This window comes from Bacillus sp. FDAARGOS_235 (assembly GCF_002073415.2).
Taxonomy (GTDB): Bacteria; Bacillota; Bacilli; order Bacillales; family Bacillaceae_G; genus Bacillus_A; species Bacillus_A toyonensis.
Genome location: NZ_CP020437.2, coordinates 1,727,940 through 1,785,610, shown reverse-complemented (window position 1 = coordinate 1,785,610; position 57,671 = coordinate 1,727,940). Strand labels below are relative to the sequence as shown.

General features: G+C 36.4%; 61 protein-coding genes, 1 pseudogene and 2 other annotated features (1 of these 64 only partly in view). Of the genes and pseudogenes, 41 read left to right on the top strand and 21 right to left on the bottom strand.

All coding sequences use genetic code 11. The annotated features are described in order from the left end of the window. From mecA to pepF, 4 genes are all read left to right on the top strand, one after another. Positions 1-675: the 3' portion of an adaptor protein MecA gene (mecA, locus tag A6J74_RS10920; RefSeq protein ID WP_000402125.1), read on the top strand. Its footprint begins 9 nt before the window's first position; only the last 675 of its 684 coding nucleotides appear in the window; its start codon lies off the left edge, out of view; it ends in the stop codon at positions 673-675. A 72-nt stretch (positions 676-747) separates the two neighbouring features. Next, complete coding sequence (locus A6J74_RS10915; RefSeq protein WP_000799211.1) at positions 748-2,292, top strand: cardiolipin synthase; 1,545 nt, start codon at positions 748-750, stop codon at positions 2,290-2,292. An 80-nt stretch (positions 2,293-2,372) separates the two neighbouring features. Further along, positions 2,373-3,617: a competence protein CoiA gene (locus tag A6J74_RS10910; protein WP_080609494.1), complete on the top strand. Its 1,245-nt coding sequence runs from the start codon at positions 2,373-2,375 to the stop codon at positions 3,615-3,617. Positions 3,618-3,667: 50 nt separating this feature from the next. Then, positions 3,668-5,494 (top strand): oligoendopeptidase F, encoded by a 1,827-nt coding sequence (pepF, locus tag A6J74_RS10905; RefSeq protein WP_000003362.1) that lies wholly within the window; start codon positions 3,668-3,670, stop codon positions 5,492-5,494. A gap of 535 nt (positions 5,495-6,029) precedes the next feature. On the opposite strand, the gene A6J74_RS10895 is transcribed toward pepF, so the two are convergent. From A6J74_RS10895 to A6J74_RS10885, 3 genes are all read right to left on the bottom strand, one after another. Continuing rightward, a complete protein-coding gene (locus tag A6J74_RS10895) occupies positions 6,030-6,923 on the bottom strand; it encodes a ClpXP adapter SpxH family protein (RefSeq protein ID WP_000360648.1) in 894 nt (297 codons plus the stop codon). After that, a complete protein-coding gene (locus A6J74_RS10890) occupies positions 6,923-7,321 on the bottom strand; it encodes a globin domain-containing protein (RefSeq protein ID WP_000043381.1) in 399 nt (132 codons plus the stop codon). Before A6J74_RS10890 ends, A6J74_RS10895 begins: the two co-directional genes overlap by 1 nt. Before the next feature lie 181 nt (positions 7,322-7,502). After that, positions 7,503-8,081, bottom strand: coding sequence for a CYTH domain-containing protein (locus A6J74_RS10885; protein ID WP_000191111.1), 579 nt, complete (start codon positions 8,079-8,081; stop codon positions 7,503-7,505). 144 nt (positions 8,082-8,225) lie between these two features. Between A6J74_RS10885 and A6J74_RS10880 the strand changes: the two genes are divergently transcribed. The 4 genes from A6J74_RS10880 to A6J74_RS10865 are packed head-to-tail and all read left to right on the top strand — an operon-like array spanning position 8,226 to position 10,989. Continuing rightward, a complete protein-coding gene (locus A6J74_RS10880) occupies positions 8,226-8,597 on the top strand; it encodes a UPF0738 family protein (RefSeq protein WP_001180013.1) in 372 nt (123 codons plus the stop codon). A 30-nt stretch (positions 8,598-8,627) separates the two neighbouring features. Further along, the gene (gene yjbM / locus A6J74_RS10875; protein WP_001081482.1) at positions 8,628-9,266 is read left to right on the top strand and encodes a GTP diphosphokinase; all 639 of its coding nucleotides are present in this window, start codon (positions 8,628-8,630) and stop codon (positions 9,264-9,266) included. A 17-nt stretch (positions 9,267-9,283) separates the two neighbouring features. Beyond that, complete coding sequence (locus tag A6J74_RS10870) at positions 9,284-10,081, top strand: NAD kinase (RefSeq protein ID WP_000673191.1); 798 nt, start codon at positions 9,284-9,286, stop codon at positions 10,079-10,081. A 14-nt stretch (positions 10,082-10,095) separates the two neighbouring features. Further along, on the top strand, positions 10,096-10,989 hold the full coding sequence (locus A6J74_RS10865; RefSeq protein ID WP_001079115.1) for an RluA family pseudouridine synthase: 894 nt from the start codon (positions 10,096-10,098) through the stop codon (positions 10,987-10,989). 48 nt (positions 10,990-11,037) lie between these two features. On the opposite strand, the gene A6J74_RS10860 is transcribed toward A6J74_RS10865, so the two are convergent. The 7 genes from A6J74_RS10860 to A6J74_RS10830 form a co-directional block, all read right to left on the bottom strand. Next, positions 11,038-12,426 carry a peptidase G2 autoproteolytic cleavage domain-containing protein gene (locus A6J74_RS10860; RefSeq protein ID WP_000730504.1) on the bottom strand — a complete coding sequence of 463 codons (1,389 nt, stop codon included), beginning with the start codon at positions 12,424-12,426 and terminating at the stop codon, positions 11,038-11,040. 153 nt (positions 12,427-12,579) lie between these two features. After that, entirely contained in the window at positions 12,580-13,320 is a 741-nt protein-coding gene (prpE, locus tag A6J74_RS10855; RefSeq protein ID WP_000872707.1) for a bis(5'-nucleosyl)-tetraphosphatase PrpE, read from the bottom strand. 75 nt (positions 13,321-13,395) lie between these two features. Then, positions 13,396-14,556, bottom strand: a complete 1,161-nt coding sequence (locus A6J74_RS10850) for an FtsW/RodA/SpoVE family cell cycle protein (protein WP_000655680.1) — start codon at positions 14,554-14,556, stop codon at positions 13,396-13,398. Between the two features lie 143 nt (positions 14,557-14,699). After that, positions 14,700-15,629 (bottom strand): glycosyltransferase family 2 protein, encoded by a 930-nt coding sequence (locus A6J74_RS10845; RefSeq protein ID WP_002038165.1) that lies wholly within the window; start codon positions 15,627-15,629, stop codon positions 14,700-14,702. 13 nt (positions 15,630-15,642) lie between these two features. Then, positions 15,643-16,395: a class I SAM-dependent methyltransferase gene (locus A6J74_RS10840; protein ID WP_001292084.1), complete on the bottom strand. Its 753-nt coding sequence runs from the start codon at positions 16,393-16,395 to the stop codon at positions 15,643-15,645. A gap of 235 nt (positions 16,396-16,630) precedes the next feature. Beyond that, a complete protein-coding gene (locus tag A6J74_RS10835; protein WP_000428841.1) occupies positions 16,631-17,476 on the bottom strand; it encodes a TylF/MycF family methyltransferase in 846 nt (281 codons plus the stop codon). A 122-nt stretch (positions 17,477-17,598) separates the two neighbouring features. Continuing rightward, complete coding sequence (locus A6J74_RS10830) at positions 17,599-18,504, bottom strand: BclA C-terminal domain-containing protein (protein WP_080609485.1); 906 nt, start codon at positions 18,502-18,504, stop codon at positions 17,599-17,601. A gap of 165 nt (positions 18,505-18,669) precedes the next feature. On the opposite strand from A6J74_RS10830, the gene A6J74_RS10825 reads away from it, so the two are divergent. The 10 genes from A6J74_RS10825 to A6J74_RS10780 all read left to right on the top strand — a co-directional run bounded on the left by A6J74_RS10825 (position 18,670) and on the right by A6J74_RS10780 (position 26,689). Beyond that, positions 18,670-19,767 (top strand): glycosyltransferase, encoded by a 1,098-nt coding sequence (locus A6J74_RS10825; protein ID WP_033657385.1) that lies wholly within the window; start codon positions 18,670-18,672, stop codon positions 19,765-19,767. Between the two features lie 154 nt (positions 19,768-19,921). Then, positions 19,922-20,611 (top strand): class I SAM-dependent methyltransferase, encoded by a 690-nt coding sequence (locus A6J74_RS10820; protein ID WP_001078421.1) that lies wholly within the window; start codon positions 19,922-19,924, stop codon positions 20,609-20,611. After that, positions 20,608-21,294 carry a glycosyltransferase family protein gene (locus tag A6J74_RS10815; RefSeq protein WP_001271194.1) on the top strand — a complete coding sequence of 229 codons (687 nt, stop codon included), beginning with the start codon at positions 20,608-20,610 and terminating at the stop codon, positions 21,292-21,294. The genes A6J74_RS10820 and A6J74_RS10815 overlap by 4 nt, the downstream gene beginning before the upstream one ends. A 12-nt stretch (positions 21,295-21,306) precedes the next feature. Further along, on the top strand, positions 21,307-21,987 hold the full coding sequence (locus tag A6J74_RS10810) for a glycosyltransferase family protein (protein WP_000651532.1): 681 nt from the start codon (positions 21,307-21,309) through the stop codon (positions 21,985-21,987). Between the two features lie 14 nt (positions 21,988-22,001). Continuing rightward, entirely contained in the window at positions 22,002-22,739 is a 738-nt protein-coding gene (locus A6J74_RS10805; RefSeq protein WP_000676186.1) for a sugar phosphate nucleotidyltransferase, read from the top strand. Positions 22,740-22,747: 8 nt separating this feature from the next. Further along, the gene (rfbC, locus tag A6J74_RS10800; protein ID WP_000869430.1) at positions 22,748-23,293 is read left to right on the top strand and encodes a dTDP-4-dehydrorhamnose 3,5-epimerase; all 546 of its coding nucleotides are present in this window, start codon (positions 22,748-22,750) and stop codon (positions 23,291-23,293) included. A 15-nt stretch (positions 23,294-23,308) separates the two neighbouring features. After that, a complete protein-coding gene (rfbB, locus tag A6J74_RS10795) occupies positions 23,309-24,280 on the top strand; it encodes a dTDP-glucose 4,6-dehydratase (RefSeq protein WP_001024154.1) in 972 nt (323 codons plus the stop codon). 11 nt (positions 24,281-24,291) lie between these two features. Further along, on the top strand, positions 24,292-25,146 hold the full coding sequence (rfbD, locus tag A6J74_RS10790) for a dTDP-4-dehydrorhamnose reductase (RefSeq protein ID WP_000664678.1): 855 nt from the start codon (positions 24,292-24,294) through the stop codon (positions 25,144-25,146). Between the two features lie 108 nt (positions 25,147-25,254). Then, the gene (gene fabI, locus A6J74_RS10785) at positions 25,255-26,025 is read left to right on the top strand and encodes an enoyl-ACP reductase FabI (RefSeq protein WP_000421885.1); all 771 of its coding nucleotides are present in this window, start codon (positions 25,255-25,257) and stop codon (positions 26,023-26,025) included. A gap of 142 nt (positions 26,026-26,167) precedes the next feature. Then, entirely contained in the window at positions 26,168-26,689 is a 522-nt protein-coding gene (locus A6J74_RS10780; RefSeq protein ID WP_002038172.1) for a spore coat CotO family protein, read from the top strand. 60 nt (positions 26,690-26,749) lie between these two features. Here the strand turns inward: A6J74_RS10780 and exsY are convergent, their stop codons facing one another. After that, entirely contained in the window at positions 26,750-27,208 is a 459-nt protein-coding gene (gene exsY / locus A6J74_RS10775) for an exosporium assembly protein ExsY (protein ID WP_001277750.1), read from the bottom strand. 125 nt (positions 27,209-27,333) lie between these two features. On the opposite strand from exsY, the gene A6J74_RS10770 reads away from it, so the two are divergent. Together A6J74_RS10770 and A6J74_RS10765 are read left to right on the top strand one after the other, a co-directional pair. Then, the gene (locus A6J74_RS10770) at positions 27,334-27,693 is read left to right on the top strand and encodes a DUF1360 domain-containing protein (RefSeq protein WP_000899656.1); all 360 of its coding nucleotides are present in this window, start codon (positions 27,334-27,336) and stop codon (positions 27,691-27,693) included. A gap of 101 nt (positions 27,694-27,794) precedes the next feature. Beyond that, on the top strand, positions 27,795-27,980 hold the full coding sequence (locus A6J74_RS10765; protein ID WP_033657318.1) for a hypothetical protein: 186 nt from the start codon (positions 27,795-27,797) through the stop codon (positions 27,978-27,980). A gap of 78 nt (positions 27,981-28,058) precedes the next feature. Here A6J74_RS10765 and exsF read toward each other — a convergent pair whose 3' ends face one another. The 6 genes from exsF to A6J74_RS10735 form a co-directional block, all read right to left on the bottom strand. After that, positions 28,059-28,562 (bottom strand): exosporium protein ExsF, encoded by a 504-nt coding sequence (gene exsF, locus A6J74_RS10760; protein ID WP_000492940.1) that lies wholly within the window; start codon positions 28,560-28,562, stop codon positions 28,059-28,061. Between the two features lie 167 nt (positions 28,563-28,729). Continuing rightward, positions 28,730-29,200: a spore coat protein CotY gene (gene cotY, locus A6J74_RS10755; protein WP_001277720.1), complete on the bottom strand. Its 471-nt coding sequence runs from the start codon at positions 29,198-29,200 to the stop codon at positions 28,730-28,732. Between the two features lie 132 nt (positions 29,201-29,332). Continuing rightward, a complete protein-coding gene (locus A6J74_RS10750; RefSeq protein WP_000191189.1) occupies positions 29,333-31,399 on the bottom strand; it encodes an ATP-dependent helicase in 2,067 nt (688 codons plus the stop codon). A 99-nt stretch (positions 31,400-31,498) separates the two neighbouring features. Further along, positions 31,499-31,921, bottom strand: a complete 423-nt coding sequence (locus A6J74_RS10745; protein WP_000543303.1) for a GNAT family N-acetyltransferase — start codon at positions 31,919-31,921, stop codon at positions 31,499-31,501. A gap of 1 nt (position 31,922) precedes the next feature. Continuing rightward, complete coding sequence (locus A6J74_RS10740) at positions 31,923-32,441, bottom strand: YjcG family protein (protein ID WP_000765873.1); 519 nt, start codon at positions 32,439-32,441, stop codon at positions 31,923-31,925. Positions 32,442-32,534: 93 nt separating this feature from the next. Continuing rightward, on the bottom strand, positions 32,535-33,266 hold the full coding sequence (locus A6J74_RS10735; RefSeq protein WP_001076855.1) for an alpha/beta hydrolase: 732 nt from the start codon (positions 33,264-33,266) through the stop codon (positions 32,535-32,537). Positions 33,267-33,469: 203 nt separating this feature from the next. On the opposite strand from A6J74_RS10735, the gene A6J74_RS10730 reads away from it, so the two are divergent. Both A6J74_RS10730 and A6J74_RS10725 read left to right on the top strand, forming a co-directional pair. After that, a complete protein-coding gene (locus A6J74_RS10730) occupies positions 33,470-34,381 on the top strand; it encodes a DMT family transporter (protein WP_000808239.1) in 912 nt (303 codons plus the stop codon). 77 nt (positions 34,382-34,458) lie between these two features. Continuing rightward, positions 34,459-34,854 carry a PH domain-containing protein gene (locus A6J74_RS10725; protein ID WP_000395641.1) on the top strand — a complete coding sequence of 132 codons (396 nt, stop codon included), beginning with the start codon at positions 34,459-34,461 and terminating at the stop codon, positions 34,852-34,854. A 24-nt stretch (positions 34,855-34,878) separates the two neighbouring features. Here the strand turns inward: A6J74_RS10725 and A6J74_RS10720 are convergent, their stop codons facing one another. Continuing rightward, positions 34,879-35,277, bottom strand: a complete 399-nt coding sequence (locus tag A6J74_RS10720; protein WP_000878713.1) for an Ig-like domain-containing protein — start codon at positions 35,275-35,277, stop codon at positions 34,879-34,881. A 159-nt stretch (positions 35,278-35,436) separates the two neighbouring features. Beyond that, positions 35,437-36,915, bottom strand: a complete 1,479-nt coding sequence (putP, locus tag A6J74_RS10715) for a sodium/proline symporter PutP (protein WP_000107200.1) — start codon at positions 36,913-36,915, stop codon at positions 35,437-35,439. A gap of 460 nt (positions 36,916-37,375) precedes the next feature. After that, positions 37,376-37,613, top strand: a binding site (T-box leader). A gap of 42 nt (positions 37,614-37,655) precedes the next feature. Further along, positions 37,656-37,900, top strand: a binding site (T-box leader). A gap of 51 nt (positions 37,901-37,951) precedes the next feature. On the opposite strand from putP, the gene trpE reads away from it, so the two are divergent. From trpE to A6J74_RS30680, 16 genes and pseudogenes are all read left to right on the top strand, one after another. After that, positions 37,952-39,370, top strand: a complete 1,419-nt coding sequence (gene trpE, locus A6J74_RS10705; protein ID WP_002109560.1) for an anthranilate synthase component I — start codon at positions 37,952-37,954, stop codon at positions 39,368-39,370. Continuing rightward, complete coding sequence (locus A6J74_RS10700; RefSeq protein WP_000636351.1) at positions 39,367-39,954, top strand: aminodeoxychorismate/anthranilate synthase component II; 588 nt, start codon at positions 39,367-39,369, stop codon at positions 39,952-39,954. Before trpE ends, A6J74_RS10700 begins: the two co-directional genes overlap by 4 nt. Then, entirely contained in the window at positions 39,951-40,976 is a 1,026-nt protein-coding gene (gene trpD / locus A6J74_RS10695; RefSeq protein WP_001099644.1) for an anthranilate phosphoribosyltransferase, read from the top strand. Before A6J74_RS10700 ends, trpD begins: the two co-directional genes overlap by 4 nt. Position 40,977: 1 nt before the next feature. Continuing rightward, positions 40,978-41,739 carry an indole-3-glycerol phosphate synthase TrpC gene (gene trpC, locus A6J74_RS10690; RefSeq protein ID WP_000536706.1) on the top strand — a complete coding sequence of 254 codons (762 nt, stop codon included), beginning with the start codon at positions 40,978-40,980 and terminating at the stop codon, positions 41,737-41,739. Continuing rightward, positions 41,736-42,350, top strand: coding sequence for a phosphoribosylanthranilate isomerase (locus A6J74_RS10685; protein WP_000865150.1), 615 nt, complete (start codon positions 41,736-41,738; stop codon positions 42,348-42,350). The genes trpC and A6J74_RS10685 overlap by 4 nt, the downstream gene beginning before the upstream one ends. Then, on the top strand, positions 42,347-43,540 hold the full coding sequence (gene trpB / locus A6J74_RS10680) for a tryptophan synthase subunit beta (protein WP_001105049.1): 1,194 nt from the start codon (positions 42,347-42,349) through the stop codon (positions 43,538-43,540). Before A6J74_RS10685 ends, trpB begins: the two co-directional genes overlap by 4 nt. Before the next feature lie 3 nt (positions 43,541-43,543). Further along, the gene (gene trpA, locus A6J74_RS10675; RefSeq protein ID WP_000537847.1) at positions 43,544-44,320 is read left to right on the top strand and encodes a tryptophan synthase subunit alpha; all 777 of its coding nucleotides are present in this window, start codon (positions 43,544-43,546) and stop codon (positions 44,318-44,320) included. A gap of 74 nt (positions 44,321-44,394) precedes the next feature. Further along, entirely contained in the window at positions 44,395-44,754 is a 360-nt protein-coding gene (locus A6J74_RS10670) for a DUF4029 domain-containing protein (RefSeq protein WP_000946157.1), read from the top strand. Between the two features lie 114 nt (positions 44,755-44,868). Continuing rightward, positions 44,869-46,368 (top strand): L-lactate permease, encoded by a 1,500-nt coding sequence (locus tag A6J74_RS10665; protein ID WP_000996267.1) that lies wholly within the window; start codon positions 44,869-44,871, stop codon positions 46,366-46,368. A 91-nt stretch (positions 46,369-46,459) separates the two neighbouring features. Further along, positions 46,460-47,143 carry a DUF2278 family protein gene (locus A6J74_RS10660; protein ID WP_001128599.1) on the top strand — a complete coding sequence of 228 codons (684 nt, stop codon included), beginning with the start codon at positions 46,460-46,462 and terminating at the stop codon, positions 47,141-47,143. A 35-nt stretch (positions 47,144-47,178) separates the two neighbouring features. Beyond that, positions 47,179-47,520: pseudogene (locus A6J74_RS10655) on the top strand (RHS repeat-associated core domain-containing protein); the annotation flags it as partial. Positions 47,521-48,014: 494 nt separating this feature from the next. Beyond that, positions 48,015-49,460, top strand: coding sequence for a cell wall-binding repeat-containing protein (locus tag A6J74_RS10650; RefSeq protein WP_000537251.1), 1,446 nt, complete (start codon positions 48,015-48,017; stop codon positions 49,458-49,460). A 106-nt stretch (positions 49,461-49,566) separates the two neighbouring features. Next, positions 49,567-49,743 carry a hypothetical protein gene (locus A6J74_RS10645; protein ID WP_000509719.1) on the top strand — a complete coding sequence of 59 codons (177 nt, stop codon included), beginning with the start codon at positions 49,567-49,569 and terminating at the stop codon, positions 49,741-49,743. Between the two features lie 69 nt (positions 49,744-49,812). Continuing rightward, positions 49,813-50,232, top strand: coding sequence for a YxiG family protein (locus tag A6J74_RS10640; RefSeq protein WP_001084723.1), 420 nt, complete (start codon positions 49,813-49,815; stop codon positions 50,230-50,232). A gap of 491 nt (positions 50,233-50,723) precedes the next feature. Continuing rightward, positions 50,724-52,361 (top strand): glucosaminidase domain-containing protein, encoded by a 1,638-nt coding sequence (locus tag A6J74_RS10635; RefSeq protein WP_000472903.1) that lies wholly within the window; start codon positions 50,724-50,726, stop codon positions 52,359-52,361. A gap of 96 nt (positions 52,362-52,457) precedes the next feature. Continuing rightward, on the top strand, positions 52,458-52,538 hold the full coding sequence (locus A6J74_RS30680) for an IS3 family transposase (RefSeq protein WP_227493297.1): 81 nt from the start codon (positions 52,458-52,460) through the stop codon (positions 52,536-52,538). A gap of 26 nt (positions 52,539-52,564) precedes the next feature. On the opposite strand, the gene A6J74_RS10625 is transcribed toward A6J74_RS30680, so the two are convergent. Continuing rightward, a complete protein-coding gene (locus tag A6J74_RS10625; protein WP_000397501.1) occupies positions 52,565-53,398 on the bottom strand; it encodes a hypothetical protein in 834 nt (277 codons plus the stop codon). A gap of 201 nt (positions 53,399-53,599) precedes the next feature. Here A6J74_RS10625 and A6J74_RS10620 point away from each other — a divergent pair, with 201 nt between their 5' ends. Next, a complete protein-coding gene (locus tag A6J74_RS10620; protein ID WP_000650065.1) occupies positions 53,600-54,385 on the top strand; it encodes a zinc ribbon domain-containing protein in 786 nt (261 codons plus the stop codon). 19 nt (positions 54,386-54,404) lie between these two features. Then, complete coding sequence (locus A6J74_RS10615) at positions 54,405-55,640, top strand: TcaA 3rd/4th domain-containing protein (protein ID WP_001099923.1); 1,236 nt, start codon at positions 54,405-54,407, stop codon at positions 55,638-55,640. Positions 55,641-55,686: 46 nt separating this feature from the next. Here the strand turns inward: A6J74_RS10615 and A6J74_RS29755 are convergent, their stop codons facing one another. Continuing rightward, a complete protein-coding gene (locus A6J74_RS29755) occupies positions 55,687-56,109 on the bottom strand; it encodes a hypothetical protein (RefSeq protein WP_000336278.1) in 423 nt (140 codons plus the stop codon). Positions 56,110-56,308: 199 nt separating this feature from the next. Between A6J74_RS29755 and A6J74_RS10605 the strand changes: the two genes are divergently transcribed. After that, complete coding sequence (locus A6J74_RS10605) at positions 56,309-57,643, top strand: FAD-dependent oxidoreductase (RefSeq protein ID WP_001110250.1); 1,335 nt, start codon at positions 56,309-56,311, stop codon at positions 57,641-57,643. Positions 57,644-57,671: the final 28 nt, after the last annotated feature.

The following is a 57,671-nucleotide window of genomic DNA, read 5'->3' as shown; positions in this document are numbered from 1 at the left end:
GAAAGAATTAACGATCATACAATGAAGTTTTTTATTACGTACATTGATATAGAGGACAGAGGGTTTAATCGTGAAGAAATTTGGTATGACCGCGAACGTAGTGAAGAGCTCTTTTGGGAGATGATGGACGAAGCTCGTGATCATGATGACTTCTTTATTGATGGACCGTTATGGATTCAAGTGCAAGCAGTCGATAAAGGGATTGAAGTACTTGTCACGAAAGCCGAGCTCTCAAAGGATGGACAAAAGCTAGAGCTACCGATAGGTGTAGACAAAATTATAGACATTCCTTTAGATGAGGGTATCGAGTCATTATTCCAGCAAGAATTAGTGGAAGAGGTAGAAGAACAAACAGGAACAAACTTTAATGAAGATGGTACGTTTGGCTTTTTAATTAAGTTTAATGATTTTGAAGATGTTATTTCATTAAGTCATCGTCTTATCTTTGAAGATATAAAAGATGAGCTGTATTCATTTGATGACCGCTATTATGTATATGTGGAATTCGATGAAGTGCTACATGATGAAGAAGAAATTGATCGTATTTTAAGTATTATTTTAGAATATGGAGAAGAATCAACTTTAACAATTCATCGTGTGAGTGAGTATGGGAAACAAATTGTGAAAGAGCGTGCGCTTGAAACAATTCGCAATAATTTTCCTGCTAAAACGTAGGCCGATTTCTGTAGTATGAAATCGGCTTTTTATATGAAGAATAGGAAAGCTTTCTTAGTAAGGAGGTAAGAGATGAAAAATACGTTAAAGTTGATTTTCTTTGTTCTACTATTGTTCGCATTATTTGTTTCGTTACGTATGTTTATTGATGTAGCATTTTATTCGGATGTAATTGGGATAAAAGATGTTTCGATTTTAGGTATTATTAGTATTTTATTTACGGTATCTGCATTTTTAATTGGCTGCGTTATTTTCTTAGAAAACCGTCACCCGTCTAAAACACTTACATGGCTCATTGTGTTAGGTATTTTTCCGGTATTTGGATTCTTCGCATATTTATTATTTGGACAAAACTTTCGGAGAAAGAGAATGTTCCAAAAGAAGGCGTTACTGGATGAACAGGCGTTTTTACAATATAAGGGGCATGAAGATTATGAAGAACGGATGTTACGTAATCATAAGCATCAAGAGCTGTTATTTCGTTTAGCGGACCGCTTAGGTGCTTTAAATATTTCATTTCAAACGGAAACGAGAACATTAACAAATGGGGATGAAACGTTTCAGGCCATTTTAGATGGATTAAAACGAGCGAAACACCACATTCATATGGAATATTACATTGTGCGTGATGATAAGCTTGGAACAGAAATTAAAGATATTTTAATACAAAAATCAAAAGAAGGCGTAGTCGTTCGGTTTTTATATGATGCGGTTGGAAGTTTTAGGTTATCGAATTCGTATATTGAAGAATTAAATGACGCAGGTGTCGAAATGATTCCGTTCTTTCCTGTGCGCTTTCCAATTTTAAACGATAAGATTAATTATCGAAACCACCGGAAAATCGTTGTTATTGATGGAAATGAAGGGTTTGTAGGTGGGTTAAATATTGGAGATGAATATTTAGGGAAGGATAAATATTTCGGTTTTTGGCGAGACACACATTTATATTTGCGTGGTGAGGCTGTTCAAAGTTTACAGCTTATTTTCCTTCAAGATTGGTTTTATATGACTGGTGAGGCAGTGCTGGCTCCAGAATATTTACAGGCAAAAGCAGTTGAAGGTGATCATTGGGGCGGAGTTCAGCTAATTGCAGGTGGACCAGATAATAAATGGGAAACGATTAAACATTTATATTTTGCAATGATCTCTTCTGCTCGGAAATCTATTTGGATTGCAACACCGTATTTCATTCCGGATGATGATATTTTATCTGCATTAAAGGTAGCGGCACTTGCTGGTATTGATGTTCGTTTATTAATGCCGAGTAAGCCTGATAAGCGCACTGTCTTTTATGCATCAAGATCATATTTCCCTGAGCTTTTAGATGCAGGAGTAAAGATATATGAATACGAAAAAGGTTTTCTTCATAGTAAAGTTGTCATCGTTGATTCTGATTTAGCTTCAATTGGGACAGCAAATATGGATATGAGAAGTTTTCATTTGAACTTTGAAGTGAATGCCTTTTTATATGATACAGATAGCATTCGAAAACTCGTTCAAGACTTTAAAGATGATTTAGAAGAATCAAGTGAAATTCATGTCGATCGTTTTCATAAAAGACGTCTTCATAGACGAATTGTTGAATCGACATATCGATTATTATCACCTTTATTATAAAAAGAGATGTCCGAAATTGGGACATCTCTTTTTTAAAAGGGATTTGTAATAAATTGTAGAATATAAGGAGCTGAAAGGGTGTGATTATAATGTTTATCGCTAAAAGAGAAAACGGAGAGAAAATTCATCTACTCTATAATCGAAATGAAGAGCTTTTACAACGTATGCGTAAAAGGGAGCGTTTCTTTTGTATAGCTTGTGGAAAGGAAGTGCAAATGAAATTAGGGAAACAAAAAAGTTGGCATTTTGCTCATAAGAAAGTGGAGTCATGCCTTGCTTTTTATGAAGCAGAATCTATATATCATATGCACGGTAAAGAATTGCTATATAGATGGTTGAAACGTCAAAATTTCCATGTGGATATAGAGCGTTACCTTCCAAAAATCCAGCAAAGACCAGATATTTTCGTAGAGAGAGCAGGTAGGGAAATTGCGATTGAATATCAATGCGCCAATCTCTCCATAGAACAACTTTCTAAACGAACATACTCGTATTGGCAAGCGGGCATTCAGGTCATCTGGATCATTGGTGGAAATCAATTAAAAAAGCAAGCTGCATATTGGATGGAATTTTCCTCACTTCTGGCTTTCTCCTTACAATCTTATCCTCAGCCATTTCTCATTTTCTTCTGTCCGAAACAAAAATCATTTATGAAATGTGCCTTTATCACTCCGTTTTCTACAAACGTCTCTTTCTCACATATTATGTATTTACCAAACGATACAACTACTTTTGAATTACTCTTTTCCCCTGTTCCTTTCCGGAAAGAAATATTAGGACAGGAATGGAAGAAGCGAAAGGACTACTTTCGGCAAAATGCCCTGTCTATTTGGAATTATAATCATAAGTCACTATTACGCCTCTTATATCAATTTAAATGTACTCCAGCGAGCTTTCCTTCTGAAATTGGTGTGCCACTCCCGTCTTCATTTGCTTTTCAAACAAATCCATTTACATGGCAAGCATTTCTATACATGAAGTGTATAGAAAAGCTTGCGGTAGGGAATTGTATTTCCCTTCAATATGTGTGTAGTTATGTAAAAAAATATACGAAAAGGCGCTTACTTCCGTACTTTTCACAACATATATGGAAAGTAGCGGTTACTGAATATATGACTTTTTTATGTTTTGTAGGCGTGTTGCGTAAAGTAGGAACTTATACGTACCGAAAAATGAGGAATATAGTTATGTTACAGACGGAGGAGGAAGTTAGGAAATATGATGAGATTTGCCTAACTTATGCGCTATCTCTATTTGAGACAAAGTTCAACATGGGAGAAGAAAAAGGGGATATAATAAAGAATGAACGTGAAGGAATTACATAAGAAAAACAGAATTGTACTTAAGTAGAGATATTTAAAGGAGGGCTTACAGAATGTCTGAACAAAATAAAGCAAAAACATTACCAGATCGCAATGAGATTGAAGAAGCAAGTACGTGGCGATTAGAAGATATTTTCCAAACAGATGCAGAATGGGAAAAAGAATTTCAAGCGATTAAAGAGTTACTACCGCAGTTAACTGAATTTAAAGGGAAGCTTGGTGACTCTGCGAACAACTTACTTGAGGCACTGCAATATGAAGATGAAATTTCAATGCGACTAGGTAAGCTATATACATATGCTCATATGCGTTACGATCAAGATACAACAAACTCTGTGTATCAAGCTTTAAATGATCGTGCGACGAATTTATATTCACAAGTATCTAGTAGCACAGCGTATATCGTACCTGAAATTTTATCTATTTCAGAAGATACACTGCAAGCATTTTTAAAAGAAAATAGAGACTTAAGTGTATATGAACATGCATTAGAAGAAATTACACGTCAACGTCCACACGTATTATCTGAGGCTGAGGAAGCTTTATTAGCGGAAGCATCTGAAGTAATGAGTTCATCAAGTAATACATTTGGTATGTTGAATAATGCGGATTTGAAATTCCCGTCTATTAAAGGCGAGGACGGAGAAGAAATAGAAATTACGCATGGTCGTTACATTCAGTTTTTAGAAAGTGATGATCGTCGTGTTCGCGAAGATGCATTCAAAGCTGTATTTGAAACGTATGGGAAATTTAAGAACACATTTGCAAGTACGTTAAGCGGAGCGGTGAAACGTAATAATTTCAATGCACGTATTCGTAAATATGACTCTGCTCGCCAAGCTGCATTGAGCAATAATAATATTCCTGAAGCAGTTTACGATCAACTCGTTGAAACGGTAAATGATCACTTACATTTATTGCACCGTTACATCGATATTCGAAAGCGTGCGCTAGGACTTGATGAACTTCATATGTACGATTTATATACACCACTTGTACAAGAAGTGAAAATGAATGTGAAATATGAAGAAGCACAAGACATGTTATTAAAATCTTTAAACGTACTTGGTGATGAGTATGTTGAAATTTTGAAAGAAGCATATGAAAATCGCTGGGTAGATGTGTATGAGAATAAAGGAAAACGAAGCGGAGCATATTCATCTGGTGCATACGGAACAAATCCTTATATTTTAATGAACTGGCATGATAATGTAAATAATTTATTTACACTTGCTCATGAGTTTGGTCATTCTGTGCATAGTTATTACACAAGAAAGACACAGCCGCACGTATACGGTGATTATTCAATCTTCGTTGCAGAGGTAGCGTCAACTTGTAATGAAGCGCTTCTAAATGATTATTTATTAAAAACGACAGAAGATAAAAAAGAGCGCCTATATTTATTAAATCATTATTTAGAAGGATTCCGTGGTACTGTATTCCGTCAAACGATGTTCGCAGAGTTTGAGCATATTATTCATAAGAAAGTACAAGAAGGACATGCTGTTACGCCAGATATGTTAACGGAGATCTACTACGATTTAAATAAGAAATATTTCGGTGACGCTTTAGTAATCGACGAAGAAATTGGGTTAGAATGGTCTCGCATTCCGCACTTCTACTACAACTATTACGTATATCAATATGCAACAGGATTTAGTGCAGCAACGGCTCTATCTAAACAGATTTTAGAAGAAGGGCAACCAGCGGTAGAACGTTACATTAATGAATTCTTAAAAGCAGGAAGCTCTGATTATCCAATTGAAGTGCTGAAAAAAGCAGGAGTTGATATGGCATCTCCTGAACCAGTGAAAGAGGCACTACAAGTATTTGAAGAGAAATTAAATGAATTAGAAGCGTTATTATTTGAAGAAAAGTAATGAGAAAAGACGAGGGATTTTATCCTCGTCTTTTTTGTTTAAAAATACAATTTGTCGATATTTGTCGAAATGAAAATCGATTTTCCTTACTATTTCTAAATTTGAAGACAGTTTTATAGTTAATTTTTGAATTCAAAATCCTTTAAATCGTTTTCTATGGTTGAAATAAGAGAGAGCGATGACGATGACTCCGAATAAAAGAGGAAAGGCGATAATTTTAGGAAAAGCTTGTAATAGAGAGAGAATGTACAAGAAAAAAGAAACAAGGACACATGAAAAAATTAGTAAAATATAGGATTTCTTTATGAAAAACACCTCCTAAAGGGCTTTTATATAGCTTATTCAAAAATGAAAACGTTTAGAATGTGACAAAAGTGTGAAATTCGACAAAAGGGGTTGTCATCTGACGTCGAATCTTGTAATATAATAAGCGTGAACGAATTCACATACAAACATATACCCCTTTGTTTGAACGTGAAAATTTCTCCCATCCCCTTTAATATTTTTATAAGCCGTAAAGAAAAAGACCTGGTGTTTACACCAGGTCTTTTTCTATTGCTATCCATTTCCAATAACGCTCACATTTTACGTCAATCATTTGTACTTTGCGTTTCAGTTGTAATTTTTTTAGTTCGCGCTCGATCTCTTGTTGCGAGCAGTCATATATAAATGCTACTTCTTTTGAAGATATAAATTGCGTTGCTTCTAGTAACATTTCTAAAGGCGGTAATGGTTCTGGCTCGATTTCACATTTTACGAGCTCTTTTAATAATTGTACGTATACATCATAGGAATAAGTTCCAGCGATTTTAATGCCTTCTTCATCTGAGTTCGCATGAAAAAAGACGAGGGAAGGTATTTCTGTAATATGCATTTCATTTGTGAATTTTAAGTCACATTGGAAAGCTTTTTTTGCGCTGGCGGAATGTAGATCTTTTTTAAATTCTTCTACATCAATATTGCTATCTTTTGCACATGCAAGCAATAATTCGCAGTCAGGGTTTGATACATTTTCAAGGAAAATGTATTCTTGGAGTTTTCGCAAAAACTTCGAACCTGCTTTTCGGCCTTGTAACTCCGCTGCTTTAATTGCCATCGAAACTAAATATGGTGTTGATGATGCCTCTTGCATATGTACTTTTCCATCACATGAAAAACCTTGTAAACTTGTCGTCTTTTCCCACACAAATCGAATATTAGCAGGTTTATTCCATTTGTGTGAGGAAGCGTTCGTTCCGTCCACTTTTCCAGTTACAATATGACGAATAGAGAAGTATTTCCCGTATTCAAGCCATAGTTTAATAATAAAGGGTTCAATTTCCCAGCAATCTTTACAAAGTGGATCAATAAATAAATATGCTTCTACAGACTTATGCTCACATGCGGAAGGAGATGGCATATTGATATGCTTTGCTTCCTGTTTATCCATTATATTTCACCTGTTTCGTTTGGAGTATTAACCATATGCTGAGCAGTTAATGCTAAACGTTCAAAAACGAACTCTCTTATATGACCGTGTACTCCTGTGTCATCCATTGCTTGCTCCATACATGATAGCCAAGCCTCTGCTCGTTTTGGCGTAATCTCAAACGGAAGATGGCGTGCTCTTAACATAGGATGACCATGTTCTTCAGTGTACAAATTAGGACCACCTAAATATTGTGTTAAAAATTGTTTTTGCTTCCTAGCTGTTTCTGTTAAATCATCCGGGAAGATGGGAGATAAGTCAGGGTGTTTACTGACATAGGAATAAAATGTGTCTACTAATATTGCAATGCATTGTTCACCGCCAATTGCTTCAAATGGTGTCATCGGTTGCTTGCTCATCCTTTATAAACTCCTTTTTCCATGAAATGTATATCTATTGTAGCAATGGAATGTTCGAGAGGGCAAATAAACAGCCTTCCTAACATTCTTTGCTTCTTCTACAGGTGTAAATGAACCTTTTACTTTTTAAGAAGTGAGATGTATCCACTAGTAGAACGGATTCACTAGTGGAATTTTCACTTTAGCGTGCTTTGTTTTGTTTGGCAAGGAAAAAGCGTTTTACTTTGTTATTTGTATGGCGAACTGGTACGTTATGCTGTGTTAACAAATGAATAAATGCAGCTTTTCCTGTTTCTTCGTCTTGCACTTCATATTCAATTTCATAATCATCGTGATTGTAATAGAAACTATGATCAAAGACAAGCGTTCCGCCTTCAAATAATGTTTCAGCTCTTTCAGTTGTTAAACTGCCCATATAAGTTAAAGCGGAAACAGGAATTTGTAATTTGTGTAGTTGGTCTACTACAGCACCTTGAATGATTGTGTTTGTTTCCATCATCATTTTTGCTTCGGCCTCGGTTACAACTTGATGCGTTTCTAACAAGCCGATTTCTGCAGGTTGTTTTAACGTTAATGTATAAGTTTCCCCTTTATGACGAATACGAAGTGCAGAACCAGCTTCTTTTAATGAAAAGTCGGGCGTTTCAAAGTAGTGATTCACTTGTTTCGTGAAAGCTTCAATAGAAAAAGATTTGCATAATGATTGGAATTCTTCTTCTGTAACGATATTTTTAAATTCAATTTCAATTTCTTGTGTCATTGTATGCGCTCCTTTTGAAAAATAATTCTTTACACATTATCGCTTTTTCACAAATTTGGTTCAATGTTTTATTTGTTTGCGTCCATGTTATGATACAATAATACTGTTAAGTAAGACAGGAAGTTGAGATGGAGGAGTTCGAGCATGCAAAATAAAATTCAAGTAAAGAGCGTAGAAATGAGAGAGAATGCGCTTATTTTTTGTGCGGAAAATACTGAAATAGAGGTAAAGGAGTTAAGTGCGCGTAATCACGTACTTGTAGACTCAGACAATTTATCATTTTTATATATCTTAGAAAACGAATCATCTTTCATATATGTAAGTATTCCGCATACATGCTGGGAAGCGATGCGTGAAGCAATGAATAAAGATACAGCGATGTTTATTCAAGTGAATGATGTTGAAATGGAATTAGAAGGTTTAAAAGAAGAAGTAGAATATTTAGTTGAAAATATTGAAGGTAATGCAAATTACGGAGAAGAACTAGTAACTGCTGTAGAAAAAGTATTTCTATAAGCAAATGGATTGATTTTGGTGGTGGTTGAAATGAATCGAAATTGGGAAGAATTTTTAGCACCTTACCATCAAGCGGTGGCAGAGCTGAAAGTGAAACTAAAAGGAATGCGTACTCAATTTGCAATGTTAACAGAGCATTCTCCAATTGAGTTTGTAACAGGAAGGGTAAAGTCGGTTGCAAGTATCATTGATAAAGCGGAGAAGAGAAATGTACCGCTAGACCGGCTCAGAGAAGATATGCAGGATATCGCGGGCCTTCGAATGATGTGTCAATTTGTTGATGAGATTAAGCCTGTTGTAGAATATCTCCGAAAACGAAATGACTTTGAAATCGTGGAAGAGCGTGATTATGTTACGCAAAAGAAAGATAGCGGTTATCGCTCTTATCACGTTGTTATTAGTTATCCTGTTCAAACGATTCAAGGGGAACAAAAAGTATTGGTAGAAATCCAAATACGCACGCTAGCAATGAACTTTTGGGCAACGATTGAGCATTCTTTGAATTATAAATATAGTGGGCGTTTTCCTGAAGATATTAAAATACGCTTGCAACGTGCAGCGGAAGCGGCGTTTTTATTGGATGAAGAAATGTCTTCTATTCGTCTTGAAATTCAAGAAGCACAAAAGGCTTTTTCAAGAAAGCAAGAAACGAAAGATTCCGAATCATAAACTAAAGGGTGTTGGCGATGAAATTTACAATTATGTCAAAGGGAGATCAATCATCAGATACACTAGCAAGCACGATGAAAGAGTACTTGCTAGATTTTGGATTCATTATGGATGAAAAGGAACCCGATATTGTAATTTCTGTTGGGGGAGATGGAACGCTTTTATATGCGTTTCATCGTTATTATAATCGATTGGATGAAACAGCATTTGTTGGTGTACATACAGGGCATTTAGGTTTCTATGCAGATTGGTTACCGACAGAAGTAGAGAAATTAGTAATTGCGATTGCTAAAACGCCATTCCAAGTGGTGGAATATCCGCTTTTAGAAGTGATTATTCGCTATGTGAATGGAAGTAAAGAGTCACAGTATTTAGCGATGAATGAAGCGACTGTAAAAAGTGCAGAGGGCACATTAGTAACAGAAGTGGAAATACGGGGAGAGTACTTTGAAACATTCCGCGGGGATGGTCTATGTATCTCAACTCCTTCAGGAAGTACTGCCTATAATAAAGCACTTGGCGGTGCAATTATTCACCCTTCTATTGAAGCAATTCAAATTGCAGAAATGGCATCCATTAACAACCGTGTGTTTCGTACTGTAGGCTCGCCGCTTGTATTGCCGAAGCATCATACATGTGTGTTGAAGCCGGCTCCAGGGATGAACTTACAAATTACGGTGGACCATTTAACGATGGTTCATCAAGATGTGAAATCAATCCAGTATCGCGTTGCAAACGAGAAAGTGCGATTTGTTCGTTTCCGCCCGTTCCCATTCTGGAAACGTGTCCGTGACTCGTTTGTTGCAGATAAATAGAAGGGGTTTATATATTGAACAGATTTACATTGAAATGGGATATAGAGTCAGCTGAAGAGGGAACTTTAGTTAGAGAATTTTTGAAAACAAAAGGGATTTCTAAAGCTGCTTTAACGGATATAAAATTTCATGGCGGAGCCATTGAAGTAAATGGTCAATATGCAAGCGTTCGTCATCAACTACAAGCGGGCGAACAGTTACGTGTTTTTTTTCCAGTGGAAGAAAGAAGTGAAGGGATGATTGCGGAAGATATCCCACTATGCATTGTATATGAAGATGATGCAGTTCTTGTCATCAATAAAGAAGCGAACATGTCAACGATTCCGTCTAGAGAACATCCAGAGGGAAGTGTTGCTAACGCGCTTTTGTCTTATTATGATAAGCAGCATCTTGCCAGTACGGTGCACATTGTAACAAGGTTGGATCGTGATACGTCAGGACTCATGCTTATTGCAAAAAATCGTTTCGTACATCATCTTTTATCGAAACAACATCAACAAAAAGCTGTGAAACGAACGTATGAAGCAATTGTTCATGGAGAGATGATAAAACGTGAAGGAACGATTGATGCACCGATTGGTAGAAAATCAGATAGCATCATTGAACGAACAGTTTGTGAGGATGGACAGAGGGCAGTTACTCATTTTAGAGTGATTCATAGCTCCTCGCAAAAGACGCATGTATCTCTTGAACTTGAGACAGGAAGAACGCATCAAATCCGCGTGCATATGGCTCATATGGGACATCCGTTACTTGGTGATGACTTATATGGAGGAAGAAGGGATGAAATGAAACGACAAGCACTTCACAGTACATCTTTGGCGTTTTATCATCCTATTTTAGAAAAGGAAATGTCTTTTGCTACGACGATTCCAAGCGATATGCAGCAGTTATTAATGCACGCTTAAAAAGGGACCAAAATTCTTATGTAATGAAGAATTTTGGTCCCTTTTTTCTTAGCGGAATAATATTAAAATTTGATTATCATCCGTACGCTTAATAACGAAAAATCCACTTTCAGCTTTTGTAGCAATGCCGTCATCATTTGGACGACAATATCCATGCGGTTCGCAAGTGCCATCATCACGTACTAACATTTGTCCAATTAATCCGACAGGAAGCCAACCAGAACGGTCTTTTCTTGCTATATATTTGCAAGCTGGATCCCATTCTGTATTTAAAAGTGGTTGTATTTCTTGTGTTTCTGTACGTACATATTGACGCTTTCCAAAGTTATCTGTTTTATAGCGCTTTTGCCAACTTAAAGCACCACTATTTCCTATAATAGCGGGGGTTGCACTAGATATTCCTAAAATGAAAGAATCGTTTGAAGTAGCTATCCGAATTTTTTCTTCGCTACTAAATGTAACGAAATAACCGACATCAATAGCTTTATGGTCCGCGGTTTCAAACATTTGTGCAAAATCCGTTCCGCCTGCATTGTAAGAAGCACCCTCAATGTACATTTCTCCATTATGAGCAAGCCATTTAGCACCGATATTATGATCGGTATCGTTTGTTCCATTTGCAATAAACCAAGAATAGGCTTCTTCGGCCGTGCCGAATCGTCCCATAATATGGCTTCCTGCAAAATGAGCTGTTGATGTATGATTACCTTCCGCATGAGAAGAGAATCCATTAGCGATAGTTGCGGTTCCTTCTGCGTGTGCTGCTTCGCCTAAAGCAATCGTATGTTTACCTTCCGCGTGAGAATAAGAGCCGCCTGCTGTCGTTTCACTTCCTTCACTATGCGAACTATGTCCAGTTGCTTTTGTTTTCGATCCTTCTGCATGGGAGCAAGTTGCTTTTGCGTGTGTAAGAAGTCCTTCTGCATGTGAAACTGTACCCTCTGCATGAGAGTGAAGCCCCTCTGCATGTGAATATCGGCCTTCTTTTTTTACTTTCGTATTTTCAGGTGCAGGAGTCTGAATTATGATCGTTTTTTCTGTTTGTATATTATTTGATGGAGTTAATGCTTCTTTTATTTTTTTTACTTGGTTTATAATATCGGTTGGAATTTCTGGTTGTATTTTTTTATTTATTGCTACAGGAATGTTCTCTTCCGTATTTTCCTGTTTTTCTTCAGAATGCAGTATTTGTTCATCGTGATGAGAGAGATGTTTATTTTTTTGTTGCATCTTTACTTTTCTACGATTGATTATGCGACTCATTACAGCATTTTCTAAAGAGACATATTTTGTTTTAGCTTTGCTCTTTTTTGATGACTCTTGTTCTTCTAGTTCTTCTATAGCTGCAGCTCGAATGCCGCACCAGTTGTTAATTCCATACATGGGCTGATATAAAGGGTGGAATTTTCTTTTTTGTTTAGAAGATTTTTTCTTCATTCTGTCACCTCCTGCGACATTATATGTCGTGCAATTAAAAAAAGATGCACTTTATTGCATCTTTTTTTAATTGCTTTACCTAGATTTATATAGGATACATCTAGAAAATATGATAATCTCTCGTTATTCGTGAATTGTACGAAGTAGAGAGGATTATGAAATTGGGCGGAATTTCTCAGGGACAAAAGGAAGGGAAGAAGGGACAGAAACGGTCTCCATTTCAGGGTAACGTAATCCAGTTAGTTTACCTCCAAATACAGCGCCAGTATCGATATTGACTGTATGATTTACAAAACGAGGTTCTTTTACTGGTGTATGTCCATATATAATCCAAGCGTCGCCCTTATATTCTTTCGCCCAGTCGCGACGGACAGGAGAGCCATCATCATGTTTTTCACCTGTAATATCGCCATATAATACAAACGTTTGTACTTTTTTATCTTGCCTTCCGATGTAATCTTTCCGAATGCCAGCGTGACATACAATTAACCTTTTCTCATCGAGCACGTGATATAAAGGGGAATTTTCATAAAGGGTGATGAACTTTTCTTTTATGATTTGCTGTTTTTGAAAAGATAGTGCTTCGTATTCAGCAGCAGTTGTTTCAAGTCCGTGAGCGATTGTCACATTACGTCCGAGGAAAAATCGGTACAGCTTATTACAGTGATTTCCAGGAGCGTAATAAGCCTCTTTTTTATGTATGACAAGTTCCCATACAAGTTCAATCATATGTAATGAATGAGGGCCACGGTCTGTAATATCACCAACGAATGCCAGCTTTCGCTCGTCGGGATGAACTGGCATTCCACTATTCCATTTATATCCTAGTTTCGTCGTTAAGTTTTGAAACTCTTGGAAGCAGCCATGAATGTCACCTATAATGTCATATTTCATATGTAAACCTCCATCCTATTTTTCATTAGTATAACTAAAAAAGGATAGAGATAAAAATATCGTTTTTTGCACGATTTATTTAAACATAAAAACTTTCGTTCGTGAGCGAACGTTTAAAATAAATCCAATTGCAATCATGTATGTAAGCAACGAACTTCCTCCGTAGCTCATAAGGGGTAATGTGATTCCTGTAATAGGTAGTAATCCGATTGTCATCCCGATATTTTGAAATACTTGAAAAGTAAACATTCCGATTGTACCAGCGCAGATGTAACTACCGAAAGGGTCATTACTTTCTAAAGCGATATGAATCATGCGGAAAATAAGTAGGAAAAAAAGTGCAATAATGACACTTGCGCCTAAAAATCCGAATTGCTCAGCGACATTAGTGAAAATAAAATCTGTATGTGGTTCTGGAAAGTATACTTGTCCATTTTCCCAACCTTTTCCTTGCATTTCTCCTGATCCAGCAGCTAAAAAAGCTTGTCTTAATTGATAGCCTTGCGCGTCATATTCGTAAGGGGCCAGCCAACCATAGAAGCGGTTTAATTGGTATTCTTTTAAGATATACTCCTTAAAGAATTCTGTATGAGCAATATAAATATACGTTAAGGTAACACCTGCTGTGAAAATAACGGAGACTAATCCGAAAATAAAGCGCCAACGTATACCGGAAACTAGTATCATTGCTGCCAGCATCGCTGAAATTACCATTGTGTTTCCTAAATCAGGTTCTTTTGCAATAAGTAGTAGCGGTGGCAAACTCGTTGCGAATATTTTTCCGAGTAAGATAAAATCTTCACGAGGTGTTCGAAAAAAATATTTTTCGTTATGATTAGCTATAATTCGTCCAATGACGATAATTAAAAATAATTTCATAATTTCTGAAGGTTGAAAATTTCCGATGCCTGGGAGCCTGTACCAAGCGGTAGCCCCTTTAATTGTAACGGCACCTGGAACCTGAAGTTCTAGCCCGATAAGTAATATCATTGCAAAGCTATATAAATACCAAGCAATTTTTTGATACCGATCGAAATCGATAATCATAATAACACTAATAGCGACAAATCCAATGAAGTACCATTGTATTTGCTTGAGTGCAAAATTTACATTTTGTAAAAATGGTGGTAAAGAGGTTTGCGCACTTGCAATAGCAAAGCAACTAACAGTCCCAATGGCAAATAAAATGAATAGTAATACGTAGTCTATTTGATATTGAGAATTCGTATCTTTCACTGTATGTAATCCTTTCTATCGCCTAGTAAATATGTTGATGACGTCATTCTAAAAGTAATATAAGCAGACTGTCCATACATTTATTCCACTATTTATGTAAAGTCATACATAATAGGGAGGAATAGCTCCTCCCTTATGCAAAGCTATCGTGGATTTAGCTCTTTTATAATTATATTTAAACAACGAGAAAGACGTATATGTGCATCTGGAATGAGATTGGGGTATTGTTTATAAAACTCGAATGCACCCATACACCACTCATAGGCTTTGAGCAGACTAGTTCTATAATCATTGAAATCTTGTAAGAAACCATACTTTTTTGAGGTTAAAACGAGATGTGAAAAATCTTCAGATCCTTCAAGTAATTTATGGTGTACTTGCTGTCCATCATGAAAGCGAAAGGAACTTAAAGGTTCAGTGATATAAAATGCATCACCTTTTGAAAGTAAACCCATCCAAGAGGCCATATCAACACTACAACAATAGTTCCTTTCATTTAGAGTACCAAAAGGTTCTGTTAATAGTCGCCTTCGAAAGAGTACAGTCGTAGGTTCACCAATAATATTCTGTCCAGATAAAAGCATATGGTTTCCAAAATCTATCCCACTTAGCAGGGTATCTTCGCTATACAATCTATTTACAGCGGGATGGTTTTCAATTATATCTCCATTTTCATCAATCCAAGTGCGATATGATGTAATAAGTGCGAGTTTTTGATTTAAGTCTTGTTGGAAATAGAACATCATTTTCTCAATTTTATTACTATGGAATAAGTCATCGTCCATTAAGAAGTTTATGTATTCGCCACTAGACTGTTCTAAGAGCATGAGGTCATTATGGAATTGTCCTAAAGTAGTACTATTCCGGATATATGTTATATGGGAATGGTTTGGTAAGTATTTTTCATTCATTAATTTTTCAGTTTCATCATTCGTACTATCGTCTCCTACAATAACTTCAATGTTTGGATAAGTTTGTGCCAAAGCACTTTCTAAAGCGATTTTGAAATAATGTGGTCTATTATAGGTGGGAATAAGGATGGAAACAAGAGGTAGATTTTTTTCATTTGTCATACGTAACTTCCTTTCAGAAGCTTTTTTTTGTAAGAACAATATCTTGATAACTCGTATATTCATGTCGGCCGCACCATAAACCATAGTGTGGTTTATTCATTACCTCTAAGCCATATTTATTCAATAAAGCGCAAATATCTGTTTCAGGATAAGCAACTGCGAAATTAGGAATATCTTTATTTACGACATAACAATTTTCAATTTGATGATAAAATCCTAACGTACTTAGTCCTGCATTTAAATAATAGGATGACTCAGGGTTTATTAAAAAGAACGTAATAAAACATCTCCCGTCTTTTTTTAATACACGTGCAATCTCAGATACGTAATGTTCTAATTCTGTTGGGAGAAGGTGCGTAAATACAGAAGTTAAAAAGATGAAATCGAATGTCGCGTCTTCATATGGAAACTTATAGTGAGAGGCATCTTCTTTTCCTTCTGGATTGTAAAATTGATTGTATATGTCAACGTGTTCAAAATGAAAATTATTACGGGTAGTTGTAATATTATTTTTACACCAAGTGATACCTTCTTTAAACAAATCAAATCCATAATACGCTCCATCATCAGTTAAGTAATTCATTAATGGAACAGCCATTCGGCCGACGCCGCAGCCTACATCTAATACTTTTTCGTTTGACTTTAAAGCCCCAATTTGAATGAAATGCTTTAGGAATTCTTTACCGACCTTTTCAAAATCGCCACCTACATATTGGACGAGTTCAGGAGGGGGGAGTAATTTTATTTCTTTTTCAAGTTCGCTCATAAATACACTCCTTCCTTGTAGTAAAAAGGCAAACCAATACGGTATCCATATTATCTCGATATTTACAGACGAATCTCACCTCAAAACGAAGAGTATGGGGAAATTAAAGTTTTATTTGATAGCGAAAGAGGATAAGATGTGACCGCTTATTACATACAAGGAGATTCCTAAAACGGTTCATGTATTCAAGTATTAGATTAATAGGAATGGAACCTCCTTATAATCAAAATTTCTCTTATTCTTTTCGCCAATATACACCAAAGATATCAATTTTAGTAATAGGAGCTTTTAAGTTTCTTTGATTTCTAAAGTCCGTCACAGCTTCTGCACAAGCTGGTAGTCCATAGTCATCAATAATAATATAGCCACCTGTTGAAACTTTATCGTATAAGTTCACGAGACCATCCATCGTAGATTCATACATATCCCCATCAAGTCGTGCAATTGCAATCTTTTCTATTGGTGCTGTTGGTAAAGTATCTTTAAACCAGCCTTTTAAAAATTTTACTTGATCATTTAATAAATCATATTTTCTAAAGTTTCCTTGTACTTGTTCTAAAGAAACACGTAAATAATCGAATGTGTGTAAATAATCACCGTAGTCTTTCGGATATTGTTCTAAATTCGGTGCTGGCAAACCTTCAAATGAATCTGCAACCCAAATATTGCGATCCGTAATGTTATTGGCTTGTAAAAAGCCATTCATAAAAATGCAAGAACCTCCGCGCCATACACCTGTTTCGATAAAATCTCCTTCTATATTTTCACGAACAACGGTTTCCATTGCCTCATGTAACTGATTCATACGTTCTCGGCCAATCATACTATGTGCTGCTCTTGGCCAATCCAGTCCATCATGACGTTCACTTTTTGAAACATCTGGCTTTACAATTTTTAAGTTATGATTTTCGGCATATTGCTTAATGAATAAAGGGAGTGGTACGGTAACTGGCTCGAATTGAAGTTCTTTTGATATATGTAGAGATGCAGGTAAGTACTCCTCATATTCTAACCATATTTCAAATAAAATTGTTTTCTTTAGCAATTCGAGATAAAGCTGAACAGCAGATTTATTTTCCATATTTATGCCTCCTGCAAAATGTCATACAACAATATGATTATGTAGATAGTAAAGATTTCATGATTGAATTCGAAATAGAAAAAGCAGTAAAACCAATATCAGTTTTACTGCTAAGTAAAAGATTAAGCGATTTTCTCAATAATAATAGATGCACTTGTACCAAGAGCTAGAGATAACCCAAGTCCTGTAACAACAGCTTCAACCATTGATGGAGTTATTGTAATTTGTGTAATTGCCTGGATAACGAGAGGCGCTCCAACTGAGATTAAGCTTGTGCCTGCACCTGGTACATTAACGCCATTAACTTGAATTGCAAGGCTACCTAATACACTTACTAATGCAGTATATGCGATAACAGTAATCTTGTAGAATCCAGTTTCACTTATGATGAAAGTATCAGCGTCCAATTGAGAAATTGCAGTACCAAACTGAGATCCAACCGTGTTAAACGGTACAGGATCATTAATTCCAAGAGCTAAAGAAACTGTAGCAGAGTTAAATGCATACAATCCTGCTGGAAGTCCTAATCCAGATGGCCCAGTAGGCCCAGTAGGCCCAGTAGGTCCAGTTGGCCCAGTAGGCCCAGTAGGCCCAGTAGGTCCAGTCGCACCAGTGGATCCAGATGGCCCAGTAGGTCCAGTTACGCCAGTACCTCCAGTAGGCCCAGTAGGTCCAGTTGCACCAGTACCTCCAGTAGGCCCAGTAGGTCCAGTCGCGCCAGTTGTACCAGTGCCTCCAGTAGGCCCAGTAGGTCCAGTCGGCCCAGTAGGTCCAGTCGGCCCAGTAGGTCCAGTCGGCCCAGTAGGTCCAGTCGGCCCAGTAGGTCCAGTCGGCCCAGTAGGTCCAGTCGGTCCAGATGGCCCAGTAGGTACGGTCGGTCCAGTAGGTCCAGTAGGCCCAGTTGGCCCGGTTGGAAGTGTAAACGGTGGTATTGGTGGTAAAGTTGGACCTACAAGATTAGGATCAAATGCACTAGCTGATAATGATTCATCAGGATTTAAGCCATCTGAATAATTATTATTTGACATAAATTCACCTCCATAAAGCTTTCATTATATAGTAGATGCAAAATCGCAAGAAAATGACACGGACATTTGAATTATTGAAAAGAAATCTAAAATAACTTGAACAATATAAAAATGTGGAAAGTTTCGCGTTTGTATAACATATGATTGAGTTGGAAGAAGGTGATTATATTGAACAAGCAAGGCATTACAATTAGTTTATGTATGATAGTCCGAGATGAGGAAAAGACAATAGCTCGATGTTTGGATGGGATTGAAGAAATTGTTGATGAAATTGTAGTAGTTGATACAGGTTCTGTTGATCGAACGAAAGAAATTGTAGAGAAATACACTCCTAATATATATGATTTCCAGTGGATTGATGATTTTTCGGCGGCTAGAAATTTTGCTTTTTCAAAAGCGACGCAACAGTATATATTATGGCTAGATGCAGATGACGTATTATTAGAAGATGCTCAAGAAGCATTGAAACAATTAAAGGGCCAATTAGATTCTAATGTGGATGCTGTTTCGATGCCTTATCACCTCGTAATGGACTCTAACGGGAAGCCTTTATATTGCACAAGAAGGTATCGGCTTGTAAAGCGCGAAAAACAGTTTCAATGGTTTGGTAAAGTACATGAGTATTTAGCGGTTTCCGGTGAAATTTTTAATAGCAACATTGCTATTACACATAAAAAGGAAAAAGAAGTAACGGATCGTAATTTGAAAATTTTTCAAAATGCTGTAGCAGCTGGAGAAGAATTGAGTCCGAGAGATTTGTTTTATTATGCAAATGAATCTATGGATAATCAAAAATACAATGATGCGGTTCTTTTATATGAAACATTTCTGAATCAAGATGAAGGATGGTATGAAGAGAAAATCTATGCATGTGGTAAGTTAGGGGATTGTTATGCGAAGCTCGGACTGTGGGAGAAAGCAGTTGAGGCTTGTGCAAAATCGTTTCGGTACGATGTTCCTAGAGGAGAGAATTGTACAAGAATAGGATATATATATATGGATCAACAAAAGTATAATGAAGCGATATTTTGGTTTAAATTAGCAACGGAAGTGCCGCTGGCAAAGGATAGTCCGTTTCACAGTCCAGCTAGCTACACATGGCTTCCTTATTTACAAATGTGTATTTGCTACAGCAAGTTAGGGGAGCAAGACAAAGCTTATTATTACAATGAATTAGCAGCTTCTTATGTTCCGAATAATGCTGCAATCGAGTATAACCGTAAATATTTTCGAGGTGTTTTTGATAAACAATATAAGGTGTAATGCATGCTATTTTTAGGAAATAACTTGTCACGATTCTAATAATGATAGATTGGCTATATATTAGAGTATCGGCAGGGATGGTATTGGTTATAAAGTGTATTTTGTTCATATGAGATGTATATTTCAAATTCAATTTACATAAGGAGTGTGTGAAATGAATCGGGAAAAAAGTTCTTTATATGAAGAAAAATCTGATTTTTATTATAATGCAGCGAATCCAAATTTATTGAAGCATATAAAAAAGGAATGGAAAGAAGTTCTTGATATTGGTTGCTCGAGCGGTGCATTAGGAGCGGCTATAAAAGAAAATGGTACACGTGTATCAGGAATTGAGGCATTTTCAGAAGCAGCGGAAAAAGCAAAAGAAAAGCTAGATCATGTTGTTTTAGGTGATATAGAGACAATGGATATGCCGTATGAGGAGGGCCAATTTGATTGCGTCATATTTGGTGACGTATTAGAGCATTTGTTTGATCCATGGGCTGTGGTAGAAAAAGTGAAACCATATATCAAACAAAATGGTGTGATTTTAGCTAGTATACCGAACGTTGCTCACATCTCGGTGTTAGCCCCCTTACTCGCTGGAAACTGGACGTATACAGAGTATGGTCTGTTAGATAAAACGCATATTCGTTTCTTTACTTTTAATGAAATGTTAAGACTGTTTTTAAAAGCTGGATATTCAATTAGTAAAGTAGATCGTGTATATGTTGATCATAAAATATATGAGCCACTTATTGAAGAGTTATATGGAATTTGTAAAAAGTATCGTCTTGGAAGTGGCTTCATGGCTGAGACGGTTGTATTTCAATATATTATTGAAGCAGAAAAATCACAATTATGAGTGCGGCAGACAAAACAATATTATTTGTTACATGTATAAATGATCGGAAATTGTATGCACAATGTGCGCGACATATATTGAAATTGGCAGTACCTCCTGGATATACTATACAATTCATGCCGATTCGAAATGCAAAAAGCATGACGAGCGGATACAATCAAGCCATTTCACATCCAGCAAAGTATAAAGTGTATTTACACCAAGATGTATTTATTATAAACGCAGCCTTTTTATACGGATTAATTCAATTATTTGAGGAACATGAACATCTTGGAATGATTGGGATGGTTGGATCGCAATATGTTCCTCCAACTGGTGTATGGAACGAAGGGCGTGGGATTGTCGGGAAAGTCATTGGTTATATGAACGATTTGTTTTATATGGCAAGTTTAGAGCAACCATTTCATGAATCAAAGACGTTTATTCCTGTTGAATGTATTGACGGTTTGTTAATGGCAACACAATATGATATCCCGTGGCGAGAAGACTTATTTGACGGATTTGACTTTTATGATGTATCTCAATCATTTGAATTTAAAAAAGCAGGATATACAGTCGGTGTACCTGTACAGCGCGATGCTTGGTGTATTCATTATCATTTCGATGTGAATATGACAAACTATGAAAAATATAGAAAAGTATTTGTAGAAAACTATATGTCAGATGTGAATAAGGAAGAATAGAGGGGCTACAAAATGAAAGATCACACAATATTAGTCGTTGTTTGTGTAAATAATGAAAAGCTTTTCGAGCAATGCGAGAGGCAAATAAGAAACATTTTTGTTCCCCCTGGCTATGCTGTGCAAATTTTCCCGATACGAGATGCAAAAAGTATGGCAAGTGCATATAACCGTGCTCTTTCATTTCCAGCAAAGTATAAAGTATATATACATCAAGACACGTACCTTATTAATCGTGATATGTTTTATAATCTTATTTCTCTTTTTAAAGAAAATGAAAAACTTGGTTTAATTGGAGTCGCTGGTGCTCAGTTTTTACCGAGTAACGGGATATGGTGGGAAGGGAAAAATTTAGTGGGGAAAGTGATTGAGTATAGAAGACGGAATTATCAATTATTAAATTTAGATCAAGGGTTTTATGGAAATCAATCTTTTATGTCAGTGCAGGCAATCGATGGTTTACTCATGGCAACACAGTATGATATTCCGTGGCGAGAAGATTTATTTCAAGGATTCCACTTTTATGACGTTTCACAGTCTTTAGAGTTTCAAAAGGCTGGCTATCTAATTGGCATCCCTAATCAAGCAAATTTATGGTGTATTCATTATAACGGAGATGAGTTTGATGCCGATACATACGAGAAGTATCGGAAAGTGTTTGTAGAACAGTATAAAGATATACTATCTCCATCATAAGGGAGAGATGTAGGATGAAAGGGATTATTTTAGCGGGCGGAACTGGATCGAGACTATATCCAATTACGAAAGTCACGAATAAACATTTGCTTCCTGTTGGACGGTATCCAATGATTTATCATGCAGTATATAAGCTAAAACAATGCGGGATTACAGATGTTATGATAATTACAGGTAAAGAGCATATGGGAGATGTTGTTAGCTTTTTAGGAAGTGGCCACGAATTTGGCGTGTCTTTTACGTATCGGGTGCAAGATAAAGCGGGCGGGATTGCACAAGCTTTAGGTCTTTGTGAAGATTTCGTCGGAAATGATCGTATGGTAGTTATATTAGGAGATAATATTTTTTCAGATGATATTCATCCGTATGTTGAAGAGTTTACAAAGCAAAAAGAAGGTGCGAAAGTGCTATTGCAATCTGTAGAAGATCCTGAAAGGTTTGGTGTAGCGCATATTCAAAACCGAAAAATAATTGAAATTGAAGAAAAGCCGAAAGAGCCGAAAAGCTCTTATGCTGTTACGGGAATTTATTTGTATGATTCGAAAGTCTTTTCTTATATAAAAGAATTAAAACCTTCCGCAAGGGGAGAACTTGAAATTACAGATATAAATAATTGGTATTTAAAACGAGGAGTACTTACTTATAATGAAATGAGCGGTTGGTGGACGGATGCGGGAACTCATGCTTCTCTTCAAAGGGCGAATACGTTAGCACGGGATATGAACTTTGGGAAACAGTTTAACGGAGAATAGGTGAGAATATGAAAGTTGTAGAAACAAACTTTACCGATGCAAAATTGTTAGAACCGAGGTTATTTGGAGATGAGCGTGGCTTTTTTACTGAAAGTTATAATAAGAAGGTGCTAGAAACATTAGGGGTTACGTATTCATTTGTACAGGATAATGTTTCTTATTCAGCAGAAGCGGGAACAATTCGCGGATTACACTTTCAAAAAAATCCGAAAGCACAAACGAAACTTATTCAAGTTATGCAAGGAGCAATCTATGATGTTATCGTTGATTTGCGAAGAGATTCACCAACCTTTAAACAGTGGAGAGGATATATTTTAAGCGCAGATAACCACAGGCAATTATTAGTGCCAAAAGGATTTGCACATGGTTTTTGTACACTTGTCCCGCATACTATTGTTATGTATAAAGTAGATGAATATTATAGTGCTGATCATGACTCTGGTGTGCTTTGGAACGATAAAGAATTAGCGATTCCATGGCCAGTAACAAGTCCTATTTTGTCTGATAAAGATCGAATATTACCGTTACTTCAGGAATGTGAAGATAGCTTTTGAGTAGGAGAGTTGTTTATGAATATATTAGTAACAGGTGGGGCCGGATTTATTGGAAGTAACTTTGTCCATTACATGTTACAAAGCTATGAAACATATAAAATAATAAATTTCGATGCATTAACATATAGCGGGAATTTAAATAACGTAAAGTCTCTTCAAGATCATCCGAATTACTTTTTTGTAAAAGGGGAAATTCAAAATGGAGAGCTGCTGGAACATGTTATTAAGGAACGTGACGTGCAAGTAGTTGTAAATTTCGCAGCTGAATCACATGTAGATCGTAGCATTGAAGATCCGATCCCTTTTTATGATACAAACGTAATCGGGACAGTCACTTTATTAGAATTAGTGAAAAAGTATCCGCATATTAAGCTCGTACAAGTATCAACAGATGAAGTATATGGTTCTTTAGGGAAAACAGGAAAGTTTACTGAGGAAACCCCATTAGCTCCAAATAGTCCGTATTCTTCAAGTAAGGCGAGCGCGGACATGATAGCTTTATCTTATTATAAAACATATAAATTACCAGTTATAGTGACGCGTTGTTCCAATAACTATGGGCCGTATCAATATCCCGAAAAATTAATTCCATTAATGGTTACGAATGCGCTGGAAGGAAAAAAACTACCGTTATATGGTGATGGATTAAATGTAAGAGATTGGTTACATGTAAAGGATCATTGCAGTGCAATTGACATCGTTTTGCATAAGGGGCGTTTAGGAGAAGTATATAATATAGGCGGAAATAATGAAAAAACAAATGTAGATGTTGTGGAGCAAATTATTACTCTCTTAGGTAAAACAGAAAAAGATATTGAATTTGTTACAGATCGTTTAGGTCATGATCGTCGTTATGCAATTGATGCACACAAAATGAAGAATGAGTTTGATTGGGAACCGCAGTATACGTTTGAACAAGGGCTAAAAGAAACAGTGGAATGGTATGAAAATCATATAGAATGGTGGAAACCACTAAAAGAAAAGTAAGGGGCATGAAAATGAAAGAGCGGGTTATTATAACAGGAGCAAATGGTCAGTTAGGAAAGCAACTGCAAGAAGAGTTAAGTCCTGAAGAATATGACATATATCCTTTTGATAAAAAGTTACTAGATGTAACAAACATATCCCGAGTTCAACAAGTGGTACAAGAGATAAGACCACATATAATCATTCATTGTGCAGCTTATACGAAGGTGGACCGTGCTGAGAAAGAACAAGATCTTGCTTATTTAATAAATGCAATAGGAGCTCGAAATGTAGCGGTTGCTTCACAATTAGTAGGGGCTAAGTTAGTTTACATTAGTACCGATTATGTATTTCAGGGCGCAAGACCGGATGGGTATGGGGAATTTCATAATCCAGCGCCGATAAATATATACGGGGCCTCTAAGTATGCGGGGGAGCAGTTCGTCAAAGAGTTACATAATAAATATTTTATCGTTCGTACATCGTGGCTGTATGGTAAATATGGAAGTAATTTTGTGAAAACGATGATGCGATTAGGTAAAGAAAAAGATGAAATAACCGTTGTAGCGGATCAAATTGGCTCTCCTACGTACGTGGCAGATTTAAATATGATGGTTAATAAGCTCATTCACACTTCTTTATACGGTACATATCACGTATCCAATAGAGGATCATGTTCTTGGTTTGAATTTGCACAAAAAATATTTTCTTATGCAAATATGAATGTGAATGTATTACCTGTTTCAACGGAAGAATTCGGATCGGAGGCTGCGAGGCCGAAATATTCTATTTTTCAACATAATATGCTACGATTAAATGGTTTTTTACAAATGCCTTCTTGGGAAGAAGGATTAGAACGTTTTTTTATAGAAACAAAAAGTCATTAACAAATTTATGTTAATGACTTTTTTGTTTGCCTTTAAGCGGTTTTATGGTACTATAATTATAGTATCAGGTACTAATAACAAGTATAAGTATTTCTGGGAGGATATATCATGGAACTATTACAAGGGAAAACATTTGTTGTTATGGGCGTTGCGAACCAAAGAAGTATTGCATGGGGAATTGCTCGCTCTTTGCATAATGCAGGTGCAAAATTAATATTCACATATGCAGGAGAACGTTTAGAAAGAAATGTTCGTGAATTAGCGGACACATTAGAAGGACAAGAATCACTTGTATTACCTTGTGATGTAACGAATGATGAAGAACTTACAGCTTGCTTTGAAACGATTAAGCAAGAAGTTGGTACAATTCACGGTGTAGCACATTGTATTGCTTTTGCAAATCGTGATGATTTAAAAGGTGAATTTGTAGATACTTCTCGCGATGGATTTTTACTTGCACAAAATATTAGTGCATTCTCTTTAACAGCTGTAGCAAGAGAAGCGAAGAAAGTAATGACAGAAGGCGGAAATATTTTAACGTTAACATACCTTGGTGGTGAGCGCGTTGTGAAGAATTATAACGTTATGGGTGTTGCGAAAGCTTCATTAGAAGCGAGCGTAAAATATTTAGCAAACGATTTAGGCCAACATGGCATTCGTGTGAACGCTATTTCTGCAGGACCAATTCGTACGTTATCTGCGAAAGGTGTAGGCGATTTTAACTCAATCTTAAGAGAAATCGAGGAGCGTGCACCACTTCGTCGTACTACAACGCCAGAAGAGGTTGGAGATACAGCAGTATTCCTATTCAGTGATTTAGCACGCGGTGTAACAGGAGAAAATATTCACGTTGATTCAGGATATCATATTTTAGGATAAATATTGATTATAGTTTTTAAAGGACAGTCTCTAAAAGTTGAGGCTGTCCTTTTTTATTGTTCTCAGAAAGAACGATTTTTAACGAAAGTTCTTGCCACGTTATGAATATAACTATAATAGTACACGATTTATTCAGCGACGTATGGAAGTGGGAGGGACGAGTGTGAAGAATAAAAATAAAAGTTCAACAGTTGGAAAACCGTTGTTATATATTGCGCAAGTAAATTTAGAACTTGCTGCACCGAAAATAAAACGAATTATATTAACGAATTTTGAAGATGAGGACCGAGAAGAGAAAAGTAATAGAAACGAAAATGTTGTAAGTAGTGCTGTGGAAGAGGTGATAGAACAAGAAGAGCAGCAAATAGAAGAAAAAATAGAAGAAGAGGAACAAGAAGAGCAAGAAGAACAACAGCAAGTGAGAGCCGTCCCGTACAATAAATCATTTAAAGATATGAATAATGAAGAAAAAATTCATTTTTTATTAAATCGTCCTCATTACATTCCGAAAGTAAGATGTAGGATAAGAACGACTACCGTCTCATATATAGGATCGATTATATCGTATCGTAATGGCATTGTATCCATTATGCCACCAAATAGTATGAGAGATGTTCGGTTATCTATAGAAGACATCAAATCGATTGATATGGCCGGCTTTTAAATATGTAAAGGTGGTAGAAAGCTTCTACCACCCCAATAGTTTTTTAGTTTACTTAACTTATTAGATAGTAACGTCGCGTAGGCATTGAATCGCACAGAAGCAGCTTAAATCAACAGTAATGCAAGTAGATGTCGAGATTAATCTTGCATTTGGTACAGCTAAAAACGTACAAATTGGATCGTCACCAGGCGGTACAGGAGAACCGTCACCTAATACTACAGTTAACACACGCAGTACAGCACAGCTATCATCATCTACGCTTTCCACACGGAAAATTGGAGAACGGCAGCTAGTAAGGCTTGAAGATGGTGCAAATGCTTCAAAAGGTTCACCAGTTTTTGTGTATAAAATAAAAGGGCGTGTATTTGCTACTGATGCAGTATTGTGTGCTCCTAAAAATGGGATTTCACAACCAGATCCACACGTAGTAGTAGAGCAATCTTGTAATTCATTGATGAATTTTACAACGTCAACTACACAATGAGAAGAGCTATGGTGTTTATTTTCGTTACAACTCATTAATGTCACTCCTTATCTTCTTGTTTGTATTTACATTAATAAGATATTGGAGTCGGAGAGATTTGGTCACAATCTCAAGACCTTTTTTTTTAAATAGGCGAAAGAAGATAAGGGAAGGTGGATTCATGCTATTTACAAGCTGGCTTTTATTTTTTATATTCGCGTTAGCTGCTTTTAGGCTCACTCGTTTAATTGTTTATGATAAAATTACAGCTTTTTTGCGAAGACCGTTTATTGATGAATTAGAGATTACGGAACCGGATGGAAGCTTATCAACTTTTACAAAAGTAAAAGGTAAAGGATTAAGAAAATGGATTGGCGAATTATTAAGTTGTTATTGGTGTACAGGTGTATGGGTCAGTGCTTTTTTATTAGTTTTATATAATTGGATCCCGATCGTTGCGGAGCCATTACTTGCATTATTAGCTATCGCAGGTGCAGCTGCAATTATTGAAACAATTACAGGATATTTTATAGGAGAATAATATAGTTTCAAAATGTGAGAAAAAGCGGAGTTTAAAAGAATGAGGGAACGGATATAAGAAGTTGTTCATATAGTGAATAGACAGAATTGACAGTAGAGGAGATGTTTGCTGTGAGCAGTAATCAAAGGCAAAATTCATATGACCTGCAGCAGTGGTATCACATACAGCAACAACACCAAGCACAACAACAGGCATATCAAGAACAATTGCAACAACAAGGATTTGTGAAGAAAAAGGGATGTAATTGCGGGAAAAAGAAGAACAAAATAAAACAATATGAAGAATGAAACACTCATGTTACTGTGAGTGTTTTTTATTATAAATATAAAAAAGCGGTATTCCTGTTTTAGAAATACCGCTTTTTACTAGCTAATTTGTGCAACTGTTAATGCTGCCGCACGGACGTCTACAGTTCCAATCAATTCAACTGGTACGATTTGAATTAAGTCACCAGGGTTTAAGTTAATAAGAATAACACCACTGGATACGTCTACTTCACCAGTACCAATAACGTTAGAACGAACCGCTGTACCTGATCCAGGAATAATGTTAGCCGGCGTACCTAATGATAAGAAGAAACGACCAGCTTCTGGTGCCGTAGGAACGTTATCAAGACTAATTGTTAATGTATAACTAATTTGATAAATACCAGCTCGTAGAATTCGAATACCATCTCCGACACTTACTGTATCATTTATTACAGGAACAGTAATATTTGGGTTTGGACTTACGCTAGGTAATAGTAATGGTGTAAATAGTGAAGCGAACTGAGGTGCAGAAGCGTTGAAAGCAAAACCGAAGGCAGGTAGTGTACTAGCTGGTTTCGCTTCGCAATCAATCTTAGTAAATTCGCAATCAGAAGAGAACATGTTTTTCACTCCTTTATCTGTTTCTACTTTCAGTTAATGAAAAGGACAGGTTCTATGTTCTAGACAAGTTCCCAATTTTATAAAAAATACATAATAATACCTTTTAAGCATGGATTGGGTGGCAGAATTCTCTGCCACCCAATCCATGCTTAAATCGTTATTTAGTTTTAAATCGTAACATCACGTAAGCATTGAATAGCACAGAAGCAACTTAAATCAACCGTAAGACAAGCAGGGGTTGATACTAACCTTGCATTTGGTACATTTAAAAACGTACAAATTGGATCGTCACCAGGTGGTACAGAGGAGCCATCACCTAATACTACAGCTAATGCACGTAACACAGCACAATCATCATCATCGATGCTTTCAACGCGGAAAATTGGAGTTCTACAGCTAACAAGGCTTCCTGATGGTGCAAATGCTTCAAAAGGTTCTCCAGCCTTTGTGTATAAAATAAAAGGACGTGTATTCGCTACTGATGCAGTGTTATGTGCTCCTAAAAATGGAACTTCGCAACCAGATCCACATGTAGTGGTTGCGCATTCTTGTAATTCATGTATAAAACGAACGACATTAGATACACAGTTGAAATCAAAATCATGGTGATGATTATCTTCGTTGCAATTGCAGCTCATTATGTTCACTCCTTATCGTGAGTTCTGACATACACTATTACAATATGAACGGGATATGGTTGATATTACGTTAATTCTTATGATAAAAGCAGGTAATTTGAATAGGAGGGGGGAGTACGAGAAAAGACATCCTTATTTAGTGGATGTCTTTTCAGGTAAGTCTTTTCTTGTAGTATATAAAAAACGAGATATGTCTAATTTCTTTCCTCTGAAAAATTGCGGAGAAGAAATGTAAAGTTCTTCTTTCGCACGTGTAATTGCGACATAGAGTAATCGTCGTTCTTCCTCTAGTGCTTCAGAAGTTTCCGTTACACGGTCATTTGCGTCTTTTAAAGAAGAAGTATGCGGCAAAATACCATCGCTCGCTCCAAGTAAAAAGACGCATGGAAACTCAAGGCCTTTTGCGTTATGAATGGACATAAGCGAAACGGCATCTTTTTGCGGCATAGTTTTTAATGCTTCCATTTCTTTTTGACCTTGAATCGCCTCGTCGATAAATTGTAAGTAAGCTGGAATATCGGTGAAACGAGTTGCAGACTCCATTAATTCTTCTAACATTTCTTCTTGGATGTCTTTATGCATCGTAAAGGAAGAACGATCGTTACTTTGTAAGTACTCTAAATATTTTCCTTTACCATGAATAATTTCTTTTAATGCTTTTTTCGGTTCTAGTTCTTTTATAAATTTAATAAAATCAATGCGCTCATTTACCTTTTTTACTTGAAAAGGTTTCAAGCTCGGATTTAATAATAAGAAATGAAGAAGAGAAGGGAAACGACCTTCACCATATTTCCATTGCTCACGTTCAATAAAGGAAATGCACTCATCTCGGCCGATATACATAGTTGGTAATATGTTAGAAAGAGATTCTAGGCGAAACGGTTCAATCACGAGTCGTAAATGATCTAATACAGGTCTAATTAAAGAGTGCTCGTAAAAGGATTGACTCGCACCGTGTTTAATAAACGGGATTTTATGAATTGTAAGCTGATCAAGTAACGAACGGCTTACAGAATGTGTGCGATACAGTAAACAAAAATCTTTATAGTTTCGTTCGCCACTATCTACTTTCTCTTGAATGAGCTGTAAAATTTGATTTGCTTCATCAAGAGTTGTAGCTGGTCGTGCGTAAAATGGTTGTACACCTTCTTCACGAACAGAATATAGCTCTTTATCAAAACGCTCTTGATTTAGTTTGATAACTTCATTTCCAAGTCCAACGATAAATGGATTGGATCGATAATTCGTATTAAGCGCGATAATCGTTGTATTATCAAATTCCTTTGGGAAAGATAAAATAATTTGATGACTTGCTCCTCGCCAGCCATAGATCGCTTGATCATCATCACCTGCGATAAATAAATTATTTCTTGGCGTGGCTAACAATTTTACAATTTCATATTGTGCATACGATGTATCTTGGAACTCATCTACTTCAATATAGTGGAAACGTTGTTGTAATTGAGTAAGTAAGGGAGCGTTATTTTCTAACATATAATATGTTTCTAATAAGATGTCGTCGAAATCGATATAATTATATCGTTGTTTTACCTCTTCAAAACGTTCGTATACTTCTTTAAATTCTTGTTCAACTGGTGTTTTCGCTTTTACATCTTTCGGACGATTTAAGTTGTTTTTTTCAAGGGAAATCATAGCGAGCATCGTTTCCGCATCATAACCGTCTTTTAAACGTAATTCTTTTAAAATTTTCTTTATCATAATTTGTTTATGTTTTTCATTTGCTAAAATTTGCTGATTATATCCTTGGCTACGAAGCAATTTTAAAAAGACAGAGTGGAATGTACCAGCAACAACATAGCTACTTGTGGCACGATTCATACCTGGTAAATTTGCTACACGACTTCGGATTTCTTCAGCCGCTTTTTGTGTAAATGTAAGCAATAAAATATTCCGTGGATGAACTTGTTTTACATTTACTAAATAACCAACGCGGGTTGTTAAAACAGATGTTTTTCCGCTTCCGGCACCAGCCAATGTAAGAACAGGACCTTCTGTCGTTCGCACAGCTTCTAATTGTTTTTCGTTTAGAAAAACATTTTGCTGTTCGAGAGCGCGGAAATACGCCGCATCTGCATCTTCTTCCATAATTAAATGGGTAGATGTTTTCGGAATATGATATGTCGCACGCGGAATATCAGCGTGTGTTAACGATTTTTGTGAAAATTTTTCTTGTGTCATATATTCACCTTCAAAACTATAGCATCAACATTTAACTTTAGCGGAAGAAAAAGAAAATAGCAATGTAAAAAACAGGAGGGGCTACCTCCTGTTTTCAAATTACAATTCTTTTATCATAACGATGTGAGGAATATTTGCTTCCATAAATACATCAGAACTCGTTACGTATCCAAGTTTTTTATAGAAATCTTCAGCATGTGTTTGGGCATGAAGTTTCAATTTTGGTAGCGAGTTTTTTTTTGCATATGCTTCAAGTGCATCCATTACAAGTTTTCCAATGCCTTTTTTACGATGGGAAGCTAGTACGCAAATGCGTTCCATTTTTCCTATTCCATCAATGGTGCGAAAACGACCAGCACCAACTGGAACATCATTATCATATATAACAACGTGTGTTGATGTTTCTTCAAACTCATCATACTCTTCTTCAGCAGAAACGCGTTGTTCATTCACGAATACTTGCTTACGTACAGAGAATGCATCTCTTAGTTGTTCGTCTGTTTGTACGATCTGTGCGTGCAAATTAGTTGTTCCCCTTTCCAAGGTGGAATGTTTCGTGTACAGTCCATGTTCCGTTTTCTAATTGATATAGAAGATGGAAGCGATCAATTGGTTGTTCATAATAGAAATCTTTCATACGTAATCGACCTAATACATCAGCATGCTCTGCATCTGATAAACCTTGTCCGATTGTTAAATGAGGTACGAAAGCGTATTCGCGTTCTTGCGTGAATAATCCGCTATGCATTTCTTCATTTAAGAAAGTAAGTTCAGGTGTTTTTTCTACTTTAAAATAAAGAACATTATTAACAGGTGCGAATGAACCAACTTTTCCGACATGAAGGGTGAAAGGGTTCGTTTTATTTGCGATTGTATGTAGCTCGTTTACAATCGATTCTAATTGTTCATCTTGCGTCTCAAAGGGTGTTTTCAATGTAATATGTGGCGGAACTAATGCGTAGTGCGGATCATAACGCTTACGCAATCCGTTCGCTTTATCTTGAATCATTTTAGATGGAAAAATTACAATGCCTAATTTCATGTTCCAATTCCTCCCTTTGTAAGTCTAGTTAGATTTTGAGAAAAATAAATCTCTTTATCTATTATATCAAATTATTCTGAACACTGCTCTCTATTATTTCATTGATAGAATATGAGAGAAGGCTTTCGGTAAGTCAGCCTGCCAATACTTCCAAGTATGATTACCTTCAAACTCTTCGTAATGCGTGATGAAATTTCTATCTGTAAGAAGAGTATTAAGCTCACGGTTCGGTTCTACGAAATCAGATACTTGTCCATCAGTGCGCTTTACAGCTGTTTCTTCTGTACCAATGACGTGATAAAGTTCTAAAGCCTGTGGATCTTTGAATTCTTTTGCTAAGTTCATTACTGTTTCGTCAACAAATGGTGATTGCATAACAACTTTACCGAATGTATGCGGATACATAAGTGCAGTCATAAAGGAAACTGTACCGCCAAGAGAATCTCCAATTAAAACGCGACCTTTACCCATTTGATACGTTGGATAATTTTCATCGATATATGGAGCAAGCTCGTGAGCAAGGAAACGAATGTAAGCAGCATTCTTTACATCGCTTGGGAAATATTTTTCCTTACGATCGTGTACGTTTTTATATGGAATACCGACAATAATTGTGCGGTCAATTTCTTCAGTTTCACGAAGGCTTTCAATTACACGGTGTGCTTTACCGAGCTGAAAATAATCTCTACCATCTTGTGCAATTACAACTGTATGTTTGTGCAGTGGCGTGTAATTTACTGGTAAGTAAACTAAAAGCGTAACATCTTCTTGAAGTGATGCGCTATAAAATGAAATTTCCTCAATTCTCCCTATTGTTTGATTCATGTAGATCCCCCTAAATAAAAATTTACTGTAATGATTGTAAGGGCGACGCTTATAGTGAAAATGAAAGAACGATTCACTAATAGGTGCCTTAATTTCTATTTTACCATAATGGTACGAAGAATCTAAAAAATTAGTATTTAAGTTAGGAAAGAAAACGGATATAATGAAGTGGGATTTTTGACAGGTGAGAGGGGAGACAGAATTTGAAACAGGAAAGATCAATTGCACTACCGTTAGCCATTTCCATTATAGCTATTTCATTCGCAGCAGTTTTTGTAAAGATGTCCTCAGCACCATCTTCCATCTTAAGTATGTATCGTTTATGGATTATTGTACTTATTATGCTGCCTATCGTTTGGAAGAAGCGGGAAGAGTTCCAGAAGATTCAAATAAAAGATTGGGGATTTTTAATTGGATCTGGATTCTTTTTAGCGCTACATTTTCTTTTATGGTTTGAGTCTTTAAAGCATACAACAGTTGCTAGCTCGACAATTATTTTAGCACTTCAACCGATCGTGTCTTTAGTTGGAGGTTTTTTTCTATTTAAAGAAAGAACAACCTACTCAGCCATTGCAACGATGGGTATCGCTATATTAGGTGTAATGTGTATTGGTTGGGGAGATTTAGGTTTAAGTAAACAAGCAATTTATGGAGATATATTATCCTTTTTAAGTGTAATAGCGGTTGTCGGTTATTTATTTATCGGGCAAACGACAGTAAAGAAAGTCTCACACTGGATTTATAGCTTTACAGTTTTTGCATTCGCAGGTATTTTTATGGGGATTTATAATATCGTGCTGCAAGTGCCTTTTACAGGTTATACGAAGTGGGACTGGACCGTTTTTCTTTTACTTGCGATTGTACCGACAGTGTCACATGTCATTAATAATTGGTTATTAAACTACGTAAATGCAACAACAATTTCGATGAGTATTTTAGGAGAACCAGTTGGGGCGTCTATACTAGCATTTTTCTTACTGGGAGAAAAATTAAACGCAATGCAAATTATCGGCAGCACGCTCGTATTGTTTGGTGTATCTGTTTTCTTACTGCAGCAACAAAAAAGAACAGCAAAAAATGTGGTGAACGAGCCAGTGTATACACAGGATTTATAATGTTAGCGGAGAAAAGAGAAGTTAAGATACTTCTCTTTTTGTTTTGTAGAAATTTAGGTGAAGAAGGGGGGAGTGTAGTGGAATTTCCATCAAAAAAAGACGCATGGTTATATTCAATCTTTTTCATTATTTTAGGCGCCTGTTTTACTCCAATATTTGCAGGGAGAGAATATTTTCTTTTGTTTTTTACAATTCCATTGGCAATAGTATTTATTTGGAGTTGGTTTTCAACAAAATATATTGTCGGGGAAGAAACAATTACTATTAGATCAGGTCCCGTAAAAAAATGTATATTTATACGAGATATAAAACAAATTTCAAATACGAAAAACCCAATAGCAGCTCACGCATTATCATTCGATCGACTTGAAATTGTTTACGGCGTACATAAAACAGAGATTATTTCTCCTAAAGATAAAGAACAATTCATCAATCTCGTAAAAAGTAAAAATCCCCACATTGAAATAAAGTAAAAGAGTGGCTTCGTAGCCACTCTTTTACTTTGGGTTTGTCATATAAGGTTGTACATGAATGACGCATAGGTCACGAAATTTTCCTTCAGCAGTTGTAACAATTACGACTGCTCTTCCTGCACTTTTTCCAGTAATCGTTACCGTATCTCCTTTTGGATATATGGTAATGATGTCAGAATTCATATTTGTCCAAATAAGTTCTTTATTTGCTGCTTGCATTGGCAAAACGGAAGCTGATAAATCCGCACTTTGTCCAGTTTTTATTTTCAACTTATTTTTTTGCATATGAATACCGATAACGGAAATAACAGAAGGAGCAATTGAAATTTTGGGTGGATTAGGTTGAATGTTTAAACGAGAAGCAGAAGTATTTGTAATAGGTGAAAATTTTCTTATATGTTGTTGCTGGAAAGCTGCTAACATGTTGGAGTCCCCTTTCTGTATAAGTGCTAATACTAATACTATAAAGGAGTAGTGTTATGTTAAATTTAACGAAACATAAAGAATTTGTTAAATTTGAGAAGAAGATTGTCGAACTGTAAAAAAATCTCTGCTGTTACGATAACAGCAGAGATTTCTTTTTTATAGACTATCACTATGTTGTTTTTCGAAATTCTCAAATTGCTCTTCAACTTCTTTTGAAGGTTGTGTTAGTAAACTAACGATTACGATTGCTAGTAAACTAATTGTGAAACCAGGAATCATTTCATATAAGAAGTTTGTTAAGAATTTAAATTGAGTCCATATTATAACAGTAGCGGCACCAGAAATCATACCAGCAAGTGCGCCCCATTTCGTCATGCGTTTCCAATATAGACTTAATAAAATAGCTGGTCCAAATGAAGAACCAAATCCAGCCCAAGCGTATCCAACAAGAGCTAAAATCGTATCATTTTGTTTAAACGCTAATGCGCACCCAACTAATGCAATACCAAGAACAGCCATACGACCGACAAATACAAGCTCTTTATCAGAAGCAGAGCGTTTAAAGAAGGTACGATATAAGTCTTCTGTTACAGCACTTGAAGTAACGAGAAGTTGAGATGAAATTGTACTCATAATTGCAGCTAAAATCGCAGCTAATAAAAATCCAGTAATAAGTGGATGGAATAAAATTTTTCCAAGCTCAAGGAAAATTGTCTCTGGGTTAGATAATGTCAACTCTTGTTGTGAATAGTAGGCAATACCGATAAGACCAGTAAACATAGCTCCGACAACAGAGAAAATCATCCAGCTCATACCAATTCTTCGTGCGCTTTTCAGTTCTTTTACAGAAGAAATTGCCATAAAGCGTACGATAATATGAGGTTGTCCAACATAACCAAGGCCCCATGCGAATAAAGAAATCATTCCTAAAGTGGAGGCACCTTTAAAAATATCTAAACGTGTTGGATCTACAGAGCGAATTGTATCAAATGCAGGTCCAAGTCCGTTTGCATTCATAATTGTTACGATAGGAACAAGAATAAGAGCAACTACCATAATGATTCCTTGCACGAAGTCTGTCCAACTTACTGCTAAGAAACCACCAAATAATGTGTAAGCTACAACGACGCTTGCTACAATGAATAATCCAATATGATAGTTCATACCAAATGAATTTTCAAATAATACAGCGCCTGAAACTAACCCTGAAGCTACATAGAAAGTAAAGAAAATCATAATAACAAGTCCAGATACTAAGCGTAGCATGTGAGATTTGTCGTGGAAACGGTGTTCCAAAAATTCTGGGATAGTAATAGAGTTGTTTGCAATTTCAGAGTAGGTACGTAAGCGAGGAGCGACATATAGCCAGTTTGCGTATGCGCCTAGTGTTAGGCCAATTGCAATCCAACTACTACTTAATCCAACGCTAAACATTGCACCGGGTAAGCCCATTAAAAGCCAACCACTCATATCGGATGCTCCAGCACTTAATGCTGTTACTGCGGGGCCTAGTGTACGACCGCCAAGCATATAATCTGTTAAGTTGGATGTTCGTTTGTAGGCGAAATAGCCGATTACTAACATCCCGAGCATGTAAATAGAGATAGAAGTTAAAGTTAACATCTGCGTACTCATGTAGTTCCCCTTCCTTTTGTCATGTCTTTTGATGCATTTTGCATATTTATCCCGCATTAACGGGCAGTAAAACTCCCACAAGTTAAAATTGACTGGGCAAGGAAGTTAGGTGGGAGATCAACTGCCCGTAAATGCCCGATTGGTGAAGGCTAATAATCAATCGGGGATGAACAAAACCCCCACTGATTAAAGTTTCACTTTATAATCTATCATGATTATTCAGAAAAATCCATGCGCAAATACGAATTTTCTGAAATTTAAGCGTTTTTTGACAGTTCTTTACTTTTGGGATATATGACTTTCTAGCAAAAAACCTTAATTTTAATAGAGTATTTATTATATTTACATAAAAACACGTTGTTTTGTCAATATAATATTGAAAGAAGGGAAAAATATTTTTTTCGAAAAAAGTATTGACTTGTGAAAAAAGTTAAGTCTATAATGAGTGCAACTTAAAAAAATGCAAGCGTTGATGAAGAAGAGTACACATGATGAACATGTCAGAGAGCTGATGGTTGGTGCGAATCAGTATGGGATTGATGTGGAATGGGCTTCGGAGCTTCCAAACCGAAACGAAAGAAGTAGGCTTTGGCGACATGATCTCATCGATACAAGAGACACGTATTGTTTTTGATACGGTAAAGTGCGTTACATTCGTAACGAATTAAGGTGGCACCACGGGAGTACCCGTCCTTTCTATAGGATGAGTACTCCCTTTTTGTGTACAAAAAATTAAATATGTTAAATCGTTTAAGTAAGAAGAGTACGTATATTGGAGACGTTTTAGAGAGTCGGGGACTGGTGGGAGCCCGGTACGGTGCCATATACGGAATGGGCTTACGAGAGGTATGCTGAACAATTTTATTCAGTAGGCAACCCGGGTTCCGCCGTTACAAGGATAAGGTATATATTTTGTACCTGAATAAAGCGGGATGCTTTTGCGTCCAACATGAGGTGGTACCACGGTAAATTTATCGTCCTCTACATATTTCGATATGTAGGGGACTTTTTTATTTTTCAGAGTGAGGTGAAAGGCATGATGACAAAAGAGGAATTTATGAAGCAAAAAGAACAAGGAAAAACATTTTTAGTAATCGCTGAAGAAGAAGGAGATAGCATTACGCCAATTTCTTTATATAGACGTATGACAGGGAAGAAGAAGTTTTTATTAGAGAGCTCACAGCTTCATCAAGATAAAGGGCGCTATTCTTACTTAGGTTGTAATCCGTATGGAGAAGTGAAAAGCATTGGTATGGAAGTCGAACGAACGACACATGGGCAAACAGAAAAGTTGCAAGGTAACGTACTGCAAGTGTTAGAAGGGGTAATTGCATCATCGCAAGTAGAGAGCCCATTCCCATTTTGCGGAGGAGCAGTTGGTTATATAGGGTATGACGTCATTCGGCAGTATGAAAACATTGGAGCAGATTTACACGATCCATTAAATATTCCAGAAGTACACCTTTTACTATATCGTGAGTTTATCGTTTACGATCATTTACGCCAAAAGTTGTCGTTTGTATATGTATGCGGGCAAGATGATTCAGCAGATTATGAAGAAGTATACGAAAGGTTGCAAGTATACAAAGAAGAAGTGCTAAAAGGAGAAGAAGCGGAAGTAAAGGAAATACAATCAACATTATCATTCACTTCTTCTATAACGGAAAAAGAGTTTTGCATGATGGTAGAAACGGCGAAAGAGCATATACGAGCAGGGGACATATTCCAAGTCGTACTATCTCAGCGTTTGCAAAGCGAGTGTAAAGGTGATCCTTTCGCTTTATACCGCAAGCTTCGCATTGCGAATCCATCACCATATATGTTTTATATCGATTTTCAAGATTATGTTGTACTCGGTTCTTCACCAGAAAGCTTGTTATCAGTTAGAGACGATAAAGTGATGACAAATCCAATTGCGGGTACGAGACCGAGAGGGAAAACAAAGCAGGAAGATGCGGAAATTGAAAAAGAACTGTTAGAAAACGAGAAAGAACGAGCAGAGCATATGATGCTTGTGGATCTTGGACGAAACGATATTGGCAGAGTGAGTGAAATTGGATCTGTGACGATAGATAAATATATGAAAGTAGAAAAATATTCTCACGTCATGCACATTGTATCTGAAGTTTACGGAACATTGCGAAAACGAATGAGCGGATTTGACGCATTAGCGTATTGTTTACCAGCGGGGACGGTTTCGGGAGCTCCGAAAATTAGAGCGATGGAAATTATCAATACGTTAGAGCATGAAAAAAGAAATGTATATGCCGGAGCTGTTGGATATATTTCATTCTCAGGAAATCTTGATATGGCGCTCGCCATTCGAACGATGGTTGTAAAAGATGAAAAAGCATATGTTCAGGCAGGAGCAGGTATCGTCTACGATTCAGATCCGGTAGCTGAATATGAAGAAACGTTAAATAAAGCGAGGGCGCTTTTGGAGGTAATGAAATGATTGTACTCATCGATAATTACGATTCGTTCACATATAACTTGTACCAACTGTTAGGCGAATACGAAGAAGAAATTGTAGTCGTAAGAAATGATCAAATAACGATAGAACAGTTAGAAGAGATGAATCCAAAAGGAATTGTGCTTTCACCAGGACCAGGAAAACCAGAAGATGCTGGTATTTGTATCGAAGTTATTCGTCATTTCTATAAGAACGTTCCCATATTAGGGATTTGTCTCGGCCATCAGGCAATTATATCGGCATTTGGAGGAGAAATTGTAAGAGCGGAGCACATTAAACACGGAAAAACATCGCGTGTGAAACATAACGGAACGTCAATCTTTTCGTACGTGACGCAGCCACTAACAGCGATGCGCTACCATTCACTTGTTGCAGAGCAAGCGAGTTTACCACAATGTTTTGATGTGTTAGCAAATGCTATGGATGATGGAGAAATAATGGCGGTTCGTCATAATTATTATCCGCTTTTCGGGTTACAGTTTCATCCAGAATCAATCGCAACAGAAGAAGGCGGAAAGTTAATACGTGCTTTTTTAGGAGAAGTAAAAGAGGAGGAGAGAGTATGAATACCTATCTTCGTAAATTAGTGGAGGGACAACATTTAACAGAAGAAGAAATGTATGAAGCGGGACTTCTTTTATTAAGTGACAACATATTGGAAAGTGAAGTAGCAGCTTTCTTAGTATTACTGAAAGCGAAAGGTGAAACAGCAGAAGAAATATATGGCCTCGTTCGTGCTCTTCGTGAAAAAGCATTGCCGTTTTCAAACCATATAGAAGGCGCGATGGACAATTGCGGAACAGGTGGTGACGGTGCCCAAACGTTCAATGTAAGTACAACATCGGCATTCGTACTAGCAGGAGCAGGTGTAAAGGTGGCAAAGCATGGTAATCGTGCTGTTTCTAGTAAAACAGGAAGTGCGGATTTATTAGAAGAACTCGGTGTAAATATTAGCAGTACGCCAAGCGAAATTGATTATTTACTAGAGCATGTCGGTATCGCTTTCTTATTCGCACCAGCGATGCACCCAGCATTAAGGCGCATTATGAAAATAAGAAAAGAATTAAATGTGCCGACAATCTTTAACTTAATTGGGCCTTTAACGAATCCTGTTAACTTAGAAACACAATTTGTCGGTATTTATAAACGAGATATGTTATTACCAGTTGCGCAAGTATTACAGAAGTTAGGGCGGACACAAGCGCTTGTCGTAAATGGAAGTGGTTTTTTAGATGAAGCATCATTACAGGGAGAAAATCACGTAGCCCTTTTAAAAGATAATGAAATAGTAGAAATGAGTATCGATCCGGAAAAGTATGGTTTCTCAAAAGTGAAAAATGAAGAAATTAGAGGCGGGAATTCAATAGAAAATGCAAAGATTACGCTCGGCGTATTAAATGGAGAAAAGAGTGTTTACCGCGATACCGTTTTATTAAATGCAGGGCTCGCTCTTTTCGCAAACGGAAAAGCGGAAACGATTGAAGAGGGAATTAAACTAGCGACACATAGCATTGACTCTGGAAAAGCATTAGCCAAACTAAACTTATTAATTACAGCAAGCAACGAAAAATTAGAAAGGGTGAATTAAGGTGGGGACGATTTTAGACAAAATTGTAGAGCAGAAGAAAAAAGAAGTTGCGGAGTTATATGAAACATATACACCAGGGAATGAAAAAAGAAAAACATACTCACTCGTAAAAGCTTTAGAGCAATTTACTGTCATTGCAGAAGTAAAGCGAGCATCACCATCAAAAGGAGATATTAATGTACACGTTGATGTACGAAAACAAGTGAAAACTTATGAAGAATGCGGTGCAGGAGCAGTTTCGGTTTTAACAGACGGTCAATTTTTTAAAGGATCGTTTCACGATTTACAAACTGCAAGAGCAGAAAGTAACATTCCGCTTTTATGCAAAGATTTTATAATCGATAAAATCCAAATTGATAGGGCGTATGAAGCTGGTGCAGATCTTATTTTATTAATCGTAGCGGCGTTAACGAAAGAAAAGTTAAAAGAGCTTTATAGCTACGTACTAGAAAAAGGATTAGAAGCGATCGTTGAAGTTCATGATGAACAGGAATTAGAAATTGCAATCCAATTAAATCCGCACGTTATCGGTATTAACAACCGTAATTTAAAAACATTCGAAGTCGATTTAAGCCAAACAGAAAAACTTGGAAAACGATTAAACGAGGAGAAATTACTTTGGATTAGTGAAAGCGGGATTCATTCAAAAGAAGATATTATTCGTGTCAAACGAGCTGGAGCGAAAGGTGTATTAGTTGGAGAAGCACTCATGACATCATCTTCTATTCGTACCTTTTTTGAAGATTGTAAGGTGAACATATGAAAGTGAAAATTTGCGGCATCACTGATGTTGAAACGGCAAACCGTGCTTGTGAATACGGAGTTGATGCACTCGGATTTGTTTTTGCAGAAAGTAAGCGGAAAATCACTCCAAGGCTAGCGAAAGAAATCATTCAGGAGATTCCAGCAAACGTATTAAAAATCGGTGTTTTCGTAAATGAATCAGTAGAAGAGATCCAGAAAATTGCAGATGAATGCGGGTTAACGCATGTGCAACTACATGGGGATGAAGATAATCATCAAATTAAAAGATTGAATATTCCGTCTATAAAAGCGCTAGGAGTAACTTCAGAGGCTGATATGAAAAACGCTCAAACATATGAAACGGATTATATATTGTTTGATAGCCCGAAAGAAAAGTTTCGCGGAGGAAATGGAAAGAAATTTTCATGGGCACTACTTGAGCATATGCCAAAAGAGTTGCGAGAGAAAACGATATTAGCTGGTGGATTAAACGCTCTTAATATAGAAGAAGCGATTCGAACTATTCAGCCGTATATGGTCGATGTAAGTAGCGGAGTGGAGACAGAAGGAAAGAAAGATTTAAAGAAAATAAAACAATTTATTAAAAAAGCGAAGGAGTGTTCCAAATGAACTACGCATATCCAGATGAAAAAGGCCACTACGGTATATACGGAGGACGATACGTTCCAGAAACGTTAATGCAATCTGTATTAGAACTAGAAGAAGCATATAAAGAATCGATGCAAGATGAAGCGTTTCAAAAGGAATTAAATCATTATTTAACAACGTACGTCGGAAGAGAAACACCGCTTTATTTCGCTGAAAATATGACGAAGTATTGCGGCGGTGCAAAGATTTATTTAAAACGTGAAGATTTGAACCATACAGGAGCTCATAAAATTAACAATACAATTGGTCAGGCACTTCTTGCAGTACGAATGGGCAAGAAAAAAGTTGTCGCTGAAACAGGGGCTGGACAACACGGAGTGGCAACCGCTACTGTATGTGCCCTACTTGGATTAGAATGCGTCATCTTTATGGGGGAAGAAGATGTGAGACGTCAAAAATTAAATGTGTTTCGAATGGAATTACTCGGAGCGAAAGTAGAAAGTGTAGCGGCAGGTAGCGGAACATTAAAAGATGCGGTAAACGAGGCGCTTCGTTACTGGGTTTCACATGTGCATGATACGCACTACATTATGGGATCTGTTCTCGGGCCACATCCATTCCCACAAATTGTCCGTGATTTCCAAAGTGTAATTGGGAAAGAAACGAAAAAACAATATGAGGCGTTAGAAGGAAAGTTACCAGAAGCAGTCGTTGCTTGTATTGGCGGTGGTAGTAATGCGATGGGCATGTTTTATCCGTTCGTACACGATGAAGAAGTCGCTCTTTACGGCGTAGAAGCAGCAGGGAAAGGCGTTCATACAGAACAGCACGCAGCGACTTTAACGAAAGGAAGCGTTGGTGTTTTACACGGATCGATGATGTACCTTCTGCAAAATGAAGAAGGACAAATTCAAGAAGCACACTCTATTTCAGCAGGACTTGATTACCCAGGTGTTGGGCCAGAACATAGCTTGCTAAAAGATATTGGCCGCGTTTCTTATCATTCCATTACTGATGATGAAGCGTTAGAAGCATTTCAATTATTAACGAAAAAAGAAGGGATTATTCCGGCTTTAGAAAGCTCGCATGCTGTCGCATATGCATTAAAATTAGCGCCGCAAATGAAGAAGGACGAAGGGCTTGTCATTTGTTTATCTGGCCGCGGTGATAAGGATGTAGAGAGTATAAAACGTTATATGGAAGAGGTGTAAAAAATGGGAGTAGAAAAAATTAAAGCAGTATTTGAAAATGGTAAAAAAGCATTTATTCCGTACGTAATGGGCGGAGATGGTGGACTTGAAAAGTTAAAAGAAAGAATTCGTTTTCTAGACGAAGCAGGAGCAAGCATCGTTGAAATTGGTATTCCATTTTCAGATCCAGTCGCAGATGGTCCAACGATTCAAAGAGCAGGGAAACGAGCGCTAGATAGCGGCGTAACAGTAAAAGGCATTTTTCAAGCGTTAGCAGAAGTAAGGAAAGAAGTGCAAATTCCATTTGTACTCATGACATATGTAAATCCAGTACTCGCATTCGGAAAAGAACAATTCATTGAGAGATGCTTAGAGGCAGGTGTGGACGGTATTATCGTTCCAGACTTACCGTATGAAGAACAAAATATTATTGCCCCGTTACTTCGAGAGGCAAACATTGCGCTAATTCCACTCGTTACAGTAACGAGCCCAATTGAGCGAATCGAAAAAATTACGAGTGAATCAGAAGGATTCGTTTACGCCGTTACAGTAGCAGGTGTAACGGGAGTGCGTCAAAACTTTAAAGAGGAAATTCATAGTTACTTAGAAAAAGTAAAATCACATACGCATTTACCGGTAGTGGCAGGGTTCGGTATTTCAACAAAGGAACATGTAGAAGAAATGATTACAATATGTGACGGAGTTGTCGTTGGAAGTAAAGTTATTGAGCTGTTAGAAAATGAAAAACGAGAAGAAATATGTGAATTAATACAGGCAACAAAACAAAAAGAAGAGGCGTAAGTCTCTTCTTTTTGTTTTGCGTAATAAATGTTAAAATATACAGAAAATACATATAATTTAGAGGGTGAGAAAGCATGCTAAGACGTAAACTACTATATCTTCTTTTAACTGTACCACTGTACGCTTGGCTTATTAGCATGACGAAAATAGAGTTGATGGCTCTATTTGTAGGGTATGTATTCATCTTTTCCAACTTAAATCGGATTCAAGAGCAATCTATTTTAGAAGTATGTATATTTTCAATTAGTATAGAACTATTTAGTATCGTTTCGATTGTATTATTAAATGAATTATTTCAATGGATTTATTCATTTTCATTAATGAAACTTGGGAATATTGTACTGCAAGCGATATGTGCTTACATTGTGTTTGTTGTGTTAGGAAAAATAATCGGACAGCAGACGGTTTTTGAGGATAATAGAAAATGGGAGTGAATCAAAAAGGAGCCAAACGGCTTCTTTTTGATTCTGTTGTAAAAACAATTGAAAAATATTACATCTGTTATATAATAGTTAAAAATTGTATTTTTAACGAAATGAGATGATAACATGGCCATATTGTTGGCACTTATCCCAATTATGATGATTTTCATTTGTTTATTTTTATTTAAACAAACGTCATTAAGGTCCTCATTAATTTCTTATGCGGTGTCTGTTGGAATCGTTTTACTCTCGCCAACGTTTCAATTAAGGATAAGTGAAACTGTGCATGCAACGATTAAAGGTTGGTTAATTTGTTTTATTGTCGGGTATGTTTTATTTTTCGGTATTTTTTTATTTCACCTCATGAACAAAATGGGGTACATCGATCAAGTAGCGCGTTTTTTAGAAGAAGTGACGCAAGATCGTTTATTACAAATGCTTCTTATGTGCTTTGGTATTTGCCCACTAATTGAATCGGTAAGTGGATTCGGAATTGGCTTCATGGTTGCAGCACCTATCTTTCTTTCATTAGGCTATAAACCGTTTCAAGCTGTACTACTTTCATTTATTGGTTTACTAGCTAGTTCATGGGGCGCAATGGCAACTGGTACGATTATCGGTTCGCAGCTTATAAATATGCCGCTCACAACTCTTGGTACAAATACAGCATTATTAAGCATACCGATTTTCGCATACTTTATCATCCTTTCTTTATACGTTGTCGGTGGCTTTCAGGCAGTTATAGAAAAGTGGAAGGAAGGGATAGGATTCTTTCTATTATTTTCTCTCGGAATCTATCTTTCTAACGCATACGTAAGTGTTGAACTAGCAGGTATATTAAGTTCTATCGTTACCATTACATTTGGCTTTCTTATCATTAAACTAAAAGGGAAAAATGAGCAAACCTTTATAACAGAACATGCTGCGGCAACGGAGAGAGAAGTATCCATTATAAAAATTATTAGCCCTTATATCTTCTTAACAGTTTGTATTTTACTTTCTCGCCTCGTTCCACCATTACATGATTTGTTCAGATCATATGCAGTCCTTGATTTAAAATCATATTCTTACAAATTAGAAATGCTATATTCACCAGGTTTTTGGCTCGGCATGACTTGTTTATTTACAATTATTTTCTTCCGCATTCCATCTCATATTATGAAACAATCACTCTTGCAAACGATAAAACAATGGATTCCTTTTGCGATTACGACGACGATGTTTATCGCCATTTCAGAACTAATGGGTGCATCTGGTATGCATTCATTACTCGCAAAAACAGCTGGTGAAACATTTGGTACCTTTTTCGTTTTCGTTGCTCCGTTCATCGGTGGTATCGGTGGTTTTTTAACAGGTAGTAACGCAGGATCAAATGCGATGTTTATAAAACTACAAATGCAAACAGCACAAAACGTAGCACTCCCGTGGCAATACGTCACAACACTTCAAAACACCGCATCGTCAGTGGCGACAATCGCTTGTCCATCACGCATTACACTAGGTGCTTATTTATGTAATATCCCGTATCGTGAAAATGAACTATTAAAGAAGACGACGTTAATGATCTTTGGTGCGGTGTTACTTGTAGTGGTGGAGGTTATTTTTTGGTATATGTTGAGAAAATAAGAAATCCTCCTGAAAAAGGAGGATTTTCTTTTTATATGGATAATGCCTTAAGTATGAAAAGCTTCTACTAAATGAATAGGAGATGAAATGTATGCCCCTAAAAAACTACGGTGTGTTAAAAGGTACAGTTATACAATCAAAGATTGGAAAAGGGAAAACACCTCATTATCAAGTTCATTTACAAGGCGAAGCAGGAGTAGATTATCGTATTGCAATTAACGTGAAATCGCAAAGTTATCCGTCGGAAGTTTTATATTTTGCGAGTAACAATATTAGGTCAGAGGCGATTCATATTTTACCGACATTACCATTCGGTTTTACAGAAATAAAAAACAATGAACCGAAAGTAGCTTTAGATTATGTAAGAGGAAATCTATTTGACTCAAATCAAATGATCCCTTTACCACCTGAAAAAGCAGGAGCTGATAATGATTTAAATGAAAAAATTGAGCGGTATATAAAGCGAGCGATAGAAGAAAGTACGATTATTTACGCGTTCGGTGAAAGATGGGGGCCAGAAGAAAATACACCCGATTCTTACTTTCATTTTGAACCAGGAAACGGTATACATGATATTCATATGAATCAAGGAAATGTAGAAAAATGGCAAGGTGATGATGGTATATGGCAAGACGGAGGAATACTCATTCATTTTGAAAAGGAAGAAGAATGGATCGGTATCTTTCTTGCATTCCAGTCGCAGTCATGGTGTACGGATGAAGAAGGGCATGCTCGTGTTCCGGTTGAGAATTGTAATTATAAGAAAAATAATTGATGAAAAGAGCTCGTTCGACATGAACGAGCTCTTTTCGTTTCGAAAAAGAAGTAAATGGAAAAATCACACGTTACTTCTACGATGGTGACAGTATTAATCCGTTATACGAGACAGATGGTAGTGGAAACGTACTTCGTCAATATGTATACTCAATGGCCGGCGTTCGTCTAGCAATGAAAGCACAAGGACAAACGTTATTCTATCACTACAACCCAAGTGGTGACGTAGTAGCGATGACAGACCCAAATGGACAAGTTGTCGTAAACTATGAATATGATGCATGGGGGAACGTATTAAAGAGTGACGCAAAAGGTATCGCAGCAGAGAATCCATTTGGATACGCGGGATACATGTATGATAAAGAAATTGTTATGTATGGTGATCGCTATTGAAGGCATAGAAACTGTTCATGAATTATTAATAGTGGTATTTTTCATAATGATTGAAAATGATAACTTATAAAAGGTTTTTGATAGGATCAGAATTCATGGTCACTACTTTTTACTATTTATAAGTCCTTTCTAATCCTTTGTCACATGTATGATTTATTAAGTGATTTTTACACATTGTGTAGTATCTGCATATGGTTACTTTTAATATAAGGGATATAGGGGTAGTCTGTAAATGATTTACGAGGAATTGTAGGAATATTTTCGTAATTACAAATGAAAGTGTTTCTACATGTAAAATCTATCTTGTTTTTTTTATTCTTATCCTTTAATTTATGTAAGGGGATTGAACGGATGTTCTGTTTTTAATGGATAATAAAAAAGAATGGTAAGATAGTTTGGGAGTTTACTATATTATTCTAGACTTGTCTGTTTTCCACCCTGAAAGTCACAATTTTATGGATGCAGGAGGCTACATATATATGGGTACGAGGCAGAAAATTTTGATGCAAGCGATGATGCTTGTAGTCATGGTTATGATGAGTGTGGTGTTTAGTAAAGAAGTTGGTGCAGAATCAGAAAACAAGAGTGATTGGATCGATAGTGTTCATGTAACGCCAAGTGAGGTTTCTTTTGGTAATGAAATGAAAGTGAAAGTTACCGTCAAGGTTAATAATCCAAATGGCATAGGTTCTGATATAAGCATCAAGTATATCCTTCCTTATTTAGATGAAGAGGAAGAAGAAGTTTATGAGTATGTCAATTTAAAATATAATTCGGAAACAGATTTGTATGAAGGTGTATTAAATACTTATTTTGATTTTGAGCAGGTTGGAACTTGGGGAATTGATATGATCCATTCAGGAGTTTTGGGCTTAATAGCATATAACTCTAACGTTCATGAGCCACGAGGTAGCTCAGAGAGAGAAAGCATGGAAGAACTGAGCAGTGGTAACATTACGTTATTGGAGCCAGTAGTTGGTTGGAATTATTTCAAGGAATATGGAGAAACACAAGGACACTGGTATTATTTTGATGAGAAAAAATTGGAATTTGTGACAGGTTGGTTTAAGGAAAATGGAAAACAATACTACTTGAATGACAACGGAATGATGGTAACAGGTTGGGTACTAGTAGATGGCAAGTGGTATTACTTGAAAGAAAACGGATCTATGGTGACAGGTTGGACGTTAGTAAATGGTGAGTGGTATTACTTAAGTGCAGATGGAGCAATGAAAACAGGTTGGACGCTAGTAGATGGCAAGTGGTATTACCTGAAAGAAAGTGGCTCCATGATGAAAGGATGGGCGTTAGTAAACGGTCATTGGTATTACTTAAATGCAGAAGGCTCCATGGCGACAGATTGGATATTAGTAAATAATACATGGTACTATCTAAACGCTAGTGGTTCTATGGTGACCGGTTGGTTACAAAAAGATCGAAATTGGTATTACTTACACTCTAATGGTGCAATGGCAGTAGGAAAACATTTCATTGATGGTAAATGGTATGGTTTTAAAGAAAACGGTGAAATGATGTCTGACTGGAAGAATGGAAAAACAGGATGGAGAATAGAAAACGGTAAACTGTATTATTTAAACCAGAAAGGTGTAAAAGTAACTGGGTGGCTACAAGATAGTGGAAAATGGTACTACTTTAATACAAAAGGTGAAGCGGTAATAGGTTCGGTGTTCAATAATGGTAAGGGCTATTATTTGCAAAATGATGCTTCGATGGCAATAGGGTGGATTTCTCTTGAGGGTGAAAAGTATTATTTTGATGAAAATGGAGTAAGGGCAGCAGGTTGGAAAGAGATAGATGGTAAGTGGTATTCTTTCTTCCCATCTACTGGAAAAATGAGCAAAAATACGTGGGTTGATAGCAAATACTGGGTAGATGCAAACGGTGTATGGACAAAGACAAGATAACTGAATAGTAGATAAAAAATACAAACCTCATTAAAAAGGTTTGTATTTTTTATGAGAACTAACAGGAATGGGAAAAATATATAATAAAGTAAAGAAGGGATTTTGTATGGGGCATGATCTGGGTGAAGAGGATGCCTCTGTAACGCAGAATGGGTATACGTATGGTGATAATAATCCAGTGATGCTGACAAATCCAGATGGACAGGCACCTTGGCTTATTCCTGTAGCGATAAGTGGCTATAGTGCTTATAAAGGATACAAAGGCAAATCACGTGTTAATTGATTAAGAAAGTCTTATAAGCAAATACGTCATACATTAAATAAAAAACGTTAGAAAAGGATGAAAAGCTACATGAATAGTATTAATATACAGTCTATATTAGATGATTTATGGGGCGCTACCATTTTAGAGACACATATAGATTTGTTAAATGATAATATTAAATTTACATTGCAGGTAATTGATAACGGAGTGATAAAAGATTATAAATTAGTATTGATAGAAGTGTCATCGTTTTATTATGTTAAAGATGATGAAAAGCGTAGATTTGCATTTTATGATAGAGAAAAAGTAGATTATTTAGAATTAACAACGATTTATTATGAAGATCCAAATCTGAGTGAAGTTAAATTGAGTTTACAAAATGAGAAAGAATGGAGTAGCAAATATTCCACAGGAGTAAATATTATAATAGAGATTTGGGATTCTATTTTGTTAGTTGAAGCAAAACAATTTTCTCTTAATGGTAAAGTGATTAATCTTAAAATGTAGTTGTTTTTTAGTATAGTTATTTCGTTCGGAGCTGGGTATCGTTTAGGGACAAAAAATTACAAGCTTGCCAACACACCTCCGTCCAATAAAAAGCACTTAAAACAGGGAATGCAAAAAGCTGGAACAAAACTAGAATTAAAAACAATGTGATTTAACATTTTCTTTGAGCAATTAGAGTGTAGTATATAAATTTATAATGGAGAGTAAGCATGAAATTTATTAATAATAAGAGGGTTTTGCAGCACCCTCTTATTAAAAAAGAAGAAGATGTACAATAAAAACTAACGAGCTGACTTTACAAATCAACTTTTTCCAATCCTTCTATGAACATGTTCCTTTATAAATTCCCCCTAAAAACTCAATATTAATAATTCGAATATTATATTATTAAATATCTACAATGTTATAGTTGTTTTTTTCGTCTTCCTTGTTACAATAGTAGTTAGATAACTATTAAACTAAAAAATTAATAAAAGGAGTACTAGGAAGAAATGTTTAAAAAAGCTGCAGCAATTGTCTTAACATCTAGTATAATTTCTATTCCTATAACAGGTTTAGCTGAAACTGTAACAACTTCTAATACAGCAACTGTAAATGTAAATGCTGTAAAACAATCTGGATGGGTTCAACAAAATGGGAAATGGTATTACTTCAATCCAGATGGCACTATAAAAAAAGGATGGCTTCTTGATAATAATAAATGGTATTACTTAAATTCAAGCGGCATTATGCAAACTGGCTGGCTGTTTGATCAAGGGGTTTGGTATTATTTAAACGCTAGTGGAGCAATGCAAACTGGCTGGCTATTAGATCAAGGAGTTTGGTATTATTTAAATTCTAATGGTTCTATGAAAACGGGTTGGTTATTAGATCAAGGAGTTTGGTATTATTTAAACGCTAGCGGAGCAATGCAAACGGGTTGGCTATTAAATCAAGGAGTTTGGTATTATTTAAATTCTAATGGTTCTATGAAAACTGGCTGGCTTCTTGATAATAATAAGTGGTATTACTTAAATTCAAGTGGCGGAATGAAAATTGGTTGGCTACAAGATGGAAACAACCGTTATTACCTCCAAAATGATGGATCAATGAAAATCGGATGGCTTCTTGATAATAATAAGTGGTATTATTTAAACGCTAGTGGAGCAATGCAAACGAGTTGGTCATTTATAGATGGAAGTTGGTACTATTTACAAAATAATGGTGCAATGAAGACGGACTGGCTACAAGATGGCGATACATGGTATTATTTGCAATCCAACGGTATGATGCAAACTGGAACTGCTTCAATCAATGGAACGACGTACCATTTCGACAAGAGCGGTGCTTGGACTCCTGAAAATAACATCACTGCTACCACATATTTAGATCTTGATTTAACGTACGCTTCAAATGTGACTGGTGCAGAAATTGATGCTAATATTAAAAAATATCATCCAGACAGCCCATTAATTGGACATGGGAATGACTTTGTTGAAGCTCAAGCTAAACATGGTGTCAATGCTCTTTATTTAGCTGCACACGCTATTTTAGAATCGGGATATGGTAAATCTGAAATTGCATATCGTAAACATAACCTATTTGGGTTACGTGCTTACGATGCTGATCCATTTAAGTATGCGAAATATTTACCAACTTTCGGTGATAGTATTTCTTATAACGCAAACTACGTAAGAGAAAAGTACTTAGAAGCAAACGGATCATACTTTAACGGACCAACATTAAAAGGCATGAATGTCATGTATTCAACAGATCAAGAGTGGTCTGCTAAAATCGTAAAAATAATGGAACGTATTAAACCTTTCCAGAAAAAAGATTATGTATATGCGAAAAAATTACCTAAAAATCCAAACTCTTTAAATGTCGACGCCCTATCAAGTGATATTCCATATAAAACATACTCACAAGGAACGACAAAAACTGTTAAACTAGCTACTTCCTATTACGTTGTACCATATCCATTTGATGGTACAATTAAAAGTCAGTCAGTTACGAAAAATGATCAAGGTACATTAGCAACGGGTACACCTGTATTTATTTATCGTGAAGATCCAAACGGATGGATTGAATTCTCACTCACAATGAATGGAAATAAATATTGGGTATTAAAAGCTGGATTAAATATGTAAATAAAATACCCCTTTTAGAAAAAGCTAAAAGGGGTATTTTATATGTTTTAAATTATTAATAGGTTTGATGAGGTTAAAGTTGCTGTGCGCAAATATATGCACCTGTATAACTATCAAAGATTTCAAAAGAAATTAAATAACCTGAGTCCATATAAATATAGAACTCAGGTTGCTTAGTTGCGCTTTTTTAATACGGGGGCATTTCACAATGAACGCCCTCCTCTTATTTTATAAAACCCAAAACTAACAAGTGTAGAAATACAAGAGAACAGCAGTGCCACACTAGAAAATGCAATGAGATACATATTATATTTCATTACTTTCCCAATGAGTTGGTTACTGTCGTACTGAAAAAGTTCTGCTATTATATTAAATAAAAACAATACGATAAACATGACGATGACACCGTCAATGGATCCTTTAATGTCTGGTTTACTTAAAGCGATATGTGCAGAAATACAAATAGCGATAAATAAAAATAACCAAAAGGAAGGGTTCAATAAATTGTTTATTGTAAATAAGCTTTTCAATAATACGAACGTCGACAAGAGCATGTTTTGAACCATTTCTAAAGTAATAGAAGTAGATGCAATCGTCTTTTCGAGAGTTGTATTAAATAAAAAATATGACTCTGGTACGAAATAGCGCATGAAAAGGATTAATGCAGTAATACCAGAAATAATAGGGCCAATTCCAATGAAGAAATTCCCAATTCGTTGATATACACTTTTTTGATTGTATTGATGTTGTACGTAACCTAACGCACCTTGGCTCGTATCTGTTGGGAAGAACTGCGTTGCTACAATTTTATGACGAAATAGTACGCACATAATGGCATGTCCAAGTTCATGAATAGGAACACCAATCCACGCAGTCAAAAGAAATCCTTTTCTTCCGAAAGCCCTCGACCAATACATTCGTGTGAGAGATTCTAAATAACCTAATAGAAATCCGATTACAATGATGACTCCAATTAAAGAAAATAACTGGATCACGCTTGTAAGGAGTATTTGAAAAATTGAGTTTACAAATTCCATTGCCTTTCATCCAATCTGTTTAAAGTTTCACTTTAGTTGCTCTGTTTCATAATAGCATTATTTTTCTAGATTACTAGTCTATATATTTTCTTTCAAAAGCAGGATTTCATAATCTGTTTCTTGTAGTCATGTTTTATGTCCAAAGTCATATATTGAACTTGTAACATCTTATAAGATATATGCTTAAGGAGGGATGAGAGCGTGAAATGTCCAGCATGTCATACAGAAAATGCAGTAGAAGCAAAGTTTTGCGGGAATTGTGGACATTCGTTAACCGAAGAAGTAGTAGCAAGTGGTGTCCAAGAAGAAAATCAGCAATCATCGCATGCAGAGCAAGCGAAGGAAACTCGTCCAAATGAAACGGTAGAGCAAGCAAAGCGGTTTACGAGTGGCTATTTTCGGTTTTTTAAACAGGCATTTCAAGCACCGACAGCGATTATGCAAAGTGGCAATGTCGAAGTGCGAAATGGAATTGTCAGTCTTGTTCTTATTTGTTTTTTAGGAGCATGTATTTTTTATAGAATGATGAGTGCTGGTGCAGCTGTTACGAGAACGCTAGTGCCAGAAGTATATACTCCTACATTTTTTGGAGAATCTGTAACGGTATTTTTCTTTTTATTAATTTTAACTTTGTTTGTTGGATTCATTATTTTTATAAGTGGTAAGATGATGAAATCCTCTTTTTCGTTTCTTGAAGTATTCGGCATATGGGGAACGATAGCAACGCCGGTTATTGCTATATTAGTTCTTACTTTTCTTTTTAGTTTCTTATTAATCTTTTTCTTACCGATATTATTATCGTTAGCTACAACTTATATAGGGATTAGTATAATTGTAGCCATATTAAAATTAGATAATGGCGGATTAGATCTTGTTTACACACTTCTTATCGCAAATGTTTTCATTGGAATCGTAACATTTATTGTACTTTGGTCTTACATTAGCACTGTAATTCAAGCCTTTACACAGGGATTAACTGGCTTCTAATGCAAAGGTGGTTGAATGGATGAATGTATGTACAAAGTGTGGAACGCAGTTTGTAGATGGTGTGCAATTTTGTCAAAACTGCGGTACCAAGAGAGAAATTCCAGTAGTGAAGAAGAAAATGGGGAGCGGTACAAAAATTGGCATTACATTTTTAGCACTACTTGTTATAGCGATTGTTGGATTGTATTTGTATGGATCATCGTATTATGCGCAGGTGGCACAAGTAGACCGGATGATTACGATTTTACAAGAGAGAGATGGAGAAAAATTAGCTGAGATTATTACAACAGATGACCCATCGGTTATTGTAACGAGAGAGAGTTTCAAGCCTCTATTTTCATATATAAAAGAAAATCCGTCTTACGTGAATGAATTGAAACAATATTTAAAGCAAGGTGAAAAGCAAGGGGACGGAATTGAAAGAGCGGATTTTTCTTTAACGAAAGACGGGAAACATTACTTTATATTTGATCGATATAAATTGAAGGCAAGGACGTATTATACGACTTTGCTTTCAAATGAAAAAGGTGCATCTTTAAAAATGAACGGAAAAGAAATCGATAAGACAGAAGACAAAAATTTTCAGAAGCAATATGGACCATTTCTTCCAGGAGCTCAAGTGTTTCAAGTGGAATATAAAAATGACTATGTAAAACTATCACGCGAGGAAAAAGTTGTACTTATGAAACAAAGTCAAAATAATGTAACGATAGATTTAACGTTGCAAGGGCAATATATTACAGTTCAAACGAACGCGCCTGGTGCGACATTATATGTGAATCAAAAGCCAGTTACCGCATTGACCGGAGAAGAAATTACGTGGGGTCCCGTAGCAACTGATGGAAGTGCGACGATTTATTTAGAACGCAATGGAGAAAGCGGAAGGGAAACAACAAAAGTAGAAACGGTAACAGCACTTTCGGCTTATAACCTTCCATTCGAAAAGAAAAGCGTAGAAAAAACAGTCGTTTACAATGTTACTCCGCCACCTACGACTGGGTATGTATACAATGGTTTTATCTTCCCTGATAGTGATATTCGAAAATTAACGAATGCAGATTTAACGTATGTAACGAAAGAACAGTTGAAAATTGCTAGAAACGAAATATACGCAAGACATGGAAATATATTTCAAACGAAAGATATGCAAGCGTATTTTTCAAAACAGTCTTGGTACAGAGAAAATCCGTATTTTACAGGAAAGCTAACGGATATTGAAGCTTATAATGTTGAATTGATTAAATCAAGAGAATAGCGTTCGTGAAAAAGGTACAGTGTGTATTACTGTACCTTTTCTATGATTATTTAGCTGGACCAGGATCTCTTGAGAAAAAGATGTGAAAGAGAAATGTGACTTTACTTGCTTTTCCTGATGTACTAGCCTGTACGGCGGATAAAGAACTAGGTGATAAAGCTACTTCAGAATAGGGTGCTACGACTGTTTTGAGATTATGATCTGAATCTCCTGATGTAGTAACCGTTATTGTATCTGCAGATAAGTTAATAACTTTAATAGTACCACTTGGAAATATAGATTTACCAGCATGTGATGCTGAAGCGAAGCGAGTGCCTTTCCAAATATCTTGTGCGTAGGTATCGTTGTCAGATAACCAAGCACGAGCGCTGTATATGGTTGCGTTAATGGAAAATTCTTGGTCAAGTGGCGTGGCGGCTTTCGGTTCTTGCGGTTCATCTGGAGTTTGAGCGAGAAGGCCAGGGCACATGTATGTTTCACCTACTTTCAATAGTTACTGTTATAGCATATTAACCATGTTGGTTATAAGACACGACAGTTACCTATTCAGGCATAGGTTTGTGCACTAAATTTGTAGATGAAATATTATTTCTTTACAATGGGAATAGGTGTTATTTCTGTAAAATATGGAAATTGTAAAGAGTAGGTAAAAAAGAAGGAGTGGTAAAGTGAACTATGTCATTATTGGCGGAGATGCTGCTGGGATGAGTGCAGCTATGCAAATTGTAAGAAACGATGAAACTGCAAACGTTGTGACGTTAGAAAAAGGTGAAATCTATTCATACGCTCAGTGCGGATTACCGTATGTCATTAGTGGTGCTATTGCTTCGACGGAAAAATTAATTGCGCGTAACGTGAAGACGTTTCGTGATAAGTACGGAATTGATGCGAAAGTGCGACATGAAGTAACGAAAGTAGATACGGAAAAGAAAATTGTGTACGCAAAGCATACGGAGACGAAAGATGTTTTTGAATTTACGTATGACCGTTTATTAATTGCGACGGGAGTGCGTCCTGTTATGCCAGAATGGGAAGGACGAGAGTTACAAGGCATTCATCTTTTAAAAACAATTCCAGATACTGAGCGTATATTAAAAACGCTAGAAACGAACAAAGTTGAAGACGTAACAATTATTGGCGGCGGTGCGATTGGACTGGAGATGGCAGAAACATTCGTTGAACTCGGTAAAAAAGTGAGGATGATTGAGCGAAATGATCATATCGGTACGATTTATGATGCAGATATGGCGGAATATATACATAAAGAAGCGGATAAACATCATATTGAAATTGTAACGAATGAAAATGTAAAAGCGTTTAGAGGAAAAGAGCGAGTAGAGGAGATTGAAACGGATAAAGGTACGTATAAAGCAGATCTTGTTTTAGTATCTGTCGGAGTAAAGCCAAATACTGATTTTCTTGAAGGAACCAATATACGTACAAATTATAAAGGGGCAATTGAAGTAAATGCATATATGCAAACGAATGTGCAAGACGTATATGCTGCTGGTGATTGCGCGACACATTATCACGTTATAAAAGAAATTCATGATCATATTCCAATTGGAACGACTGCCAATAAACAAGGACGACTTGCTGGACTCAATATGGTTGATAAACGAAGATCATTTAAAGGTACGTTAGGTACAGGCATTATTAAATTTATGGATTTGACACTCGCGAGAACAGGCTTAAATGAAAAAGAAGCGAAAGGGCTCAATATCCCGTATAAAACAGTTAAAGTAGATTCAACAAATATGGCGGGCTATTATCCAAATGCGAAACCACTTTACTTAAAATTGCTATATCGCTCCGATACGAAGCAATTGTTGGGTGGACAAGTAATTGGGGAAGAAGGTGTAGATAAGCGTATTGATGTGATTGCAATGGCGCTTTTCAATAAAATGAGCATTCACGATTTAGAAGACGTCGACTTAAGTTACGCACCACCATATAACAGCGTTTGGGATCCAATTCAGCAAGCAGCAAGGAGAGCGGAGTAGCACTTTTAAAGTGCTACTTTTTTTGTAA

Coding starts and splice junctions, on each gene's coding strand:
- A6J74_RS10915 (WP_000799211.1), top strand. CDS start 748: ATGAAAAATACGTTAAAGTTGATTTTCTTTGTTCTACTATTGTTCGCA.
- pepF (WP_000003362.1), top strand. CDS start 3,668: ATGTCTGAACAAAATAAAGCAAAAACATTACCAGATCGCAATGAGATT.
- A6J74_RS10895 (WP_000360648.1), bottom strand. CDS start 6,923: ATGGATAAACAGGAAGCAAAGCATATCAATATGCCATCTCCTTCCGCA.
- A6J74_RS10890 (WP_000043381.1), bottom strand. CDS start 7,321: ATGAGCAAGCAACCGATGACACCATTTGAAGCAATTGGCGGTGAACAA.
- A6J74_RS10885 (WP_000191111.1), bottom strand. CDS start 8,081: ATGACACAAGAAATTGAAATTGAATTTAAAAATATCGTTACAGAAGAA.
- A6J74_RS10880 (WP_001180013.1), top strand. CDS start 8,226: ATGCAAAATAAAATTCAAGTAAAGAGCGTAGAAATGAGAGAGAATGCG.
- yjbM (WP_001081482.1), top strand. CDS start 8,628: ATGAATCGAAATTGGGAAGAATTTTTAGCACCTTACCATCAAGCGGTG.
- A6J74_RS10870 (WP_000673191.1), top strand. CDS start 9,284: ATGAAATTTACAATTATGTCAAAGGGAGATCAATCATCAGATACACTA.
- A6J74_RS10860 (WP_000730504.1), bottom strand. CDS start 12,426: ATGAAGAAAAAATCTTCTAAACAAAAAAGAAAATTCCACCCTTTATAT.
- prpE (WP_000872707.1), bottom strand. CDS start 13,320: ATGAAATATGACATTATAGGTGACATTCATGGCTGCTTCCAAGAGTTT.
- A6J74_RS10845 (WP_002038165.1), bottom strand. CDS start 15,629: ATGACAAATGAAAAAAATCTACCTCTTGTTTCCATCCTTATTCCCACC.
- A6J74_RS10840 (WP_001292084.1), bottom strand. CDS start 16,395: ATGAGCGAACTTGAAAAAGAAATAAAATTACTCCCCCCTCCTGAACTC.
- A6J74_RS10835 (WP_000428841.1), bottom strand. CDS start 17,476: ATGGAAAATAAATCTGCTGTTCAGCTTTATCTCGAATTGCTAAAGAAA.
- A6J74_RS10830 (WP_080609485.1), bottom strand. CDS start 18,504: ATGTCAAATAATAATTATTCAGATGGCTTAAATCCTGATGAATCATTA.
- A6J74_RS10820 (WP_001078421.1), top strand. CDS start 19,922: ATGAATCGGGAAAAAAGTTCTTTATATGAAGAAAAATCTGATTTTTAT.
- A6J74_RS10815 (WP_001271194.1), top strand. CDS start 20,608: ATGAGTGCGGCAGACAAAACAATATTATTTGTTACATGTATAAATGAT.
- A6J74_RS10810 (WP_000651532.1), top strand. CDS start 21,307: ATGAAAGATCACACAATATTAGTCGTTGTTTGTGTAAATAATGAAAAG.
- A6J74_RS10805 (WP_000676186.1), top strand. CDS start 22,002: ATGAAAGGGATTATTTTAGCGGGCGGAACTGGATCGAGACTATATCCA.
- rfbC (WP_000869430.1), top strand. CDS start 22,748: ATGAAAGTTGTAGAAACAAACTTTACCGATGCAAAATTGTTAGAACCG.
- rfbB (WP_001024154.1), top strand. CDS start 23,309: ATGAATATATTAGTAACAGGTGGGGCCGGATTTATTGGAAGTAACTTT.
- rfbD (WP_000664678.1), top strand. CDS start 24,292: ATGAAAGAGCGGGTTATTATAACAGGAGCAAATGGTCAGTTAGGAAAG.
- fabI (WP_000421885.1), top strand. CDS start 25,255: ATGGAACTATTACAAGGGAAAACATTTGTTGTTATGGGCGTTGCGAAC.
- A6J74_RS10780 (WP_002038172.1), top strand. CDS start 26,168: ATGGAAGTGGGAGGGACGAGTGTGAAGAATAAAAATAAAAGTTCAACA.
- exsY (WP_001277750.1), bottom strand. CDS start 27,208: ATGAGTTGTAACGAAAATAAACACCATAGCTCTTCTCATTGTGTAGTT.
- A6J74_RS10770 (WP_000899656.1), top strand. CDS start 27,334: ATGCTATTTACAAGCTGGCTTTTATTTTTTATATTCGCGTTAGCTGCT.
- A6J74_RS10765 (WP_033657318.1), top strand. CDS start 27,795: ATGTTTGCTGTGAGCAGTAATCAAAGGCAAAATTCATATGACCTGCAG.
- exsF (WP_000492940.1), bottom strand. CDS start 28,562: ATGTTCTCTTCTGATTGCGAATTTACTAAGATTGATTGCGAAGCGAAA.
- cotY (WP_001277720.1), bottom strand. CDS start 29,200: ATGAGCTGCAATTGCAACGAAGATAATCATCACCATGATTTTGATTTC.
- A6J74_RS10750 (WP_000191189.1), bottom strand. CDS start 31,399: ATGACACAAGAAAAATTTTCACAAAAATCGTTAACACACGCTGATATT.
- A6J74_RS10740 (WP_000765873.1), bottom strand. CDS start 32,441: ATGAAATTAGGCATTGTAATTTTTCCATCTAAAATGATTCAAGATAAA.
- A6J74_RS10735 (WP_001076855.1), bottom strand. CDS start 33,266: ATGAATCAAACAATAGGGAGAATTGAGGAAATTTCATTTTATAGCGCA.
- A6J74_RS10720 (WP_000878713.1), bottom strand. CDS start 35,277: ATGTTAGCAGCTTTCCAGCAACAACATATAAGAAAATTTTCACCTATT.
- putP (WP_000107200.1), bottom strand. CDS start 36,915: ATGAGTACGCAGATGTTAACTTTAACTTCTATCTCTATTTACATGCTC.
- trpE (WP_002109560.1), top strand. CDS start 37,952: ATGATGACAAAAGAGGAATTTATGAAGCAAAAAGAACAAGGAAAAACA.
- A6J74_RS10700 (WP_000636351.1), top strand. CDS start 39,367: ATGATTGTACTCATCGATAATTACGATTCGTTCACATATAACTTGTAC.
- trpD (WP_001099644.1), top strand. CDS start 39,951: ATGAATACCTATCTTCGTAAATTAGTGGAGGGACAACATTTAACAGAA.
- A6J74_RS10685 (WP_000865150.1), top strand. CDS start 41,736: ATGAAAGTGAAAATTTGCGGCATCACTGATGTTGAAACGGCAAACCGT.
- trpB (WP_001105049.1), top strand. CDS start 42,347: ATGAACTACGCATATCCAGATGAAAAAGGCCACTACGGTATATACGGA.
- trpA (WP_000537847.1), top strand. CDS start 43,544: ATGGGAGTAGAAAAAATTAAAGCAGTATTTGAAAATGGTAAAAAAGCA.
- A6J74_RS10670 (WP_000946157.1), top strand. CDS start 44,395: ATGCTAAGACGTAAACTACTATATCTTCTTTTAACTGTACCACTGTAC.
- A6J74_RS10665 (WP_000996267.1), top strand. CDS start 44,869: ATGGCCATATTGTTGGCACTTATCCCAATTATGATGATTTTCATTTGT.
- A6J74_RS10660 (WP_001128599.1), top strand. CDS start 46,460: ATGCCCCTAAAAAACTACGGTGTGTTAAAAGGTACAGTTATACAATCA.
- A6J74_RS10650 (WP_000537251.1), top strand. CDS start 48,015: ATGGGTACGAGGCAGAAAATTTTGATGCAAGCGATGATGCTTGTAGTC.
- A6J74_RS10645 (WP_000509719.1), top strand. CDS start 49,567: ATGGGGCATGATCTGGGTGAAGAGGATGCCTCTGTAACGCAGAATGGG.
- A6J74_RS10640 (WP_001084723.1), top strand. CDS start 49,813: ATGAATAGTATTAATATACAGTCTATATTAGATGATTTATGGGGCGCT.
- A6J74_RS10635 (WP_000472903.1), top strand. CDS start 50,724: ATGTTTAAAAAAGCTGCAGCAATTGTCTTAACATCTAGTATAATTTCT.
- A6J74_RS30680 (WP_227493297.1), top strand. CDS start 52,458: ATGCACCTGTATAACTATCAAAGATTTCAAAAGAAATTAAATAACCTG.
- A6J74_RS10625 (WP_000397501.1), bottom strand. CDS start 53,398: ATGGAATTTGTAAACTCAATTTTTCAAATACTCCTTACAAGCGTGATC.
- A6J74_RS10615 (WP_001099923.1), top strand. CDS start 54,405: ATGAATGTATGTACAAAGTGTGGAACGCAGTTTGTAGATGGTGTGCAA.
- A6J74_RS29755 (WP_000336278.1), bottom strand. CDS start 56,109: ATGTGCCCTGGCCTTCTCGCTCAAACTCCAGATGAACCGCAAGAACCG.